Genomic DNA, 56592 nt, shown 5'->3' with positions numbered 1-56592 from the left:
GTGGAGATGATCAACAATCGGACGCCGTTCCGAGGCTAGGCCTGGTCCCGCCGGGCCAGGTTGAGGAGGCCGAACTCTCCGAATTGATCGGCTTGCCGAAGCTGCGGTGGCAGGAGGTGGACTGGAGGAAAGCACTCCCGGGCTGGCAAGTCCGGTCGATACGGTCAACTATTTCGTGCTCAGCGCGGCACGCGGCGCCGCGGCTTTGTCACCGACCCGGCGGCCCCGCGCCGGACGGATACGAGGACACGGCATTCTTGTGGACACCGGCCTACTTCCTGATGCTGGCGGCGAAAGTCGGCCCATACACGGTCGAGGCGCCGACCCGGCTGCTGGACCGGATGAAGATTGAGGCCCAGGGTACCGCTCGTGAATGAAATTCGGGAGTACACCTAGGCAAGGGCAACAACCGCAGCCTGTTGCAGCAAATCTGACACGCCGTCTGCACGCAGGACAAGCAGCGGCCGGTGAGCTATACGGCGATCAAACACCGCACTGCGCGCGGCCCGGTGCCGGGCGTCCTGCTGCCGACCGCGCCATGGGCTGGATCGAGGGCACCAGTCACCCGGACGCTAGGCAACCGCGATACCAGCCGCGCGCATCTGAGTTTATATCATATATGTGTGTCATGATACAACGATATGGCGGTCCGAGCCCAAGGAGGCATGGTGCAGACTTGCAGGGAGCGGCCGAGCCACTTGGCCGCGGAGCGTCCTTGCCCCATGGGCCAAGGCACCGCGTGCCGCAGCTTCACGTTGTCCTGCCAGAAGTAGTCAGAAAGCGAGGAAGGGTGGCTATGGGAGCGGAATCATCGGTGGGCGATGTCGCCGAGTTGAACCAGAATCAGCGCGTGATTGATGAGGCGCTCGGGTCGATCATTCGTTGGTCCCTTTATAAGTTCCACGCCCGATTGGTGGAGACCTCGGGTCTTTCGATAGATCGATCCACGATCTCGATACTCTCTCGCCTGTCGGCATCAGGAGCGCTCCGGATTTCCGATCTGGCCGACCTTCTCGGACTCGACAGATCCACCCTCAGCCGGCAGGTTGCGGCAGCGGTCGCAGCTGGCTACGTCAGCAGAGTATCCGATGAATCGGACTCGCGCGCATTTCTTGTGTCCATGACAGAGGAGGGAGAAGTAGTCCACCGCGCAGTGCATCAAGCCAGGACTCGCCTTATGGTGGACCTAACTGAGCAGATGACCGCGTCGCAAGTGGCTCGCGTCTCGGGCGCGCTCCCGATATTGGCGCGTGGACTCGATAATTTGGCGGCACCCGGGCAGTCCGGGGCCGTAGACAGAGAGACCTGATGACCTATAGGGCGTGAACGCCATCCACGGGATCGGGGTCTCGGCCGCCGCTAAGACCGGTACGACGGACGGTCCAAAGATACATGGTGTTCTGTCTGCACCTGGCGGAAATTGGGTGTTACTGCTAAGCGGCTTTAGATCTGCAGGCTATGAGAGGTCCATCGTCCTTAAGTATTCGATCGTGGGTATGAGGGCATCGGCAGTGCTCATACGAGATCAACGACTGCCGACAAGCCCAGTCGTCCGCAGCGTTCGGGTGACCCCTCCAGCCCTTTGCCGTCCTGCCACCTCCTGGAACGGGCCAACGCGTTCTTCGCCTCCTGCGGCATCACCGTCAAACGCGTGCTCACCGGCAACGGCGCCTGCTACCGTTCCCTGCCCTTCGCCGCAGCCCTGTGACCGGACATCAAGCAGCGCCGGACCCGACCCTACAGGCACCAGACCAACGGCAAGGTCGAACGCTTCAACGGCACCCTGCTCGAGGAATGGGCCTACGCCAAACCGTACCGGTCTCGAAGCTCGGTCTTCCTGAAATGGGGGACCCTCGATTGCAGGATCGGGCGTCCCCGGTCCCCCACTATCTAGAGGACCCCGGTTCCTAGGAGGTGACGGTACTGCCCCTTGAAAAAGAGCAACGGGTCGCGATCGTGCCACTCGGGGGTGCTCATCTCGTTGACTCTGCCTACCACGATGTAGTGATCGCCGGCCTCGTACTCCGCGTGCAGGTCACAGTCGAGCCACATCAACGTGTCTGCGATGATGGGATTGCGATTCCGGGTCGGACTCCAGGTTATGCCCGCCCATTTGTCCGTACCCTTGCGCGCGAACTGGTTTGAAATGTCCTGCTGCATGTGAGACAGGACATTCACCGAGAATTTACCGGTTTCGCGGATTCGTGGGTAGGTAGTCGAGTTCAACATGACGCTGAACGACACGAGCGGTGGTTCCATCGAGACGCTGTAGAAAGACTGGCAGGTGAAGCCTATTGGTTCCTGTCCGTCATGCCCCGCGATGATTGTAATGCCCGAGGCGTAGTGCCCCAGCGTGTTACGAAGGGCTCGCTGGTCGATGCTGTCGCCCACAACATATTCTTTGGTGTCTTGCGCAGATTTCATGGTGTTTTTCCTTTCGTGGTGGGTCTACACGTCGGTGAGTTGATGGGTGCCCTCCCGCATGGCCGAGGCAATTCTGGCGAGTCTTGAGAGATTCGCCGAGTACTCGTCTGCGGCAACTTGAACGACTTCTTCAAGGCGATCTATTTGGCCAGTGACGAAGTAGAAACCACGACCGGGAACCGCCGCCCCTAGCTCCACCAAAAGCGGCGCAAAATTGACCGTTGGGCCCAGGGAGTGCGACAGATCTGCTCCTGTTAGAACAGGAAGGGCTGTCACACCCGAGAGTCCGTTCGCTGGGTATCGGTCGAGAAAGGCCTTAAGGAGACCGGTGTAGGTGGCCTTGTAAGTGGGCGAGGCAAAGACGGCCACATCACTTGCTGCGACCTGCGCGTTCAGGACATTCATCCGCTCGCTCGGCCACTTGAATATCTCATGGGCGTGATCCGCGAGGTCGATTACGTTCACCTCGTGTGCGGCGGTTCCGAAAATCTTCTCAACTAGGGTCTCAGCAACCTTGAGAGTGCGTGATTTGGGTTTCGGATTTCCGACAACGATCGAAACCTTGAGCGTCATCATTTCTCACTATCTGTGTTGACAGGAAATGAGACTACGCGGTGGGTACAGCGAAGAAGCTAGGGAGTAAACCGGGAGCCAGACGCGTGTAAACACCGATGTGTCTCACACCACCGAGATTTTGTGGCCCGGTGTGTCCGCAACGGCTTACGTTGCGTCCTTCTTTGGATGTTTGCTGTGACCAGACCCCCCTGCTGTGCCGAGAGTCACAGTCACGAGAGCGAGAATAGCACAACGACAAGCAAAGTGAACAACCAATTTCTCCAGCGGTGGCAATGTTTTCGTCGAGCTTTGGCCGAGGCAAACCCTCCAAGAACAGGCATTGACTTGTGAAGCGCGTCACCACTAGGGTCAAATTGGACGCACACTATGAGAGTTCGCGACGAGGCGGGCTACCGGCAATATTAGCGAACGCTCGTTGAGCTGCGGGGCACCAGCGGCATCGAGGAAGACTTCTCGGGACATTGAGACGGTGCAGGAATTCGTCCGCTACCCGGAATGGGGCGTGCTTGCTAGAAAATCTGACAGTTGATGCCGGTGGATCTTCACCGTTCCGGCGCACTCTGGTTGCAAAGGGCAGCCGCAATAGAAAGGAAAGCTTGGACATGGAAAGCGCAATTTCCGCAAGCTCTACCGAGGGCGAGGACATGAACGAAACCGCACGGCACGTCGAGTCGGACAGACTGCAACTGCTTCTCGATGAGCATGAGATCCGGCAGTGCCTCCATCGCCTTGCACGTGCGATTGACCGGCACGACGTCGAGCTTGCTCGGGCCCAATTCCATCCCGGTGCTCGAGATGACCATGCATTCTACATTGGTGCGGCGGAGGACTTCATCACATGGTCCAACGCCTTCCACGGTCCCAGGTTTGCGTCGCACACCCATCACTTGACGACGATGAACATCGAGGTCGAGGGTAACGAGGCACATGTCGAGACGTACATCATCACAGTTTCGACTGCGAAAGAGACGTACGAGACCTCCTTAGGCGGAGGTCGTTACGTCGACCGTTTGGAGCGCCGGGACGGCCGGTGGGCGATTGTTGATCGAGTGCTAATCAACGAGTGGTGGGACCAGCCTGATGTCTTCCGACAAGTACTCTCGCTCGCCAATCCGTCCCGTACCGACCGCACAGATTTGTCGTACGTTCGGCCGCTACACGTCACGCGAGATGACCGCAACCTAAGCGTCTCGTCCTAGGAAGCTGCTGAACAAAGTGCTTCTGTAACTTGGGGAGTTTAAGGCGCGCCTGCTGGATTTGCGTGCCGGGTGGTTAAGACTGGTTTTATGCAGGGACGTGAGCAGGGGCAGCGGAAGCTGTTAAACGTGGAAGCGCTGGCCGGGGAACTGTTGGCCCCGGGCAGTGTTTTCGCTTTTCTGGCCGAACACCGGAACCGGTTGTTTCCGGATTCGATGATGGAGGATTTGTTCCCCTCGAAGCGGGGCCGGCCCTCGGTGCCGGCACCGGTGATCGGTTCGGTGCTGGTCCTGCAGGCACTTGAAGGGCTCTCGGACCGGGACACCGCCGAGGCATTGACGTATGACCTGCGGTGGAAAGCAGCCTGCGGGTATGCCCTGACGGACACGGCGTTCCATCCGACCACGCTCATGTACTGGCGTAAACGCCTGGCCGCCAGCAGCCGCCCGCACCGGATCATGGAGGCCATTGCTGAAGTTGTTGCCGAGACCGGGGTGCTGAAGGGCAAACGCCGCAGGGCACTGGATTCAACGGTGCTCGATGACGCGGTCGCCCGGCAGGACACGATCACCCAGCTCATTGCCGCGGTGCGCCGCTTCGGACGCGACGTCCCCCACGGATGGGACCTGATTCAGGCTCACGCGGGCGGGTATGACTACACGCGTGCCGGGAAACCGGACATCGTCTGGGACGACGCCGAGGCGAAGGAAACTCTGGTATCGGTACTGGTTAACGACGCGCTGGCGCTGCTGGCAGCCATCGCGCCCGAAGGCCTGGACGGTAAAGCCGCCGATGCGTATGCCTTGCTTGCGCTGGTTGCCGGGCAGGACGTGGAACCGGCCGAGGGCTCGGACGGCACGGACGGGCGGTGGCGGATCGCCCGGAACGTCGCCAAGGACCGGATGATTTCGACCGTGGACCCGCAGGCCAGGCACGCTCATAAGAGCCGGTCGGACCAGCGCGACGGTTACAAGGCCCATATCGTCGCCGAGCCTCAGGCAGGGATCGTGACGGCTGCCGCCGTGACGAAGGCTGCCGGGCCCGGTTCCTCCGATGCCGAAGCCGGAGCGCTTCTGCTGGCCGCGGACCCGTTCGTCGCGGCAGGACAGGCGGTGGAGGCCCTCGCCGACTCGGCCTACGGGACCGCGGAGATGCTCCGCGCCCTCGCCGCTGCAGGCCACCGTGCCCTGATCAAACCCAAGCCGCTGCCGGCCGCCGTGGACGGCGGCTACACGATCGATGACTTCGCTTTCGACCCGGACGCCGGAACCCTGACGTACCCGGCGGCGGCGAGCCTGTTGTTCTTCACCCGTCTGGCCAGGACCGTGCGGGACTTGCCGCTGGCACGGGACACCGGGGCTGCCCCGGCATAGGCCTTAAGCGAGCCCGCGGTAGCAAAGCGGGTGCGGTCATCACCGATCTCGGCCAGGATCGGTGCCCCGGCGATCGGTCTGAGGCCGGGGAAGCTGGTGACGATTCCTGCATCCGGGTGCGTGCCAAAGAGTTCTTCGACGGCCAGGGTCAGGGCGTCGAGACCGGCGCAGGCGGCGTCGAGCTGGCCAAGCAGTGCGGTGAGCCAATTCGGCCGGGGTGTCGTAGCGGTGGTATCCGACGGTCTGGCGGACGATGTGCCAGTTCTTCTGTTCCACGTGCGCCCCGTCGTTCTTGTTTCCGGAACGGAACCCGGTGAACGTCAGTTCCTACTGTTCGAACCAGCGGAAAAGCTCCCAGTTGATGAACTCGGTACCGTTGTCCGAGTCGATCCTCAGGATCGGGAACGGGAACTTCGCGGCGGTGGCCTTGAGCGCGGCGAAGACCCACTTCTGGGCCTTGTTCTTCACCGAAACGGTCTCGGTCCAGCCGGTCGCGATGTCAGTAATGTCCAAGGTGAAACAGAATTCGCCATGGGAGTTGCCGCCTTCGTGGCCCACCAGATCGATCTCCACGAAACCCGGCTTCGCATCGTTCCAGTCGGCCCAGGTCCGCATCGGGATCGAGTCCTTCAGCAGCGTCCCGGGCTTGGTATGGGAACGTCCCCGCGGCTGGAGTTTCGCCCGGTCCGCCTTCAGCCGGCGGTCGATCGTTGCGGGGGCGATCTTCAGTAACAGAGCCTCCGTCTCATCGTCGATCTGCAATTCCTCGAACCGGCGCAACCGCGGAACCAGATCCGGCAGTGCCGCCGCGAGCAGCCGTCCGCACGGCTTGCCCTGAACCGCCCAGCAAAACCGCAGCGCCTCGGTCACCGGCTCGCCGTAAAGCGGCGGCCGGGCTGGCCGGGACTTGACCGGTCTCAGGACCAGGGCCTGCCGTAAGGCCTTGCGCGCATGATCCCGGTGCCACCCGGTCAACGCGCACAACTCGTCAAGAATGGTCTGCTTTACCGCCCGGTCAGCCCGGGCATACCGAAGGGCAGTGGTTTTCGTGACGGCTCGGCGTTCGCTCATCGACAGCTCCATGACTCACCGTGCCGGGCCAGCGGATACCGACCCGGCTGACGCGCCGCGGGCATTCCCAAATGATTCTCCGATAGCAGCTACGCGGGCGTCTTTGATGAGTCAACGCGGGGACTATCTTTTTCGAGGGCTCCAGGCCATGGTAACGGGAAGTCCTCATCTGGCTCCCTCACATCCCATAGGTAACGGGGGGGGCGAGCGGCCTGTGTTGATGGCGGTGCCAGGTCAGCGGCGGATTACCCGTCCGGTGGCTCGGTCCAACCAGGCCAGCTCCGCCAGCCCGTAGCGGGAGAGCACCCGGTGCACGGTGGAGGGGTGGATGCCGAGCAGGTAGCCGATCCTGGCCGGGCCCCAGCGCCGGTTGACCCGCAGCGCGATGATCCGGCAACAAGACCGGCATCGCGGCAAACCAGTGTCTCGGCTACGCATACCTGCACAACGCGGTGGACGACCGTCCTCGGCTGGCCTGCACCGAAATCCTGGCCGACGAGAAGAAGGGCGCCGCCGCTGGCTTCTGGGAACGGGCCAACGCGTTCTTCGCTCCTGCGGCATCACCGTCAAACGCGTGCTCACCGACAACGGCGCCTGCTACCGTTCCCTGCCCTTCGCCGCAGCCCTGGGACCGCACATCAAGCAGCGCCGGACCCGACCCTACAGGCCCCAGACCAATGGCAAGGTCAGCTACAACCGCACCCTGCTCGAGGAATGTGCCTACGCAAACCGTACCGGTCAGAAGCTGAACGCCTCTCCGCCTTCCCAACCTGGCTGCACGACTACAATCATCACGGCGGACACACCTCGCTCAACGGTCAGCCACCGGAGCCGCGTACTTCTGAGGACAAGACACCTAGAACTGAACCGTGGCAGTCGGCCTGCTCATATGCTTCGATTCGAGGTGATGGCTCGCGCGTCAGAACCAGCGATGGCCGACTGTCTCCTTGCCCAATGCCTCCGCCATGGATTTGATCTGGCGAATCATCAAGCCAATGTCGGAACCGATCGAGACCATTCCGAATCCTTGGTCGCGGCGCGTTATGGCCTCTTCCGTGTGGCGAGCCACGATTCCGGAGGTTATGCCGCGACTCTTAGCACGCGCGAGGATATCGAGATTTATCTCGGCAACACCGGGTCCTTCCCATTCACCGACCGCACCTCGACTCGCCGACATGTCACCCGGCCCGAGGAAGATGGCTTCGATGCCTTCCACGTCGAGAATCGAATCGAGGTTGTCATAGGCGCGCTGAGTCTCAATCATTGGGACGAACATCAGGTCATCGTTCGCCGTACTTATGTACTCCGCGAGGCCGAGCCCCCATTTGCCGCTACGTTCGCCCCCAAGACCTCGGCGGCCGCGCGGCGGGTAGTAGAAGTGCTCGTATGCGTGGCGGACCTCAGCCTCCGTATCTACGAGCGGCAGGATGATCCCGTGTGCGCCGAGATCGAGCGCTCGCTTGATCGGCTCAAGATCCTGACTGGGCGGCCTGACAAACACGGACAGGTCTGTACCGCGCGCTGCTGCCAGGTGCCCGGCAATGTCACGGTAGTCGAGGTAGCCATGTTCCAGATCGATACAGACCCAGTCCAAGCCCAGCATTCCGACGACCTCAGTCACAGCGGGCGACTCAGAGGTCACCCAAAGACCATAGGCAGTCTCGTTGCTGCGAAATTTCTCACGCAACTTTGCATTCATTGACACTATTTTTGACCTTTCGGGGCTATCCAGTGTTGTTCAGCGAGGAGAGAAAGCCGTATGTTCCTCGGCCAACGTGATCGGCATCGAGTTGATGGGAGAGAACGACGTCGGGTACATGATCTTGTTTTCCCAACGAACTATCATGGGCCTCACAACTTCAATGCACGCTTGCCACTGCGAGTCCCTTGCCAACGCTGCTCGCAAGGCGCGTCTTTCCTCGAGGTCGTTGAAGGCCCAGAAGTGGTTTACCTGATTCTGCGTGCCGAACTCAGTAACGAAGTACCCGACGAATCCCTTGAGAATCCGTTTCTGCGCGGGCAACCCGAGCCGTTCGTAGTTGTCCAGAAATTCACTAATGGGAATCCCCGGAGAGATATCGTAAGTGCGTTGCTCCATCAACATGGACGGCGCCTCTCTTTCGTACTTGCCACATACTTGTACTATACAAGTACATACACTCCTTCGGTAGAAACCAACCGGCTGAGGTCTGAACTCCCAGTTCGTGTCAACCTCCAGCAGCATATTGACCACACGCTATGATTGCTGGCGTAACGTTAAGCGCCGCCGCGACTAAACCTAAGACTGTGCCTGACAAAGATGTCGTTTAACAGATATTCAGAGGATCTAAATGTCGAACATCAAACACATCACTGTGGAAGCAAACGGGGTCCGATTCCACGTTGCCACCGCGGGCGAAGGCCCCCCTCTGTACCTGGTGCATGGCTGGCCCCAGACATCCCATGCATGGCAGGGAGTTATCCCCGCACTCGCTCAGAACTACACCGTCGTAGCCCCTGACATTCGAGGCTTCGGTTACACGTCACGGCCAGACACGGGTTACGACTGCAACACGATCGCTGACGATCTAGCCGCCATTGCACAGCAGATGGGCCACACGGAAATTTCGCTAGTGGGTCACGACTGGGGCGCTGTCGGCTCCTACGCATGCGCCGCCCGTCACCGCGACTTGGTGCTCAATCTCACGATCCTCGACATGGTCATGCCAGGCATGGGATTAACGGACCCACTCATGGTCCCGCAACCCGAGGGCCGCTTCTTTTGGCACATGGGATTCAACTCATTGCCGCATATTCCCGAAATGCTGATCCGCGGACACGAGCGGGAGTTTCTATCGCTGTTCTTTACCAACTTCGCATACAACCCCACTGCCGTGACGGCGGAAGACATCGACTTCTATGTGGAAACGATCAAACTGCCAGGAGCGCTGCGTGCCGGCCTTGAGTACTACAAGGCCTTCTTCCAGAGCGGCGAGCAGGTCAGAGAACTCGCTGTGAACAAACTCAAAATTCCCGTCCTCGCCCTCGGCGGGGCGGCCTCGTGCGGCGAATTGACGCTGCAGAGCATGCAGCAGGTCGCGACTGACGTTCGAGGAGGGTTGGTGGATGAGTGCGGCCATTGGGTCGCAGAGGAACGGCCCGCCTACCTCATTGAACAACTTGAGGCCTTTCTCCCCTGCCGCAACCAGACTGCCGTGGCTTAACCCACTGCATGAGCCTTCTCGAACCTCTCAACCAGCTTTCTGACCTCCTGGCGGTCCTCCCGACGAGGGACGGCTTCGAGGCCGCAGCGATGCCGGCTCACGGAAATCGCATCTACGGGGGCCATACACTCGCGCATTCATTACTCGCAGCGGTGAAATCCGTCGACCCTGATCGGTTGCCGGATTCGCTCCACGCGATATTCGTACTCCCGGGAGATTCCCGTAAGAATGTGTCCTACACGCCGCGGATCCTTAAGCGCGGCCGCAACATCGACGTCGTCGCAGTAGAGGCAACACAGAGCGGCCGGGTAATCGCAACCTCGACTGTGACGTTCCAGAATTTCGAACCCAGTCCGACGTATCACGCTCTCAAGCCCGAAGTCCCTGCGCCTCACTTGCTCAGCCACGATCAGGCCGTCGCTTCCTCGCGCGGCCGAGCCGTTCGAGAACCATTCGAACTGAAAACGGTACCGGCGAGGGCTTCTGATCCTCACGTGGATACCTGGATCCGATGGCGAGGCTTACCCTCCTCTGTTTTATCCCGCGCGTCTAGGTCTGCCATTCTTGCCTTCGGCCTAGATTTCCTGATCACCCGCCCAGCGCGCGTCCCTCTTGGAGCAGCAGGAGCCACAACGACTGGAGCCTCTCTCGACCACGCAATGTGGTTCCACCGAGACATCCCGATCGACCAGTGGCTGCTCGTGAGTTCGCGATGCCTCTCCCTGACTAATTCTCGGGCGTTGTGCATCTCATCGGTCTTCACAGAAGACGGTGTCTTGGTCTCCAGCGCCACACAAGAGATTCTTCTCCGACCATCAGCCTAAGACCCCCAGACGACGAGCAGCCGCAACCCGCGATTGACCTCAGTCAGGCACGCCGAGGTATGCACGGATGACTCGTTCGTTTGATGACACCTCGTCGAATGAGCCATGTGCAATGATTTCTCCAGCGTCAAGAACATAGACCTCATCGCACACGCGATCGATCGTGCCCATGTCGTGCTCGACAAGGAGCGTGGCGCACCCCAGGTCGTCAAGGGCCTCAATCACGGTGCCTATAAAGGACTCAGCGTCGGCAAGACCGGCCACCGGTTCGTCAAGCAGCACGAGCTTCGGACCGCTTACAAAGGCTCGGCACAGTTCGGTTAGTTTTCGGAGCCCGTACGGCAGTTCGCTCACTACTGTGTCGGCATACGAAGAGATTCCGAATCGCTCGAGAACCTCGCTGGTGCGATGCCTGCGCGAACCGGCACTCGAATTCTTCAACTCAAGTCCGTCCAAGGTGACAAGCACGTTGTCGAAGACAGACATGGAGTCGAAGAGTTCCAGGTTTTGGAACGTCCGGGCCACTCCACTGTTGGCACGCGCCGCAGCAGATTGCTTTCCCAGCGGAGCTCCATTGAGGTAAACCTCGCCTCGACTCGGTGTGGTGTTGCCCGCAATGCACTTTATGAGAGTGGTCTTTCCCGCACCATTTGGTCCGATTAAACCCACCCGGGCGCCCGGTGCGACCTTAAGCGTGACGTTCTTAAGTGCGTCCACTCCGCCAAAGCTCACCGACACATGGTCCACACTCAAGACAGGCTCAGTCATTCTTACCAACTCCAAGGTAGAACTGCTCTAGCGCGCCGCTCTCCGCTATCTCCGCCGCCTTACCGTCAACAACGATGCGACCTCGACGAATCACGTACGCATAGCTAGCCAGCCGGAGCGCCGCGCGGGCGTTCTGCTCGACCAGAAGGATTGAAACGCCCGAGGCAGCGATATCATTCAGTGCTGCGAATACTTGTTGAGATAGCAGCGGAGAAAGTCCAAGAGACGGTTCATCCAGGATCAGTAGACGTGGTTCACTGATCAACGCGCGCCCAATGGCAAGCATTTGCTGCTCTCCCCCTGAAAGAGTTCCGGCGGCCTGCTTCAACCTGGGCTCCAGTACCGGGAACAGGGTGAATACTTCCTTGAGTTTGTTTTCACCCAAGCGCGATAAATCCACCCGTCCGAATGTTCCCATCTGCAAATTCTCGAGCACCGTCAGGTCTGGAAATATACCGCGACCTTCCGGCACGTGAGCGATTCCCAGTCGTGCGGTTACGGCGGGAGTTCGGGACGTAGCCAGCGACTCCCCTTGCCACTTGATGGTCCCACCCTGCGGAACAAGAGCCCCCGAGATTGCCCGAAGAAGAGTGGACTTACCGGCGCCATTGGCGCCCAGGAGTGCGACGATTTCCCCCGGTCGAACCTGCATGGAAACCTGGTGAATCACGGGAGCATCCCCATAGCCGGCAGAAAGGGACGTGGTCTGAAGGAGAGGGTCCGCTCCGGACTCCGTGCGGATTGGCGCGTCTGACTCGTGCAGCTCTGCGGAGACGAGATGAGATTCGGCGGCGTCATCCGCGCCTCGCTCATCGTTCGCTGGTCGCGTGAACCAGGAACTCGGAAGGAACGAAAGCATTCGCCTGCCAACCCCGACGACTCCAGCCGGAGCAACAACTAGAATAAAGATCAGTGCGCAACCTAGGACTAAGTCTTGAGGAACTCCCGCCTTGCCCGATAGGTCGGGGACGACCGTGATGAACAGGGCACCAACGAAGGCGCCCGCAATAGACACTGACCCGCCCAGAACAACGGCGAGCAACGCATACACGGCCACAAAGATGCCGAAGCTGTCGGGACCCACGTATCCCACGAGGAGGACGCTGAGAGCTCCGCTCAGGCCGGTCAGCGCGGAACCGCCGACAAAAGCCCCCAGTTTGATCCGAGCCGGACGGAGACCGATCGACTGCGCGCCATCTTCACTGTCTCGAACAGCATGCCATTTCCTTCCTGCCCGGCCGCGCGCAAGAAAGAAAACAATGGCACCCACCGCAACACTGATTGCGAGCACGAACCAGTACATCACCTCGTCAGCGAGAAGGACCTCGGGCGTCGCAATCAGAATGCCGTTGGGCCCCCCCGTAAACTCCAGCCGGAGTGCCAGTTCGGGAACTGCAAAGCCAAAGACGAGGGTGAGAACTGTGAGGTAGATGCCTGACAGCCGTGTCGTCGGTAAGCCCAGGAGGAGCCCGAAAACTCCTCCAGTGATCATTGCGAAGATTAAGCCCGCCGCTAGCGGCATCCCACCTTGAGTGCCGATCGCGAAGGCGTACGCACCAACCGCCAACATACCGCTGTGGCCCAGAGAAACCTGGCCCGTGTGGCCGACAAGCAGGCTAAGTCCAGCGATGCCGATGAATGCGACGAGCGTGCTTGAAAGAACGAACACCTGCTGCAGGTCGAGCACAAACGGCATCACCGCGAACGCGACGAGCGCACCGACCGCCCCGGTGACCATCACCCACGAGGGCAACTCACGCATCGAACGGGCACTGTTTTGGGCCTTGTGCGGAGCGAACGGACGCAGTTTTTGGCTTATTCGCTGCTGCACGAAGGAGGGCCGCTGAGGTAGCTCAGGTTCATCTACCTCCAACTCCCTCTTGCCGAAGAGCCCATGTGGTCGGAGAACGAGCACGACGGCCACGCCTATGAACGTGTAAGTAGCGATCAAACCCGGATCAACGTACGCAAGCGCCACGTTCGTCGCTAAACCGAACGCCATGGCGCCGACGATCACGCCGTACACATTGGTGAAGCCACCCAAGACCACTGCGGCGATCGCCGTCAGCAGGAAGGTGGTGTATCCGGTTGGGGACAGATACGTCAGCGGCGTGACTAGTACGGCAGAAAGGCCACCGTACAAACCGCCCAGGGCCCAGCCTGCCAGACGAACCCGCCACGCGGCCACCCCCAACAGTTCGGAGGTCTGCGGTCCCGAGCTGACGGCCCGCATGGCGAGTCCGAGCCGAGTCCGCCGGAGAAGCAGCAGTAGCGCCGCTGCGGCACACACGCCAACCACCAGGGTGAAAACTTGGTTGGCACTGATCTGCCAGGACCCTAGCGTCAACCCGCTACCGGTGAAGGCTTGTGGCAGGCTCCGCGCGCTGTACCCGTACCGAAGACCGATAATTCCTTCGATAATTAGGAGAGCACCGAGGGTAGCGAGAGCGACCGTCAGTGGTGGTCGCCCCTGTAGTGGGCGCGCGACCACGATCTCCAGCAAAGCCCCGCACGCTGCGCCGACCAGAACGGCGAATACAATGACGGCCCAGTATGGCAGGCCCCAGCCGAGCGTATCGCTCGCGGTGTATGCTGCAAGCGCGCCGATCCCTCCGACTCCGAAGTTGAGTACCTTCGTCGTGCTGTAGGTAACGACAAGTCCGAGACCAGCAACGGAGTAGAGCATTCCTGTGACTACGCCGCTGACTATCAGAGCTTCCATGCTGTCTCGTCCTAGGTACTCGTGGGGCGCTTTCGCTGACCACGTTTCGGCCAGACGGGGGACTGCCGTGCCAGTCGAAACCGGCGCTCAGCACACTCAGTCGATGGATGGCAAGGGAGAGAACGGGGCCGATTCAACGAGCTGCCCTCCGCTCAGCTGGTATGTGCCAGCTTTCGCCGCGCCAGAACGGTTCGACTCCGACCACGAAACTGTGCTCAGGTCGAGGTCGATCGCTTCCCCGGCAACGCCCGAGAGGAAGCCTTCGCGAGTCAGCTCTTTCCCACCTTCGGTTGCGTTTTCGATTCCTCGGGCGATCCCGGCGGCCGTCACCCAGCCCATCTTCGTCTGAGCCTGGTTGACGAGGTCAGGGCACAGCGCGTTGACAGCGTCTTCGTATGCCTGCACGCCGTCGCTGAGCTCTCCATCCTCTGTGAGGACGGTGGCAACCTGAGTGAAATAGGTTCCATTGGCGAGAGGGCCTGCCAGTGACATGTAGCTCGGTGTCTGTGCGATGGGCCAGCCCAACCATTCGGGTGAGTAGCCGATCGCATCCGCCGCCTTTTGAAGGCCCGAAAGCTGAGTGTCGAGGAGTCCCGCGTAGACGGCCTCGGCGCCAGACTCCTTTAGAGCCTGAGCGAACGGGGCATAATCCGTGGTGGAGGTAGCTATCGGAAGGTCGGCGACTACGGACCCTCCCCGTGCGCCCACATAGCCCGGCACCGTGTCGGCCACAGCTTTTCCGGCGTCAGTGTTTATGTACGCAATCGCGATTTTGTCGACACCCAGATCGGATAAAATGAACTCGGCTCCGTGCGCCGCGATCTGTCGGAAGTCGTAGAGTGTTCCGAATACCAGGTCTGACTGCGGCGGATTCATCGTGGCACCATCGGCGGAAGCGAACATGGGGATCCCTGCCGGCTCTAGCACCGGGACCGATGCCTGCGCCGGAAGGGTGCCCTCTACGACGGCAGCAAAGACATCTTGCCGTACGAATTCGCGCGCAATGCTAGCGGTTCTGACCGGGTCATACTTGGTGTCGCGCAGCACGATCTCTAGGTTGTAACCGTTGGCGCCGCCGTCTTCGTTGAACTTCTGTACATAGGCTTCCATCCCGCATTTGTCGGCTGTGCCAGCGGCTGCCGTGGGACCCGTCTGATCCGCGGCCAAACCAATCTTCACCGCGGTATTGGAACCGGTGGTGGCCGAAGGACTTGCGCATCCGGCTAAAGCGAGCACAGATACCGCCGCCACAGCGCCCAGAGTGTTCTTGCGAGAAAACATCATGAGGTCCTCTCCTTCGAGGTAGTTAACCGCAGGGGCTCCATAAGACTTCTAGTTGCATGGTACATGCAACTAGAAGAGTCCGCACCACTGAATCGAGCCTGTAACTATGAACTACGCGACTTCGAAAAGACCCGCCGCACCCATACCGCCGCCGACACACATGGTAACCACAACAAGCTTCGCGCCACGGCGTTTGCCTTCGATCAGCGCGTGGCCAACCATCCGTGCTCCCGACATTCCGTACGGGTGCCCGATCGAGATGGCGCCCCCGTTGACGTTGTACTTGTCTGGGTCTATGCCGAGGTAGTCACGGCAGTAAAGGGCTTGGCACGCGAATGCTTCGTTGAGCTCCCAGAGGTCGATATCATCGACCCCGAGTCCATGCTGCTTCAGCAGTTTCGGCACGGCAACGATGGGGCCGATACCCATTTCGTCGGGCTCCACACCCCCGACAGCGATTCCACGGTAGATACCGAGCGGCTGCAGGCTTCGACGCGATGCCTCGCTCGATTCCATGAGCACCGAAGCGGATGCGCCATCCGAGAGCTGTGACGCGTTTCCGGCGGTGATTGTGGCAGTCGCGGCTACCTCGCCATCCTTCTTCACGGTGCGCAATGAGTTCAGGCCTTCAAGAGTTGTCTCGGGTCGGTTGCCCTCGTCTTTGGACAGCGTCACGTCGCGGAAGCTGATTTCGCCGGTTTCCTTGTCTTGCACCCCCATGCGGGCAGTGAAAGGTACGATTTCGTCGTCGAACAGGCCAAGTTCCTGGGCGCGAGCAGTGCGCTGCTGTGAAATGAGAGCGTACTCGTCCTGCATTTCACGAGAAACTCCGTATCGTTCTGCGACTATTTCGGCCGTGTTGAGCATCGGCAAATAGATGCCCGGGTGGTTCTCTTCGAGCCACGGGTCCGTAGCCCGGTACGTGTTCATCTTCTCGTTCTGCACGAGCGAGATTGATTCGAGTCCCCCACCGACCGCAATCTGCTGGCCGTCGAGCACGATCTGCTTTGCCGCAATCGAAATCGCCATCAGTCCCGAAGCGCATTGCCGGTCAACAGTAATGCCGGAAACGCTCGGCGGAAGGCCAGCTCGCAAAGCGGCTTGACGCGCCACGTTCGTGCCGGTGTTGCCCTGCTGCAGCGAGGCTCCCATCACAACATCCTCGACTTCGCCGAGTTCCACTCCGGCGCGCTGCACTGCGTGTGAGATCGCATGGCCACCTAGGGCTTGGGCCTCGGTGTTGTTAAACGCACCCCGGTAAGCTCGACCGATGCCGGTACGGGCTGTCGAGACGATAACTGCTTCTCTCATGGACTGACTCCGATGGGTTAAGTCGTGCTTTAAAAGGAAAGAACATCTGGGGGGGGGCAAGCGGGCATTGTGTTAGCGAACAGAACCGTCAAGCACGTGGAGAGTGATCACCTCTGCGACCGCCGCGGGCTTCTCGATACCGTCAATCTCGATGACAACGCTCGACGTCACACGCGCTCCCTGCGAGACTTGCTCCACGGATGCGATGGTTGAGCGGACGCGGACTCGAGAACCCACCGAGACTGGCGTGATGAAACGCACCTTATTGAGACCGTAGTTGATCGCCATGGCTGTTCCTTCGATCTGCACCGCGCCCTCGGTGAGATATGTCAGCAGCGACAGGGTGAGGAAGCCGTGCGCAATTGGGACTCCGAACGGTCCCGCCTTCGCGCGCTCGGGATCAACGTGGATCCACTGATGATCCTGCGTAGCATCCGCGAACGTTGACACCCGTTCCTGCGTAATTTGGAACCAATCACTTACAGCCTCAGCGGCACCCGCGGACTCAACGGCCGCGATATCTGGATAAGTGGGCATAGTTAGTCCTTCGGCCCCCCCGCGACATACAGCACCTGACCTGAAACGTACGAGGCTTCATCACTGGTGAAGAACGATGCGACGACGGCAATATCGTTAGGTGTGCCCGTCCTTCCGGCCGGGATGCCCTCACCGACTTCGGCTATAAACTCCTCGTACGACATGCCGACGCGCTGCGCAGTTTGGCGCACCATGTCGGTCTCGATGAAGCCGGGTGCGATCGCGTTAGCGGTTATGCCGAACTTGCCGAGTTCCACGGCGAGGGTCTTGGTGAAGCCTTGCAGCCCCGCCTTGGCTGCCGAGTAGTTGACCTGCCCTCGGTTACCCAGTGCGGCCGTGCTCGACAGGCTAACGATCCTGCCCCATCCAGCTTCCACCTGGTGGGCCTGCACAGCTCGAGTCATGAGAAAGGCACCCCTCAGGTGCACGCTCATCACCGAGTCCCAGTCTGCCTCGCTCATCTTGAAGAGCAAGTTGTCACGCAAGATGCCGGCGTTATTGACCAGGATGGTAGGCTTCCCCAGCTCCGTTGAGATCCGATCGACAGCTCCGGCTACGGCGCCCGAATCGGAGACGTCAGCACCGACACCTATCGCCTCGCCACCCGCTGCTTCGATAGCCTGGACGACCTCAACGGTGTCTTCCTCTCGCAGGTCGACGACTGCAACACGGCGACCGTCTTCTGCTAGGCGTTGCGCGACAGCGGCGCCAATCCCGCGCGCACCCCCCGTTACGATTGCGGTTCTTTTTTCTGCCATTTCTTTAGCTCCCTCTGAATGCTTAAGTGTCTTTGTTAACATGAAAGGCCGCCGTCAACGGGAAGCACGACTCCTGTGATGTAGCCGGCTTCCTCGGAGGCAAGGAAGCTAACTGCGGCGGCCATCTCGCTGGGTCCGGCGAAGCGTCCCATCGGAATGCCCGCCGTCAGTTCTGCTAGTTTTTCGTCGGGGATTCCTGCGACCATGCGAGTTGCGGCGTTGGGGGAAATCGCGTTCACTGTCACGCCGAACATGGCGAGTTCCTTCGCAGCGGTTTTTGTGAACCCGATAATTCCGGCTTTCGCGGCAGCGTAGTTCGCCTGACCAACATTCCCGTGTAGCCCGCTGTACGACGTAACGTTGATGACTCGGCCGAACTGTTGCTCGCGGAAAATTGACGTTGCTGCACGCGTCACACGGAATGTCCCGCCGAGATGCACGGCCTGCACGGCATCCCAATCCTCATCCGTTAGTTTCCAAAGCCGTCGGTCGCGAAGTATGCCGGCATTGTTCACGACGATGTCCAACCGGCCCGTCTGCTCTACGGCCTTCGCAACCAGTGCGTCGACGTCCTCGGTACTCGAAACGTCGCAGGCGACGCCAATCACGCCGACTTCGTGTGCAGCACTCACCACTGCATCCGAGTCGAAGTCAGCGATCAGCACATCAGCGCCCGCAGCGCGCAGGCTGCGAGCGACCTCGAGCCCGATGCCGCGTGCACCGCCCGTGACAATTGCTGTGCGTCCGGTGAAATCGAAAGTCAGGTTTGGCAACAGGATCCTTTCAGGCGCCCACGGGGCGATATAGGTGAATTACTTCAGCCGCGATGGCCGGACGTGCGCTTCCTTCAACCTCGACGGATGTCTGGAGCGTTATCAGCGTGTCGTCGCCTCGGCGCGAGACATCGGATACCTTCCCGCGCACGCGAACCCGAGCCCCCACCGGGGCGGACGACGGCAAGCGAACCTTGTTACTGCCGTAGATCATGCCGATGAATTCGCCTTCGAGTCGGTAGAGGCCGAGCAGAGCACGAGGGATCATCGACAGCAGCAGATCGCCCTGAGCGATGGCTTGCCCAAATGGGCCGGATGCTGCACGCATTGGGTCGGTGTGGATCCAGTCATCGCTTCCCGTGACCTCGCCAAACCGGTCGACCATCCCTTGAGTTACTTGAACCCACTCACTTGGGCCCAGCTCGCCGCCGATGAAATCCTCGACCGCTGCGATGCTAGTGAATACTCTCACCCGCCGGGACCTCCTCCCGCACCCCAGGAGTCAAAATAAGATCCTCGTCCATCTTCTCGGCTCGCCAAGTCTTGACTTCCTCGATGAAAGCAGCTGTGCCTCCGCCATAACCGGCCGCAATGACAGGGACCTCACCGCTGAGGTCACCCTCATTGTTGTAGTACCCGGGCGTGCATTCGCGCATTCGAGTCTCAATGTCGCCGCGGCTGTGCACCGTGGCGATCACCTCTCCCCAGTTCTTCTCTGCTTCCGGGGTGACCTCCATCGTGGAGATCCCCGCTGTCAACAGCCTGTCAACCACAGCGACGGCGTGCTGCGCCTGGCGAAGGATGCGATGAGGAATGTTAAAGGACGTTGTTGACTGCCGGCTGCTGCCGAGAACGAACATGTTTGGGAAGCCCGCCGTCGCCATGCCGTGCAGCGAACGGAACCCTGATCCCCATTTCTCGTCAAGGGTCATGCCGTCCTTACCGACGATGGTGTACCGGCCGGATTCGGACGGTGTCTTAGCGAATGATTCAAACCCTGTCGCGAAAATGATGCAGTCCACTTCGTACTCGACTCCATCTACCACCAACGAAGTTTCGGTCGCACTTTCGACTCCGAGCCCCTGCGTGTCGACGAGAGTGACGTTCGGCTGGTTGAACACTTGCAGGTACTCATCGCTGAAGCAGGGGCGCTTGCAGAATCTGCTGTAGTAGGGCTTGAGCGACTCCGCGACGTCAGGGTCGCTGACGATTTCATCGACACGAGATCGAATTCGCTCCATCTGGAGGAAGTCGAATTCGTCGGCCGCGGCGGCTCGCTGCTCCTCGGGCAGGTGCAGGAACGCGGGGCGTGCCCAGATTTGGCTCCACTGATCGTCGACGAGGTTCTTCTCAGGTAGGCGCCCTTCGATCATCTGGTCGAAGTTGAGCATCCGCTCTTCATGCCAGCCTGGCTTGAGCGAGGAGGCCCATTCCATGTCGGTCGGGCGGTTTCCACGGTAGTCGACAATCGACGGAGTGCGCTGGAAGACGTTGAGGTGCTTGGCATACTCGGCAACCGCGGGGACAACCTGAATCGCTGTCGCGCCGGTGCCGATAACGGCCACACGCTTGTCCTTGAGCCCTTCGAGACCGCCTGTGGTGTCACCACCCGTGTAGTCATAGTCCCAGCGACTGGTGTGGAACATGTGTCCCTTAAAGTTCTCCAGCCCGGGAATTCCTGGGAGCTTGGGTCGGCTGAGCAGCAGGCCCGACCCCAGGAGAATGAACTTCGCGAGGATGCGGTCATCCCGGTCCGTTTGCACGACCCAGCGGGAGAGCTGGTCGCTCCAGGTGGCTTCGGTGATGCGCGTCTGGAAAAGGGCATCTTTGTAAAGATCGAAATGCCGTCCAAGATTCTTGGCGTGCTCGAAGATCTCAGTGGATCTTATATACCGCTCGGTCGGAATGGTACCAACCTCTTCGAGCAGGGGAAGGTAGATGTACGACTCAATGTCACACCGTGCGCCGGGATAGCGATTCCAGTACCACGTGCCGCCGAAGTCACCACCGTCTTCGATGATGACAAGTTCGGAGTCTCCCGCCTTGCGCAGCAATGCCGCCGCCGTAATTCCTGAGAACCCTCCGCCAACGATCGCAACGTCGACCTCTCGGGTTAGGGGTTCGCGCACGATCGGCTCCGAGTACGGGTCTTCCGTGTACTCAGAGTCGGTGTCAAGACGCTTATATTGTGCGACGCCGTCAGGGCGAATCCGCTTGTCGCGTTCGACTAAATAGCGGCGATGCAGCGCTTCGAAGTCGATGTCTTTGCGGGTACCGACCTCGGTTTCCTCGACCCGTAACTTCACTTGGTGCTCCCTACGCTCTGTTCTGAGGCTGTGTACTTGAGGTGTTACTGACGCAAATCGCGCGGAGTGCCACGGGACGCCTGTTTCTCATCATCGGAATGGCGATCGCGATTTACATGCCATCACGCGACATAGTGATGTATCATACACGTAAGTTACAGTGCTGTACCGACGTGGTCAAACCTTAAATAGCGAACCACGTAACAGATCTCGCCGAGGAGTAAGCCGTGCACCGTACTGAGCAATTGGAAAAAGTTCGCGAACTCTACAGCGAAGCGCTGCCGACGGGAGGCTCCGGAACGCTCGAAGAACGCCGAGCCGGATACGAATCCCTCCTGAGAACGCTTCCCATCGACGATAGAGCGGTCATTACAGCCCATGCCACAGACGGCGCAGTGGCCGGGTACTGGGTCGACGGTTCAGGCGGGACCGAACCGAAACGCAGCGTACTTATGCTCCACGGGGGCGGCTACATGATCGGGTCAGCGGAGGGCTACCTCTCCCTTGCGAGCCGGCTTGCTGTCGCAACCAAAAGCATCGTGTACGTCGCCGACTACCCCCTCGCTCCCGATCACCCGTACCCCGCGGCGATCGATTTTGCTCGCGAAGCGTGGGCACTCGTCACCGCACGCGCAGAACACTCGTTTCTTGTTGGAGATTCCGCTGGCGGCGGCCTGGCCCTCGCACTCGCATGTAGCCTTCGTGACCGCGGAGACACCCTGCCTGACGCGATCTCCCTCGTTTCTCCCCTCACCGACTTGCGTGCAACATCTGACACCTACGATCTCAACGCCGGAATCGACCCCGTCTGTTCACGCCGTGGCATCCAGAGGGCAGCAGAGTTGTACCTCGAAGGAGCCGACGCCAAAGACGTCCCCTTGGGCTCTCCCCTACTAGCGGACCTAGCGAACCTGCCTCCGATGCATGTGCACGTCGGCACGCACGAGGTTCTCCTCGGCGACTCGACAGCCCTCGCTGCCGCAGTCGCGCGCGCCCGCGGCGCAGTAACACTGAAGGTCCGACCGGAGATGGTTCACGTGTGGCCGCTGTTCTGGTCGATCCTGGACGAGGGTGTTACCGCGATTGACGAGATCGCGCAGTTCTTGGACGAAGTGACCGAACGGGCGGCGAAGCAGCGTGACTGAGGGGTCGGATGGTCTTGTTGTTGTCACGCGAACAGGTCCCCTCACCCGCCTGACGCTCAATCGTCCAGAGCGGGGGAACGCTCTGGACGGCGAGCTGTCCGCAGCGTTTGTTCGGGCGGTCAAAGATGCTGTCGCAGACGACAGCCGTGTCCTCGTCATTGATGCCAACGGTGAGCGGTTCTGCGTCGGCGGGGACCTGAAGTTTTTCCTTCAGAGTGAGGACCCGGCCGAATACCTTCGCCGCGGCGTTACCGCCCTCGAGAACGCTCTGGAGCAACTCAGGCTCTCTGCTAAGCCCGTCGTGTTTGCCGTACATGGCGCGGTCGCCGGCGCCGGCCTCGGAATGATGCTCTCGGGTGACCTCATCATCGCGGCAGAATCGACAGTGTTTACTACGGGGTACACCCGGGTTGGCCTGACGCCCGACTGTGGTTTGTCCTGGCTACTTCCTCGCAGCATTGGTCACTACCGAGCGATGGACCTCACCCTCACCGCGCGAACAATAGACGCGGTCACCGCCGAGAGTTGGGGACTCGTCACGCGGACCGCGCCCGATGGCACCGTGATAGATGAGGCGCTTTCGGCCGCGTCACGGTTGGCGAAGCATCCGAAGTTTGCGCTGGGCGAATCCAAGCGGCTCCTGACCGAGGCTTGGGAGCAGACCCGGCCCCAATCTGGTGCTGACGAAGTCCGCACCATCGCCGCCGCAATCAGCGACGAGGCGGCCTTAGAGGCGCTCGACCGTTTCCTTGCCCGCTAACGACACGGGTTCACACCTCCGTGTGGATTTCACCCACAACATCAGCGGTCGCAGACCCAATAACGCCGTCTAGATCTCCCGTACGTGCCGGCGTACGAGATAAGCGGGGAGCTGGAGCGGGAATCACCGAATCCCCGAACTTCATGAAGGCGTTTCGTGCCACGTTCTGCGGATGCGACGCCGCCTCAGGCATTGAGAGCACCGGGGTCACGCAGGCGTCAGTTCCGCTGAGCAGCTCGGCCCAGTGGTCACGGGTCGCCGAGGCGAACCTTTCGGCGAAGATCTCTGTCAGCGCCGGCCAATTCGATCGATCAGAGCGGTCGGGCAGGTTACTGACGTCAAGCCCAAGGCCCTCCACCAGGAGGTGGTAGAACTGCGGCTCGATCGCCCCCACTGCAACGTACTGACCATCCGAGCACGCGTAGGTCCGATAATACGGAGCGCCCCCGTCGAGTACGTTCGACTGCCGCTCGTCAATCCAGTCATTGCCGTCGCGCATCCCGTGAATAAACGACATGAGAAGAGATGCCCCGTCCAGCATCGCTGTGTCAACGACCTGGCCAAGGCCCGTCTGGCTGGCGCTACGAATTGCAGCCAGAATCCCGAATGCGAGCAGAAGCCCACCTCCGCCATAGTCGCCCACCAGGTTAAGTGGTGGAGACGGCGGACTATTGCGCTCGCCCGTATGAAAGAGCGCACCGGTGAGCGCAAGATAGTTAATGTCGTGACCCGCAGTGTGGGCAATCGGGCCGGATTGCCCCCACCCGGTCACGCGGCCATACACAAGACGCGGGTTTCTCTGGCTGCATTCGTCGGGCCCGATGCCCAACCTTTCCACGACACCAGGCCGCATACCTTCGATAACCGCGTCGCTCGTCTCGACCAGCCTAAGAAAGGCCACTCGGCCCTCCTCCGATTTCAGATCGAGTGTTATCGAACGACGCCCGCGCCCGGTGACTCGCGCACCTCCCTGACGGCGTGTGCCCGCAGCGCCTGGCCTATCGACTCGGATGACCTCAGCGCCGAAATCCGCGAGCACCATTGCGCAGAATGGCGCAGGCCCCATGCCGGAAATTTCCAGCACCCGGATGCCATCCAGGGCTCCTTTTACGACGGCCTCAGTCTGGTCAGTCATCAGGAGTGCCCCGGGGTCTCGATGACTCCCGCATCTCTAAGCCGCGCGATTTCTTCTTCGGTTTGACCGAGCATGTCGCGGAGGACACTTACCGTGTCACCACCGAGGAGAGGCGCACCAGTCCTGTTTCCCACTCTCGAGCCATCGATCTTGTACGGGAACCCGGGGTAAAGATGCGTCCCCGCTGAGGCGTGCTGGGTCTCGCGGAAATAGCCGGTCGCCTTAAGCTGGGGGTCCAGGGAGACCGACTCTCCGTTCTGCATGGTGCTGGCGGGTACGCCTCGGTTCTGAAGCCGCGAGACAAGCTCACCGGCATTATCAACGGCTGCAGCCGCAGTGGTGATGGTCTGATCGATCCTGGCAGCGCACGCTTGACGCTTCTCGAGAGAAGAGGTTCTTTCGCGCAGATCTGCGGGCAGGCCGAGCTCATCCGCCAAAGCCTCCCACTGCGCATCCGTGTGCGCCGCAAGCGCGAGCCAGTCGTTTTTCGCGCGGTACAGGCCGTGCGGTGTCGCGAAAGCGTCGCCGTTGCGTCCGTACGGAATGTCGACACCGACTGTGCGCGCGAGGACGTTCTCTCCCAAGAGGGGCAACATCGCGTCTCGCGAGGCGAGTTCAACCTGTGAACCGCGGCCTGTTTTCTTCCGCTGGAACAGGGCGGACATCACTGCGCCAGAGGCAAACACACCGGAGGTGGAGTCGGCGATCGCGAAGCCGGTCATGAGCGGTTCTCCCGAACCGCCCACCGCCCACGCCGACCCGCTGGCCGCGTCAAACTGCGCCCCATAGGCGGGCATCTTCGCGAGCGGACCGGTGTTGCCGTAGCCGGGCATTTCTACGTAGATAATCTGCGGGTTCCACTCTGAGAGAGTTTCGTAACCATACCCGAGTCGCTGCAGTACACCGGGACGATAGTTCGCAAGGAACACGTCGGCAGATTCCACAAGACGTCGCACCAATGCTCGGCCGTCTTCGTGTTTTACGTCAACAACGATGCTGAGCTTGTCAACGTTCTGCGTGTTGAAGAACGCGTTCCTATTGACGGGGTCTGCGCCGGGATCCTGGTCGGGGTATCGATTGAGCACGTCGGTGTCGTTGGGAAACCGCATTGGGTCGGGACGGCCGGGTGACTCCACTTTGATTACGGTGGCGCCCAAGCCTGCGAGGATGCGAGTGGCCATAGGACCAGCCCACCAGTGGCTGAAATCCACCACCGTTAGCCCGGCGAGCGGTAGTCCCTGATTCTTGGTGTCGTTCATCGACTTCCCCTTCCGACTCGCTGGCCGTCAAGAATGTACGGTGCTCGCGGCGCTTTGCCAGTCCCGAGTCCCGGGATATCGACTTCTTCCCAGGCGTTTCTCTCGATCAGGTGCTCATCGGCCATCAGGGTTTCCCCAGTCGCCAGAGCCACGAGAGGTACAGACAGTGCCTCCGCCTGCTGCACTACCTCGTCGATGGTGTGTTTCGATGCCCACTCCTCGACCATTGTTCCGAGGATGTCGGCGTGAGCATATCGGGGCCCCTGTGTGAGGAAACGGGGGTCGTTAACGAGATCGGGTCGCCCGACTATTTTTGCGATCGGGGGCCAGTCACCGTTCGCGCCGAGCACGATGAACCCGTCGCGGCACCGCAGCGTATACCTGGGTCCGGCCTGCCCGGTGACGCCGCTGGTGCCGTTGTACGAGTACTGCGTCGTGGAGTACCCAAGCATGGACACGACGGTCTCGAGAGCAGAGATCTCGATGCGTGGATGCACAACCGCCGACGGGCGGGACTCACCGTAGATGAGTGCCAGCGCCGCGGTGAAGCCGTAGCTCCCCGCGAGATACTGGTACCGACGGCCGTGGCCGTAAACCGGGGTTCCCTTTTCGTCGAACGTGAACTCGGTCGCTCCACCCCGCGAGGCCAGCACTAGTTCGGTTCCGACCCAGTGGTCGTGCGGACCACCGTGGCCGAATGGCGTGATCTCTATCGATACGGGAGGATTCCCTGACTGGGCGGTAAGTTTGGCCCAGGGAAAGTTTGCTCCCCCGATGACGACGTCGCTGTCTCTCACCAACGAGAGGACCTCATGGGTGTCATCTTGGTCGAGCACAACCTCCTCTTTGCCCGCGTTGAGGTAGGCGGAGCGCACGGACAACCAGTCCGAACTAGCAGATACTGCTTTCTCGTCGTGCGTGATCATCCGGGTCACCCGTGCGCCGCCCTGCGCGAACAACATCCCGCAGAACGCTACTGCTTCGTAGTCTCCGACCTGTACTACGCGTAGTCCTTCTAAAGGGGTGAGTTGCAGGTCAGGCGAGTTCATTTCGAACCCTTTCGATAATCGGAATCAGGTCCTCGTCCCAACGGCCGTCCGGACCCGTGAGCAGGAGTGTGTCGATACCGAGTCCGCGGTACTTGCCGAGGGATGCGACGAGTTCGTCGGGGGTACCGACTAGAGCGGACGTGTTTCCCATTCCGCCGGTGGCCAGCATGATGCCTGTCCAGAAGTTTGTGTCGTGCCGTGCATTTTCCTGCGCGATCTCCAGTTGCCGCTGGCGGCCCACATCGTTCGCGTGACGCGAGGTGCGCGGTCCTCCCAGCTGCTTGGCGATCGCGTCTGCTTTGCTCCATGCCTCCTCAGAGGTTGCTCCCTGAATCAGTCGGAGACTCGTCGAGATTCGGGGTCGCGGGCGACCCTTCGCCTCCGCCGCGGCCTCAATCGCCGCGACCCGCTCCGCCGTCTCTGCCAATGGCTCTCCCCACAACATGTACGTATCAGCGTGGGTCGCGCCAAACTCCAATGCGGCCTCGCTCGCGCCGCCCATGAAGATCGGGATGGGCGATTGCGGGCGCTGCATGAGGAATGCCCGCGTGAGCTTGTAATAGCTCCCGGTGAAGTCAACGGGCGATTCAGCGGCCCATACCAATTTCATGATGTCCAAGTATTCGATCGCGCGCGTGTAGCGCTCCTCTTTCGGCAGGTCATCACCTTCGCGAAGCTGGTCTCCCGGGGAACCCCCCGACACCACATTGAAGGCAACTCGCCCGCCCGAGAGGTAGTGCTGCGTGGCTGATAGTCGAGCGGCGGTCACCGGATGCATCACGCCGGGTCGGTGCGCAACCAGAACCTGCAGTTTCGTGGTTGCGGCAAGCGCAGCGCCGGCAATCGGCCAGCCGTCGGGCGACGCGCTTCCGTACCCGATGAGAACACGATCGATCCCCGCGCTCTCAGCGGATCGTGCGATGCTCGCTACCGTCGCCGGGTCAGCGGCAGGATCCATGAAGGGCTCGAGCACACTCAGAATTTGAAGGGGTAACGCCATTTCGTTCTCCTTGAATTGCATTGCCAGTGAGCAATGCGGTTCGTCGTCTATTGACCTGTGAATTCCGCTGTCGACTTCGATAGGAAGGCATTCCGGGCGGCCTTGTGATCATCGGTTTGCGAGGCGATTGCCTGATATCCCGCCTCGAGTGCCAGGAACTCGGTCAGAGTCATATCGAGACCTGTCTGCATGAGCTGCTTGCCCAGACCCAGACTTACGGTCGGACCGCCGGCGAGTTTGCGCGCGAGGACCATGGCCTCTTCGAGAACCTGGTCTTGGGCGACGACGGCAGTTGCGAGGCCGAGCGTATCGAATTCTTTCGCGCTGAGCTCGCGACGCAGTAGCATGATTTCTTTGGCCTTCGCGAGTCCTACTAGGCGTGGCAGAAGGTAGGCCGCTGCGAAGTCTGGAACAAGTCCGAGCGCACTGAAGGCCAGCACAAATCGGGCGTTGTCACTGATCACCCGAAGATCTGAGGCTAGCGCCATGGCCACGCCTGCTCCGGCAGCCACTCCGTTGACCGCTGCGATGACGGGTTTGTCCATCTCGATGAGCGGCTTCGTGAGCCGCCCGTGGTTTCCGCTCAGGCGGGCGTAGGTCGAGTGCGCCGAGCGCAGACCATCGGCCTGAGCCTTGACGTCTCCGCCTGCGGAGAACGCGCGGCCTGACCCTGTGATGATGACGGCTCGAACGTCGGGTTGTTTCGCACGAGCGAATGCGGCTTGGAGTTCATCCATCATCTCGGCGGACATGGCATTCAGGTTCGCTTCGCTCTGCATCCGAATGAGGAAGATGCCGTGCGAGTCAACCTCGGCGCTTACCGGGTTCGTCATGCGCCAGCCTCCTCCGTCTTCGAACGTGCCGGCGCGCCCGTGTAGGTCACCTGGTGGCCCGGCACGTGGCGCCACACATTCCCTTGGTCGACCTCTTCAATGAAGTGCGTTGCCAGCCCAATGACGCGTGGGGCCATCAAGATGGGGCGTGCAGTGCGCGGGTCGAGGCCGAGATCCAGGAGGAGCGCCGCCGAGATTCCGTCGATGTTGGCGTGGATGCGGCGGCCCACCGCCTCGGCAAGTGCGTCTTCGATCGAGTCGAGAGCGAGACAGTATTTTCCGGCGACCCCGTGCTCGCGGGCCACGGTTCGGAGCACAGCAACGCGTGGATCTTCGCCGTGCTGGGGGTGACCGAAGCCGTGGACCGGCTGTTTGGCGCTTCGTGCTTCCTGCACGAGCGTTGTCGCCTTCGCGCGCAGCACGTCTTCGAAGGGCGTTTGATCGCCGCAGGCGGCAACGAGGTCTCTGAGTACGTAGGCGAATTGCTCACCCGCGCCACCGTGATGATCTCCGACAGTGAGTTGTCCGCCAGCAATGCCGACCTGGATGGGCACACCGTAGGAGGCGAGCTCGCGAGTGACGGTGCTCGAAGGTGAGATGCCGTGGTCGATGCACGAAACGAAAAGGGCATCTAGGACGCGCGCTTGGCCTGGGGTGGCCCTCTTACCCGACATCACAAGATAGGCGACATCGGAGAAGCTCGCGTTTGCGATGAGGTCAGTGACCCATTCCCCCCGGAGGTTGACGTCGTCGGAGTGGACTTCCGCGATAGCGGTCTCCCACTTGTCAGTCGTTGCTCTCTGCATTCCCGTCGCCCCTCATTCGCGATCAACACCCAGAGAATTGGCTGCATTGCCGCCATCCGAGGCACCAGATCTGTATTGACTTCAGGTGAACATCGCCCAACCCAGGGGGTTGCGTTCACACCAAACAACGTATTGAGTGTATTATGCATTCAACGCGGACTCGCGTCAAACTTCGCCGCCGCCGCGGGGCCGACGCAAACCCGGCCTAAAGCACGCAACTGAGGAAGGCTCGACCATGATTGAACGCACTCTGTACGATAACGACCATGCGGCCTTCCGAAGCTCAGTCGCGGAATTCGTACGACGTTCGGTTAGCCCGCACGCGGACGAGCATGCAGCCAACAAGAGGATCCCGCGCGAACTTTGGCGGCAGGCAGGCGAACAGGGGTACCTCAGCCTCGACGTTCCGGAAGAATACGGCGGAAGCGAAGCTGGGGACTACCGCTTCAACGCGGTACTCCTCGAAGAATTGGCGAAAGTCAACCTAGCCCTTGCATCGTCGCTGAGCATCCACTTCGATGTGGTCGCCCCCTACCTCGTCAAACTAACCACTGCAGAACAGCGTGAGCGCTGGCTCCCGGGATTCTGTGACGGATCCATCGTCACGGCGATCGGGATGACTGAGCCCTCAGCAGGCTCCGACCTCGCTTCGCTCCGCACGTCGGCGGCGAAGAACCCAGACGGCGGCTGGACCCTCAACGGGTCGAAGATTTTCATCACCAATGGCGGCTCGGCAGACCTCATAATCGTCGCTGCGCGTACTACGCCGAACACCCGCGGTAAGGGGATTTCGTTGTTCGCTGTGGAAGCGACAATGCCAGGATTCAGCCGTGGAACCCCACTCGACAAGGTGGGGCAGCCTGAGGCCGACACAGCAGAACTTTACTTCGACAACGTTCACATCCCCGAAAGCCACCTGATCGGCGAACTCGACAAGGGCTTTGGCCACATGATGGAGTTCTTGCCCCAGGAACGTATTGGGGGCGCGGTGACCAACCTCGCACACGCCAAGCAAATCCTCGAAGAAACGATGGAGTACGCCCGCACCCGCGAGGCGTTCGGCAAAGCCATCGGGTCGTTTCAGCACAACTCATTCCTCATTGCAGAGCTCGTAACCAAGGTGGATGTGACGCAGGCCTACATAGACCAGTGCGTTCTCGCCCACACCCGCGGCGAGCTCTCCGCCGTCGACGCCGCTAAGGCGAAGTGGTGGGCCGCAGAGGTGCAGAACGATGTGCTCGACAACTGCGTACAGCTGTACGGAGGCTACGGTTTCATGAACGAGTACCGTATAGCCCGAGCGTGGAAAGACGCCCGCGTAACCAAGATTTGGGCGGGCTCTAACGAAATCATGAAGATGATCATCGGCCGCGATCTCGGTTTCTAGACCGAGCGTCCTTTCTTGCGCGGCCGAGCAAGACCGAAATTACTCACCACAGATTGAGGTACTCAATCATGATCGACATTTCCGCAGTAGGACATTCGCCGCTGGTTGAAGACGGATCACGAGAAAGTCTGCAACGGCTCCTCGACATTAACGCGATCAAAGATCTCGTGGGGCTCTACCCGGTTCTCTCGGACACCCACGACATTGATGCGCTGGTCTCCACCTTCGCAGAGGACGGGGAGTTTCACCGTGCAGGCGTGGTCTACAAAGGCCACGAGGAACTTCGGGTCTTCTACACCGGCATCATGAAGCTCTACTCAATGATGATTCACACCGCCCACCAGCACATCGTGCAGGTGGCCCCCGATGGGCTCACGGCGACAGGCCTCACGATGGGACACTCCGAAACGGTGGCCGATGGGGTCCAAATTAACGGAGCCTTCCGTTACGACGACCGCTACGTCAAGGTCGGAGACCACTGGAAATTCGCCCAGCGACTACTTCGCTTCCAATACATGTCGACCCAAGAAGACATGGCGGCCCGCCTTAATGGACATGAGCGAATTCGCCTACCCGGCCTAGCCGCTCGCCCGGCAGAGATCCCGGAAGACATCGAAGCGTGGCAGGCCTTTGCGGAGGCGCAGGCGCGCTGAAGACGCCGAGTGTCAGGTACAAGAGTTCAATCCTTGAAAATGATCTTGAGACGCTGGGGCACCGATACGTAAGCCAGGATCTCACTCGATCTGCCCCACCCTCAGCCTTCATGGCGGCAACGATGTTCGGGCCGGGGTACTCCACCAGAGTTATCAGAACGCCGTATAGACCATCCCCGTCGAACACAGCCTCTCGTATACCACCTATGACGAACTGTCGGACGAGCCGCACACCTTTGCTCGTGAAGTGCTCGATGGCTTTGGTAAGGTCATCGACCCGGAAGTGGATGCTGCGGAACCCTTCCTCGATACCCGGCATTTCGATCAGGTCGAAGAAACCGCGCGAGTCGAACGCCATACGAAACTTAACCGTTGGCGCGCGTGAACCAGTCTCTTCGCCGACTGTGCTTATATCGAACTCCCCGGGAAACTCGGCGATCGTGAACGTCGAGCCGAACATATCGGAGAAGCGTCGAATGCCCTCCTCAAGATTGTCGACGTGAATGCCTAAGTACTCCATCCGATTGACAACCGCACGATCCCCCTTACCTCGAAAATTCGGTTGACTGACCCGCTGACCGTGGTGCGGTGATGTGCGAAAGGTTGGATAATGCCTTCGCTATAAGCGGCATCGAGCTATCGCCGGGCTGGAACCGGTCCGTGACGAGGTCCAGCCCGGCAACTGCGCGCAGGGGCTAAGAGAGGCGTATCTCGCCGACCAGCCGCTCAGGCGCCCGGTCGAAGATCATGCCTTCAATGTGGTTCTCGAGGCGGTTGATGCCTGTGAATTTGAAGCCGAAAAGCGTCTCCTTAAAGTCTCCGAATTCCTCAAGGACCTCGGGCCTCACAGATAGCGGGCTTTGCGCTGACGCCCGCACCGAGGAGCGCTTGAACCCGGTTATGATTGCACGGTCGTTGGTAATCCGTGCGATTCGCCTCGGCGCCGTGCCAGATGCGGCTAGCCTTCGATTTCGAATCGCTTATACATCTGTGCGAAGCGAGGATCCATCTCCCCGCGCAGTAACTACGCGAAGGTCTCATGGGAAGCAGTTACCGTCGCATCCTCCGGCTCACTCGGAGAATCATCCGAGATCGATCCTGCTGCGAAGTCGACGATGTACGCTGGCCCTTCTTAGATCTTGAGGCGAACGCGGCGGCAGCGATGCGCCGAATCCCGTCACGTCAGACCTGAACGTGACTGAGCCAGCCTATATGTGCGAGAACAACAGTGAGGTCCGGGAACCCTACGAGTTCGGCGGCAGCGTCGGCCATGCCGTCGGGCCTGACCATCAAAATCAAAGACCAGGTCGCGCTCCTGGAGAGAGGCCAGAGTGGACTTCCCTACCGACGTAACATGTGGAAACTTCATGGACCGAATCCCGCGGAACGCCGATACCGCATCTGGCGGTCAATCTGCCCGACATCGGGATCTCGCTGGAGGACCAGGACGCAAAACTGATGAAACTATGTCCTCCAAGGTCCCTCTTAGCGTTCCCCAACCAAAACATATATGCCCAATAGACCAGGCAAGGTCATCGAAATGCCGACTGGCACGTTGAGCAGCATCAAGCAGGCCATCAGGACGATCGAAAGCAATCCCCCCGCGAGCCTGTCGATCTCGACGATAAAGGGCGCTATGACGAGCACAGCAGAATGGCCGGCTACGACCGGCCGTTTCCCGTGGGAGTCGACGCCCGCAAGGTCCGCGTAGGGATGATAGCGGCGCCCAGCAGAGCATCGTCTCTCGGAAGTCCGAGAGCGTGCAGCACGTCGGCCATGAACTGAACAAGCTCGCTACTTCGATACCGCTTCACGCCACGTTTTTCAATAACCCGTCCAAGCGAGTGCGCTCCGGTAGGATTCAGGTGCATCGTTCATAGCCAGGGAGTGCGTGTACTGGATCGCGCCTACCCCTGCAACAGAATCGCCACGGCCCGTCGCTCACATTGCGTATGCACCTACCTGAGTCGGGACGCAGATCGAAGCGGGGTGTCGGCTGCGATCTCGCGGTCGCTGATGCGGACCGTGAACCTCAGCCGATGTAGTGCGCCAGTTCTTGCTCCAGGGCCTGCTTCGGCTTGGCGCCGATGATCGTCGCCTCGACTTCTCCCTTGTTGAAGACCTTCATCGCTGGGATGGAGGTAATCTGGTATTTGGCCGCGAGGTCTGGGCTCTCGTCGACGTTAAGCTTCAGAATGGTGATCTTGCCGCGGTTCTCAGCCTGGATCTCGTCCAGCACCGGCCCGAGCGCGCGGCACGGTCCGCACCACGTAGCCCAGAAGTCGACGAGCACGGGTCCGTCAGCTTCCAGTACGTCTTGATTCCAGGTCGCCGAAGTAGTTGCCGTGGCGGTCATATTTTTGTCTCCTTTTGAAGCTGTGCTCAGTTAAACCGAAATTGAAACGCGGTGACTGCGGGGTTGGCGGTCAAGCACCGTCAACGCTTACGAGGCCCGCCAACTGTGCAGGCTCCGACCGCTGGGCACCCGCCTGGTGGTGTAGCGCTGCGAGGTAGTTCTCCGCGTCGAGCGAGGCGACAGTCCCGCTAGCGGCGGCCGTGATAGCTTGCCGGTACGTCGGATCGATGACGTCGCCGGCTGCAAACACTCCAGGCAGCGACGTGCGCGACGATCGGCCGTCGACCCAGATCGTGCCGTCATCGGTGAGTTCAAGCGTGCCGTGGACGAGGTGTGTGCGCGGATCGTTGCCGATCGCGACAAAGACGCCGTCAACTGCGATCTCCTGAAGCGATCCGTCAACGGTCGACTTCAGCAGTACACCAGCGACGGCTTCCTCACCTAGGACATCGACGACCTCGCGGTTCCAGAGGAACTCAATTTTCTCGTTGGCGAACGCGCGCTCCTGCATGATCTTCGAGGCGCGCAGTTCGTCACGGCGGTGAACGACGTAGACTCTCGAGGCAAACTTGGTCAGGAATGTCGCCTCTTCCATCGCCGAGTCGCCCCCGCCAATGACGGCTATCGTGCGTTCACGGAAGAAGAACCCGTCGCAAGTCGCGCAGTACGACACACCGCGGCCCGACAGGCGCTCCTCGCTAGCGAGGTTGAGCTTACGGTAAGCGGATCCGGTGGCGTAGATAACAACGGATGCCTCGTGTACAGCGCCAGACCCGAGCGTAACCTTTTTATTCGGGCCGTCGATGTCGAGCGAAACCACGTCGTCATAAACGATTTCGGCGCCGAAACGTTCCGCCTGCTGCTGCATCTTCGCCATCAGGTCAGGACCCTGGATCCCCTCTGGGAATCCGGGAAAGTTCTCTACATCGGTCGTGTTCATCAACTCGCCGCCGGCTTCGACCGAGCTGGCGACGACGAGCGGCTCAAGGTTGGCACGCGCGGCGTAAATCGCCGCTGTGTACCCGGCCGGACCCGATCCAATAATGATGATCTGACGCACAGAGACTCCTTATTTCTATTCGTTCTACTTGGCTCGGACGGATGCGGCGAATGTGCAACGACGATTCGTCGAGGGCGCCTTTTCGCAGGAACAGTCAGACCGACTGCCCAGCGCGCCCAGCACCCGGCGATCGCGTGGGTGCTGGGACGCTGCCAGAATCTGACACCTAACCGACCGAGAATTTAGGAGCGCTGCAGCCCGGGCGTATGCACCATCTTTCCCAACATGTCCGGGCTGTTTACGAGGACGTCACCGTCTCCCCAGGGGGTGAGTGACTTACTCCCACGGTCCTGCTGGAAACGCTCGGGCAGGCCCTCGACGATGTCAAAAAGAGCAGTCATCCTGCCCATGCCAAGAGTGCCACCGATCAGGACCATGAGGTCTATAATTTGCTCGTTCGTGAAGTGCTCGTGCAACCGCTCGAAGTGCTCGTCAGTAACCGAGTGGTGGTTAATTGCATAGAGGTCGGCGAAGAGAAGTGCTTCGCGCTCCGCCTCCGTAAGGTCTGGCGCTTCCTCCGGCCTCTCAAGCGAACACACCACGTCCTCGGTGAGGCCTACGTCTTGGTTGCGCGACGCCATGCAAGTACGGCATTGATTGTGGAATGCGATGCGGAGACGGATGAGTTCCACAAGACGGGGGTCAAGGTTCCCCCCAGTGTAAATCGCACCCATGAAGGCCGATATCGCCTTGCTGGCATTCGCGGACCACGCGATGACCTGCTGCTGGAGCGGTGGCTCGGGCCCGAAAAGTGGTTCGTATAGATCCCGCGGCGCAGGTTTAATACGGCGTGTGGTGAGGTCGTTTGTGCTCATTGTTCATACTCCTTCGGACGAACGTTGTGAGGTCCTTGCTAATTAACGCACAACGTTGTTAATTGATCGTTCAATTGCCGGACTGAGTAAATGGTTGCAGTGGCCATGGATGTTGTCAAGACCTTGAGTCTCAGAGGATGCAGCGACACGTTCTCGGGGCCTCCTTTCGGAAATAGGAAGTGGTTTTTATGCAGGGCCGAGCAAAGTTCCTAGTGAATAGGCTTCCGAGCGCATAGTTGTGTGCCTCGATGCGACCGCGCTCGCAATTAGTTGGTGCGGGGTACCAGTGGTGGTCCAACGACTGGAAAGTGTCACGCCGTGATGTCTTGCGCCTCCACGAGCCCTCCCCCGTCGAAGAATGCGCCGTTCGTATAAACGAGGGGGGCGACTTCGTTCGAGGTGACACGACGGACACGTCCGATGAAGATCGTGTGCGTGAGGGCATGCAGCGTGTCTTGAAGTTCCACCTCCATGGCAGCGGCTGCGCCGTCGATGAGGGGCACTCCGTGTTCTCCGGGGCGCCATGAAACTTGGTCAAACTTTCGGTCTTGCTTTGTGGCGAAGACGCGCGCGACACTGAGCTGGTCGGCGGCCAGAACATTGACGGAGAAGTGGCGTGCTGCCATGAGGTGTGAGTAGGTCGAGCTGGCCTTCTGTACGCAGACCAGGATCAGAGGCGGTTCGAGGGAGACGCTTGAGAACGCGTTAACGGCGAGCCCTCGCGGTTCTCCATTAGAGTTGATAGCAACCACGGTGACTCCCGTAACCATCTTGCGGTGCATGGATCGCAGCACGTCAGCGCCGACCGCTGTCTTAACGTCCTCGTCAACCTGCTGTACCCCGCTCAACCGGACGCCGACCGTTGAATAGCCACCGCGCCGGTCGTAAGTCACGTCTTCCTCAACGACGAGCTCGCCCTCGAAACGGGCAAAGCTAGCCCCCGATACCGAGTATTCACGGCCCGTAGGGGGCAGCCCAAGGAACTGGTCCTGCAGCGTGCCGGTGCTAGTCCAGTAGAGCGCCACGTCGGATTCGCCTTCAACAATCCGCGTGATGTGCATGTCCAGGTCGGGAAAACTTTTTCACATTTCCACGATGGATGTTGCGAGTTCGTCGCCAGAGAAACGCGACTTTCGTCCGCGTCGAATGTACGACTCAGCGAATACCTCATCGAGCGCGTCCACGTCTCCCTTGCCCCAGGCGCTCTCTACGGCGCTCAGAAACGCTGCCGGACGAGGTTTGAGGTCGGACCGGATTGTTCAGACATACGAACTCCTTTGTTTCTTCTGTGGCATCTTGCAGTGCAGGAGATGCATCCCCATTTCCTTCATGTCGTGGGCATGGCTGCATGGTACACACAATTGTCCCTCGGCTCGTGTGTCGCCCCCTTGACAAGGTCGATCGCAACTGTGACTATTTCCGTAGTCCGGCAATTGAGCGTTCGATTAACACGGTTCACGTCAATTAGCAAGGACATGTAACACCGAGCCGTTCGTCCGGAGTCTGAACAACGAGCACCAACGACCTCGCGAGGCGCCGAATCAAGCCTGCCCGCCAACTACTGATCGACCACTCCTGCGAGTCGATCCGATGCGGTCTACTCGCGGACCGGGGTCATCGTGCTGATCCGCGTGCGCCCCACTCACCCAGCACTCACCGAACAACAGCAAGGAGAATCCCGCCATCATGACGTTCCCCGTCCTGCAGGACAAAGTCATCATCGTCACCGGCTCGGCTCGAGGCATCGGTGAAGCAACAGCACGTCTGGCAGCCGAAGCCGGAGCGAAAGTCGTCGTCGCCGACGTCAACGAGGAGGGCGGCAACGCCGTCGTCGACTCCATCGCCGCGAACGGAGGTACAGCAGCCTTCGTGCGAGCAGACGTGTCGAGGGGCGAGTCGGTCGAGGCCATGGTCGCGGCAACGGTCGACCTCTACGGGCGGTTGGACGGAGCCGTCAACAACGCTGCCATCCAAGCGGACTCAGCGCTGCTGTCAGAGTTCGACGAAGACTACTTCGACAAGCTCATCGGCGTGGAGCTCAAGGGAGTCGCCTTGTGCCTGAAGTACGAGCTGAGGCAACTGATTAAGCAGGGTGAGGGCGGTTCGATCGTCAACATCTCCTCAGCCAACGGCTTCCGGCCGCAGTTCAACCAGGCCATCTACACGGCGACCAAGCACGGCGTCGTGGGACTGGGCAAGACAGCGTCGATCGAGAATGGCGCATATGGCATCCGAGTCAACACCTTGGCTCCAGGCTCGGTCGAGACGCCGATGCTGATGGAGGCGCTCGAGATGAACAAGCTCGACCCGCAGGAGGTCGCCAAGGTGATGTCGGTGTTCGACCGTTTCGGTCAGCCTCGCGAAATCGCCGAGGGCGCCGTCTGGTTGTTGTCCGACAACGCCAGCTATGTGACCGGTACCACGCTCCACGTCGATGGCGGCTACACAGGTCGTTGAGTGTGAGCTCGAGTCGGGATGACGAGGTCCGCTCGCGACCCCCCAACGAGAGCATTCTACGGACGAACGAGACACCGCTTCGATCATCCCCACGCCGTTTCTCCAGCATGCACTCACTCATCGCGCGTCCAGCGCATCTGAAAGGACGTCCACCAGGACACTCACCACCGACCTCGACGGAATCCGCGACCTAGCCGATCCTGAGACATACAAGTTCGATGTTCCCCTGGAGTCCTACGCCAGGCTTCGCGAGCTGCCGGGGCTTCCTTCGCAGCCGGCTGATGCAGGCACACTGACGGGTGGCTTCTGGCTGGCTACTCGCTACGCCGCTTCGGCCTCGTCTTGAAAGGTCCGAACGGCCCGAACCTTCGCTTGCGAAGCGAGATCGCCAAGGGTAGCGCTCCCGATGCGCTGGGCGAGCGCGAATGCCACTCTCGCGGACGCGACCGCATCGTCCAAAGAATCATGGTGACTGAACAAACACCAAGATTCTGTATCACCGGGAAAAGATTCCTGATCGCAAGGGGGGACCCGCGGAATCGGTTACGTCCTCGCTCGCACACTCCTGATTGCTGGTGCAAGTGTGATTGTTTCGTCCAGAAAGCAAAAATCGTGCGAGAAGGCCGAGCAACAGCTCGCGGAATTCGGCGAGGTGACGGCTATCGCCGCTGACCTCGGTTCTGAGGACGAATGTCGTCGCCTCGTGACGGAAATAGAAACGAAATCCGCCCGGCTCCGCGTTGTCGTGAATAATGCGAGGCCATGGGGAGCCGCGCTGGAGGACCATCCAGACTCGGGTTGGGATCGGGTCAGGAATCTCAACGTGGGCATCAATCAGCGCATCCGACAGCCTATCGTTCGCCGGCAAGGTCAGTGAGGAATCCGAGTATCGTGCTACACGATCGTGTAGCCGCCGTCTACGATGATGTTTTGTCCAGTGATGAATGATGCTTGGTCGGAGGCGAGGAAGAGGGCAGCAGCGACGACGTCCTCTTCCCGCCCTGTGCGCTTGATAATTTGATGGTCAAGGTGCCCCTCGATCCCTCCTGGGACATCTTTTAGAAACTCCGTGGCACCGGTCAGGATGAAGCCCGGGCTGATGCAATTCACGCGAATTCCATACGGACCACCATCATTCGCTAATTCACGCGACATTCCTATGATTGCATGCTTAGTGGCGGCATGTGCGAACCCCCCCGGCGAAGTACGGAGCCCATTAATTCCGTGAATGGAAGCAATATTCACTATTGCAGAGCTGCCGGCCGCTGCGAGGTAAGGCCATGCGGCGCGGCAGGCAAAGAAAACTAGATCCAGCTCGTTGCGAACATTCGAACGCCACTGATCATCAGTCATTTCAGTGATCGCTCCGAACTGAGGCGCGGAGGCATTGTTGTATAGAACGTCAATTCTACCGAACGCTGCCGCGGCATGTTCGATCCAGCTTTTCACAGCGTCCGGATCACCTAGGTCAACCGGCTGGGTAGACGTCATCGTGCCGCCAGCCTCACGGACCATGGCTACCGTTTCTTCTGCCCCCTCAATCTTGAGGTCGCAACCAACCACAGTCGCGCCCTCTGCAGCAAATCTGAGGGCGGCAGCGCGCCCCTGGCCGCCACCCGTGCCCGTGATCACTACGACCTTCTCATCAAGAATGCCAACCATATTCGCAGACCTTTCGCTTCATAGAAAACGTAAACTTTGGAGACTGCGGACTCCAACCGATGTATGTTGCGAGTTCTTGCTTCAGCGCGACCTTCTGCTTTGAGCCGATGATCGTCGCCCCCGACACTTCTTTCTTGAATGTATGCCCGCATCAGTTCTTTGCGAGAATTACATCGCATCTGGCCTCTGTCAACAGTTCGATCTAACAAGGCAAGCACTTTGTCCGGCAGAACTCACCGCGGATCATGCCGCAAAAGGATCTGTTGGTTGGCTGTCGCGAAGTGAATTCCGGATTCCGGCTTCCGGATTCCGTGAAAACCGTCGCCGTGCACAGCCCGCGAGAGTGGTGAACGAGGACCACGACACACGCACCAGTAGCCATTCTTCGCTGTCGAACTCCCGGTGGAACCACATCGAATGGTCAAGAGATGCCGACACAGCGGTGCTGCTAACCCCCTCTGGTCCACGCGCCATTGATGGCCCCTGATCCACCTCCAGAATGGCCAGGCGCCCACGCAGAATAACTGTCAGCGGTGTTGATGTTACCGCCAGCGCCTACAAACCCGTCGAGGAGCGCGTGGGAAGTACCTCGTCGGCGGTCCAGCCGAACACGGTGCCGCCGAAAGCGACAGGGTAGGTGTCACTGAACGGATAAACGATTCTCCTAGAACGCGTAGCGTTGGGCGAGCTCTCCCCAGTGCGGGTATTGGATGATCTCCTGCACCGTTTTGAGTGTCGCGGAGAAGTCCTCGTCAACACCCCCTGTGTCGCGCAGTTCTACCAGCGCAGCTAGAACGGCACGATAGGCCGAGTAAGCGACCGGAGTGGACTCCAGGAGAATCCGCATCCCGCCTTCGCTGGCCTGGTCCCGCTCGTCCTTCGTTGAACTGCCCACGCGGATTGGGCAGTTCATCACGGGAATACCTACCGCCTTAACCGCATCCTGCGTTTCTGGGAACGGGAAGTGGGTCGGGAAGACCGCGTCAGCGCCAGCCTCCTCATACAACCGCATCCGGATGAGCGACTCTTCCTTCGAGATCAACGCTCCGTCGGTACGCGCGATGATGATGAGGTCGGGGTCACGGCGCGCCTCGACGGCAGCACGAACTCGCTGCACCCCAGCCTCTCGAGAGAGTATGTGGTTTCCATCGAAGCTCATCACGTTGCCGAGCTTCGAGGGCGGCAAGTGCTTCGGGTACGTGAAGTCTGTGTCCTCAATCTGCAACCCAGAAATTCCGGCGGCTTCAGCAAGCTGCACGTTGCGCCGCACCTGCAGCGGGTTGCCCCCACCGTCATCAAAATCGACGATCAACGGAATATCAATCGCCTCGACGATCGGCCGCGCCGCCTCGACAATGTCTGCACTAGTGACCATCGTCATGTCCGGCATAGCATGAAGGCCTATCCCCACTGTGACGCCGCCGCCTAGATACACGGCCTCAAAGCCCAACTCCTGAGCAGCCCGCGCACCAAAGGCATCCTGGACCCCCGGCAACGACAACATCTGCTGCCGGTTGAGCAACTCACGCAAACGGCGCCGTGGCGACACTCCATCAGTCACCGACGACCGAACTTCACTGTTCAACATACACGCTCCCTCTTCTCTTTCACGATCGACAGAATCAATGCTGAAAGGACGGCGCGGCTCGCCCAGTGGACACCCGGGAAACCATCACCATCCGGCTACTGTCTCGGTGCCAAAAACACCATGGGAATCCATCTCGCGGATCTCCTCCTCAGAGAACCCCGCATCCACCAGTACTTCGCGCGTGTGCTCCCCCAGCGCGGGAGGTTGCCCGGGCGACTTCGCGGTCCAAGCCGAAACCGCATAAGGAAGTTCCGGAACCCAGAACGGTTTCAAATCGTCGCCTTGGATGGACCTGAAGCGCCCAAGGCTGCGCAGTTCCGGGTCACTAACAATCTCGAGCTGGCTGAGAACCGGAGCTGAGATGACTCCCGCCTCCGCCAATCGCGACGACCAGTCGTCACGCGTGCGGCTAGCAAAGATGGGCGCCAGGTCCGCGCTCAGCTGCTCTTTGTTCTTGATCCGATCCGCGTTGGTCGCATACCGGGGATCCTCAATGAGATGTGGAGCGCCGACGGTCGTGCAGAACTTAATCCACTGGTCAGGGAAGTAAGCGGCCACCATCACGTGGCCGTCCGACGCCGCGAACATATCAGTAGGGGCACCAAGCGTTCCCGCCGTGTTACCTGGTCGGTCAAGCTGTACGCCGCGGTACGACGCTGTCGCGAACGCTGAGGTCTGAATATACGCCGCGACCTCGAACAGCGAAAGGTCGACGTTGCTCCCCTCGCCCGTTCGCTCGCGATGAAATAGCGCGGCGAGAGTGGCCTGGCCGATGGCAAGACTGGCCGCCCCATCTATCACCTGGAAGCCAGCTTTCATCGGTTCACCATTAGGATGTCCCGTTACTGCCATGACCCCTGTTGCCGCCTGAAGCACTGCATCCACACCTGGGCGCTGGCCGCCGCTTCCGCCGGTGTTATAGGCCGAGAGTGAAACATAGATAAGTCTTGGGTTGACCTGCGACAGGGTCTCGTAGTCGAGCCCCAACCGGTCCATCACTCTGGGACGAAACGCCTGCACGAGGATGTCGGCCTCGCCGATCACTCGCCGAATTGCCGAGCGACCGCTCTCCGAGGACAGATCTATGGCGATCGACTTCTTACCGCCGTTGAGTGCCGTGAAGGTTGGCGGAGTCCCTTCCTCGCCTCCGATGGAACGTGCGAGGTCCCCACTCGGCCGCTCGACCTTAATTACGTCTGCGCCAAGCTGCGCCAATGCCAACGTCGCTGTCGGCCCAGCGATCAGCTGTGTGAAATCAACGACCTTGACCCCATCGAGGGGAAGCGTGGCGCTAGTCATCAACAATTCCTCAATCATGTTTTAGAAGCAGTTCGGCCGATGGGCGGCCTCGGAGGATCACTCAGGGACGCACAGGAGACACCCTCCCGGACGTCCCCGTTAGCAGATCCTCACGGGGGGAACCTTGCGCTACCTTGCGCTAAAGCCGAGTCAGCAACGCGGGGGAAGGAACCAGCATATGGATGTACCTTACACACAAGTTACATCGAGATTGTGTCCTCGTCAACCCTCGTCGGATGCGGCGCCGCCAGCGCGCAGCTCTGTCGCCGTTCGGGGACTCTCCGCGAATCTTTCGAGCGCTCGCGCCAGGGCAGGGAGGCCCTCCTCGACCTTGCGCAGTTCATCCTCAGTCATTAGGGCGGCCAGGTCCGCAATCAGTCGATCCCTGGCCCGGCTAACCTCAAGTATCGCCTCACGGCCCGCATTGGTCATGACCAACTGATAGGCCCGGGAATCGATTGGGTCCCGCACCCTGCTGATATACCCCGCGTTAGTGGCAGCAGAAACCTGCCTGCTCAGTGTCGACCTGTCGAGGTTGAGATAATCCGCAAGCTCAGAGATCCGCAAAGGACCCACGGCGTGAAGACGCGTGAGTATGGAGACAGTCGACCGATCGACGGCGACGTTGGAAGTTTCGGCAAGTCTCGCATGGAAGCGATAGAGAGCGAACCGCACCACTGTCCCGAACGCGTCTGCGATAACGTGCTGCCTCTCGTCGAGTTCAACTTTCTCACGTTGCAAAACCACAGTCCCCTAACCGGTGCCCTTTCAGTCGCTCCGAGACGAGCAACCAAATGCTTCATCGCGCGGCGCGGTCGCTGCTACTCCCCGACTCCATGATAGTTGCCGCAGCGAAACCACATGTCAAATCCCGCGGATACGCTAGCGAAGGCGCGTATCCGTAAGGATGTCCAGTTGGTCACTTCCATGGTGGGATATATCGTACGGCCGACTCGCCGCGGACGAAGGCCTGACCCGCGCCATAACGCCGCAGTCCCACGGAGGGGCAGAGATGGGCGTGATGGGTGGGGTGCTCGTCATTGAGGAACTTTTCAGAGAGTCCCCGGCAGTCGCCATCGGACAATGGTAGAGATGCTCCTCGGGTCAAATCGGATGCCTGATCGCCGAGGGCACAACCGACATGCATTACTCCACTATAGCCACCCTCATGGACTTGCCTGGCGCTGAGCCTGGAATTTTTTAGTCATCACCGCGTCGGTGAAGAATGGGTTTGAGCCGGCTCGCGGAGCACAATGAGCCGGCTTAGCCCGAGTGGATTGCCAGGCCAGGCGCAAGAAATATCACGCGTCCGGCTGGCGCACTGCGCTAGGACATGTATCCCGCTTGAAAACCGCCATCGACACGAACGGACGATCCCGCCATATAACTGGCCTCGTCAGACAGCATGAACAACACCACACGAGCCTGCTCCTCGGGTGTCGCCCAACGCTGCAGAGGAACGGTCTTTGTGAGTTCCGCCTTCTTAGCGGCCAAGAGCTCGGGATCGTTCATGATGTCCTTGCCCACCCAGTCCTGTATAGGCGTCCAGGTCCATCCCGGAAGGATCGCGTTGACGCGCACGCCGTAGAACCCCGCCTCGACGGCAGCTGAGTCGCTCAGTCCGAGCGCGGCGTGTTTCGACGTCGAGTAAGGCGCGGAATTGCCGATACCACCTTCGCCGGCAACAGACGCAGTGTTGACGATCGATCCGAAACGCTGCTCGCGCATTACACCGAGAGTGTGCTTCAGGACATTGAACATCCCGTACACGTTGATTCGCATCGTACGGTCGAACACTTCGGACGGCGTATCAGGCAGAGGATAAGTCTCGGCTGCTATTCCAGCATTGTTGAAACACCCATCAATGCGGCCAAAGGTGTCGCGAGTAGCCTCAATTGCAGATTTCACCGACGCTTCGTCAGTCACATCCACCACATGGGTCTTTAGCCGGTCACCGACATTCGCCAAGGACTCGGCAAGTCCATCAAGCTTGACCTCGTCGATGTCGGTCGCACTTACGGATGCGCCGGCTTCCAGCGCCATCCGAACCACCGACTCCCCGATTCCGCTCGCTGCACCGGTTACGAACACGACTTTGTCAATGAGCTGTACAGGCATGAAAAACTCCTCATTCAAAATTGACTTCATATACATCTGGGTTGCGTCGAGCACTGGCTCATGCCCGAACGGAACTCGCTTGTGCCGATTCTTCGGAAGGACTGGTTCCGGATGTCTCGGCCGCCTTGACCTTGACCTCACGGCGGCCGCGCCGACGCTGCATGAACACCGTGATCGAGACGGCAATCAGAAGTGCGAGACCGTTGAACACGTCCGTGACCCAAAGGTCTGCGCCTGCGAGTTGGAGCCCCTGCACGCCGGTTCCGAGAAGGTAGATTGCCAGCACAGTACCCCAGACGTTGAAGCGTCCTGGTTTGAGTTGCGTCATACCCAAGAACGCCGCGGCGAACGCCGGTAGCAGATACTGGGGGCCGAGGGTCTGGTTGACTGTGTTGAGGTTCGAGGCCAAGAGCACGCCTGCAAGGCTCGCGCCGGTTCCGCTAATAACGAAGCTCCAGAAAATGAAGCGAGTGGTGCGGATGCCAGCCAATCGAGCGGCATCTGGGTTGGCGCCCGTGGCGTACACGCGGCGTCCCCACGGAGTGTGCTCGAGCACGTACCAGAAGGCAAACGCGATGATTACGAGATAGACCGCAAGCACTGGAACCCCGAAGAATGACCCGGCCGTTATCGACCTGAGCGAGTCAGGGAAAGGTCCGAGGTACTCACCATCGCCGACGACCGCCCCGGCGCCCACCAACAACGATGTCGTACCCAGGGTTGCGATAAAGCTGCCAAGCTTGACGACCCCGACCAAGAAACCGTTGAATGCACCGATGCACGCGCCGACCAGCAGCGTAATCATGATCGTCGGTACGACGCCCAGGTTAGGTTCGCGAACCGTCAGAGCTCCGCAAACGAGGGCGCTGAAACCCATGATCTGGGCCGCCGACAGATCGAATCCGCCCGTGGCAAGCGGAAAAAGAAGCGAGATCGCCAGGATCGCTGTGATCGCCTGACCCTGGGCGATGGTTTTCCACGTTGTCTCCGCCAAGAACGAATCAGGAAGCCACAGGGCAAAGAGCACAAAGATCCCAATGAAGATAAACACGCCGGAGTAACGACCAAGCTGCCACTGCGCCAGGGTTGTACGAATACCGTCCGGCTTGGACTCCGCGCTTGCGTCCTTTGACGGTTGAATTGTGTCAGGCATGAATCACTATCTCCTGTGATGGGGTTTCCGGCCGAAGCATTTCCTCCAGCAGATTGTCAACGGTGAGGCGGCCGCCTCTGAGCTCGGCGGCGATTCTGCCCTCATGCACCACGTACACCCGGTCGCACACCGCGACGGCTTCCTCGAGATCCGAAGTCGTCATGAGAACTGCAGCGCCTTCCGACGCAACATTTCGCAAGGCGTTATAGATCGCAGTCTTTGCGCCCACGTCTACTCCCGCAGTCGGTTCATCCAGGAGATATGCGCGCGCTCCGCACCGCAGCCATCGTCCGATCATTATCTTCTGCTGATTGCCTCCACTCAGGGAGGAGAACGTGGCCTCCGGATCGTTTGGCTTCACCTCCAAGTCACGCAGAAACGGAGCAACGTCCCGGGCTTCACGGGCAGGGGCCAACCATCGAAGCGGTCCGGCCCCGAGAATTTTCGGAAGAGTGAGATTCTCCCTCAACGTCCATTCAGCTACACCTCCGAGACGCTTGCGGTCGCCCGGAACGAATGCAAAGCCAGCTCGAATTGCATCCCACGGAGATTGTGAGTCGCAAGAAACGCCGTCAAGTTTGAGCTCGCCTGCATCCCGTTTGTATGCCCCGAAGATGAGTCGTGGGATATCTTCGGCCCCGGAACCGTCCAAGCCTACGACCCCAACAATCTCTTTTGCCATCACGGTGCACGAGAAGTCGTGAATTCCACCACCGCGCAGCCCTGACACTTCTAAGACTGCGTCTTCGCCCGGGGCAGGCGTCTCCGGATAAAAAGCATCAACAGGTCGGCCGAGAATGAGCTCAACGAGACTGTCGTGGTTGAGGTCCTTTACATCGCGAGTCGCGACACTCCGCCCGTCGCGCAGTACCGTGACGCGATCAGCGAGTTCAAACACTTCGTGCAGGCGGTGAGTCACGTATAGCATGGTGCCGCCCTGCGCCTTCACGTCACGCAGCATCGCGAAGAGATGGTCCTTTTCGACTTCAGACAGAGACGCAGTCGGCTCGTCTAATACCAGGATGCCGTTCGCGGCATCACCGTGATGCAATGCCCTAACGATTGCCGTCATAGTGCGGCTGGCTGCGCCGAGCTCGCCGAGCGGCGCGCCAGCATCGATGTCAACGCCGTACTTGGTGAAAATCTTTCGCGCGTGGCGGCGCTCGCGTTTTTCCGAAAGCCAGAAGCGACCGGTGTATTCGTTGCCGAGGGCCAGGTTGTCGTAAACGGAGATGGTGTCGATCAGGGCCAAGTCCTGGTGAATGAACCGCAGCCCCTTGTCATGGGCAGCCGTCGGGGACCCCAGATCGAGCGGTTCGCCGTCGACGAAAGCAGTGGCGCCGGTGTCGGGCGAGTGATAGCCGGCAAGAGTCTTAATGAGGGTTGACTTGCCCGAACCGTTCTGCCCAAGCAAGCAGTGAATCTCGCCAGAGCGAAGTTCGAGCCCGACACCGTCAAGTGCGCGCTGGCCTTGGAAAGTCTTAGTCAACCCGTCTAGAACGAGCTTTGGGGCAGAGGGCTTACTGCCAGACGGGTAATTGCCCAGAGTTTGATCCATACTCATCTCCTTCGATGACCATCCGCGTTCTTCACCAGATGGTGACGGGGCCGACGCGACGCTTCGCGCCGACCCCCATACCACGTAATGGTGGGTTAGTTCTTCTTGCCGCCGGGCGGGATCGGGTGATCCGCGAGCAAACCGCCATCGACGACGAACTCGGCGCCCGTGCAGTAGGAGCTATCGTCACTTGCCAGGAACAGCGCCATCTTGGCGATTTCCTCGGCCTGACCCATGCGTCGCAGCGGCAACTGCCATGCGTTGTCACCGGCTGACATTGCAGATGGCGCGTCAAGGTCCAGGCCATACCAAGCCTTCGCTTGCGATCGCGACAGCTCGGTGTCGATGCCGCCTGGGCATAGCGCGTTGACGCGCACGCCGAACTCGCCGACCTCGGCAGCCACACACTTTGTCATGCCGATGACGGCAAACTTCGACGCGTTGTATGCCGTTCCGCCGACCCCACCTCGAAGCCCGTGGGTCGAGGCGACGTTGATGATTGAACCGGAACCTCTGCGCTTCATCGGCTCAAGCACCGCTTTCATTCCAAGGAACGTGCCAGTTTGGTTGATAGCGATATGCGCGTTGTATTCCTCAAGTGTGGTGTCGCCAATGAGCGCGTTTCGTGTAATGCCGCTCGTGTTGGAGAGAATGTCCACTTCACCAAATGCGTCGGCAGCAGCACAGATGGCCTGGTTCCAACTCTCGGGGTCTGTAACGTCAAGGTGAGTGTAGAGTGCGCTATCGCCAAGGCTACGGGCGAACTCCTGTCCTTTTTCGTCTCGAATGTCGCCGATTACGACGCGTGCTCCTTCCTCCGCGAAGAGTTGCGCCTGAGCGGAGCCAAGGCCTCCCGCGCCACCGGTTATGAAAGCGACTTTGCCGTCCAACTTACCCATGTGATCCTCCTATATCTTTTTCTGGGCTATCTCGCGTGAACGAACAGTGGCGCCGGCCTGGCGTGGCCGGCACCACTGTCCTTGTTCGATCGGCCGCGCGAGCGCGGTGTACGACTACTTGTTGATACCCCACGCGGTCTTGTAGATGTTCTTGAAGTCCGTTGGCCATGCCAGCTCGGGGTCAATGTTCGCCTGCGTGATGAGGCGCATTGCCGGGAGCGGCGCGAACGGCTCAATCGGTGCATCCTGAAGTGAACGTGCTGCCGCATCGAAGGCACGCCACACGTGGGCATTGCCACCACCCTCTGCCGCAACCCACGTGTAGACGTCGCCGGACTCGAGCAGGTTGACCTCGCTGGCACCAGACGGCGTGACACCGATAGCCTTGACTCGATCGCTCAACCCCGCCGCATCCAGTGCGCCGGCGGCGCCGAGCATGAGGCCTGGCGTCGTGTACAGCAGGTACTCCACATCCGGGTTACGCTGCAGGAAGCTCACCGTTCGTGCCGCGTTTGCTGCCGGGTTGTCAGCGACGTTGAGTTCAAGAACATGCGCCGGAGTGCCTTCGCCGTTCGCTTCAATTGCTTCCTGAGCTCCCTTTGTGTGCGAGACCTGAGTCGCAAGCGTCTTGTCCATGAGAATACCGACCGAGGTCTTCTTGCCTGCATCTGCAAGAGCAACATTCCCGAGCGCGACTCCGATTGCATGAGTGGCTGGCTCGCACTGGATACAGGCAACGTAACCGGGCGATTCAAAACCGCCGATGTCCACAATTTTGACGCCGGCTTCGGCTGCCGCATCGATCTGATCCTGAATCAGAGTCTCGGGGTAGACAGCGGTGATCAGCAAGACGTCGGGGTCCGTTGCGAGGGCTCGTTCAACTGCGGCGACGTAGTCTGCCGGTCCCTTGCCGAGGTCGAAGTCGAAGTCTTCGACTTCCCATCCGAGTGCGGCAGCTGGCTCAGCGCCTCCACCGGGCAGGCAGGCTGGGATCGTGCAGTTGACGAACGCGACAGACGCACCCTGTCGAACCTCTTCCGGCAGCGGATCAATGTCCAGCGGGGGGTTGCTCATCAGCTTGTCCCACTCCTCCTGCGCCGCGGCAATGCCACCGGAGGTTGAACTTTCGGAGCCGGTCGATCCAGCCGACGGCTCATCGGCCCCGCAGCCAGCGAGCACCAATACCGCGAGCGCCGCTGATGCAGTTGCGCCCAGAACGCGCTGACGGGTTAGATTCCTATCCATTTCCACTCCTCCATTGGAGAGATAACACGCGAGCACGCCCTAGCGCCGCCGTCTACGTTACGAGAGACACTCAACAATATGTGTACTTTACACTTGTATTAGTTTGGGGCATGACCTTGATCACGTCAAGCCCGAATTTGCCGGGCCCTCTACTCACCTCGCGGGTACCGCCTAGCTGTACTTCCCTCGACGCGTTGTGAACGGTCCGTGAGTTGGGAGGAGACCTCGATATCGATAGGTGTACACGAGTGACAACCACTTCTCGGGAGGTCTTCCATGACTCGCCGAAATGCACCTTTGACCCCTGAGGGCAGAGCCCGGATGCCCAATTCGCATCGAGCACGGCTCCCCAGCGACGGGTCTCCGAACGGTTCCAGGATTCGCCGGCGACGGTGTCCCGTTGGGTCCGCCGGCACCGGGCACGGCTGCCGCTGACCGGCCACAGCAGTCGGCCGCGTCACAGCCCCGGTCGCCCGCCGGCTGCTCGGGAGCGGCGGATCATCGCGCTGCGATATTAGCAAGCGATGGGGCCGCACCGGATCGGCTACCATCTGGGGATTTCGCGTTCGACAGTCGGCCGCGTGTTGGAACGCTACCGGATGCCCCGCTCGACATGCATCGGTCAGGCCACCGGCCTGCGCAGACCCACGTCGCACCGGGAACAAAGTTGAGTTCCGAGCTAGTCGGTGCACGTAGATGCTTCAAAGCGCGGCCCCATCCTGCGCGACGTGTTCGAGGTCCTCAGGCCCGTAGAAGGACAGGTCGGTGTTTGGGGAAGCGTGTAGCAGCCCGTTGGTGTCCTCGTTGAGCCGCGTTGCCTGGGCCGGCGGAATCCCAGAGATAGACGGTGCGTATGTTCGCGCCGTCTCTCTTGGCTGCTTCCGGCCGAGAGCTTCCGGCCTTGCGCAGCCGGCAGATTCCTCACTGACCGGACGAGGCGCCCTGCCCGGCTTCCCCGCGATCCCGGCCTCCACGCCAACTGCATACACGTATTCCGGTTCAGGGCCATCTCGGCCGCTGCCTTGGTGACGCTCCCCATCCGGTTTAATACAACGAAGAACTCATCCTTCTGCTGCTGCGTGTATTTCCTGCTGGATCGTAGTTTTCCAGTTAAAGGCGACACGGTCGTTGCAACTCCCAAAAATTTTTGGGGGTTGCAACGACCGCTAGAACCCGCCCCGCAACTTGCGGGTTCGATTTTGTGGGGCCCCTCAAAACGGAATGACCCGGAAACTCCGCTAGGACACTAAAGCAGCAGCAGGAACGTCGACTTCGATCACGCGAATTTGGCCATTTCCCTTTTGCTTGTTTCCTTCGTTCGCCCAATCGGTCGAGAGCGACTCAAGCAGGAAAAGAGTGTTGCCTGTTGGCCCTCCGAGCGCCACGGCAGCAGCGCCAGCACTCGCGGGCACGTCGATGTGATCGAGTATCTCGCCGCCCTCCGCCACGCGGAGGAAACCTGTCACGCCACTCGAGATTAGAAGCGCCACCCATACACAACCCTCCGCATCTAGGCAGATGCCGTCGAGCACCAACCCCTGCTCGAGTTGGGCGAAGACTTTGCGGTTCGATAACGAGCCATCGGGCTCGATGGTGAAAGAAAGCAGGCGACTCGCGAAACTTTCGGCCACGATTAGCGTGGACCCATCCGGAGTCACAACAGCACCGTTCGGCATGCGGATGTCGCTAGCTGCGACGCGAGCGCCCCCATTCGGAGCCCCACCATCAACATCAACCAACACCAGGTTCACCGGTTGGCCCATCGCAGAAGGATTCTCAGCATCCATCGGTGGCATGGCGCCGATGTAGGCGCGACCCTTACCGTCGACAACCATGTCATTGCCCGAATGCGCGAGGTGCGAGTAGTCCGCCACCTCTTCCGTCGTCGTGCCGTTGAATCGCAGGAGCTTTGACTCCATCATCGACACCACAAGGAGGTCCCCGTTCGGCGCCCAACCGAGCCCCCCAGGCATCCCCGGAACCTTGAGGATCGTCTCTCGATTGCCCTCCATGTCGACTGCGACAACCTCGTAAGCGTAGAAATCGACGAAGTAAAGTCGGCCGTCCCGCCAGCGCGGGGACTCGGGAAAGTGGAGGTTTTCCAGAAGAACTCGTGGCTCAGTAGCGTGCATCATTGCTCCTATATAGCTGGGCCTCGGCCTAGACCGAGGTGGTAACCGGCGACTCGACTCGTCAACTAGAATCGCCTGCGCTTTTGCTATGAAACGTCGCGCATAGTAAACGCCTAATATGGCCGAAGTTACAGGATCGCTTAAGATTGGTCAATGGCCCCAAATGCGCTTCCGCGAGAGGACGTGGCTCGCCCCCAGACAGTCAAAGCGCCACCGGAGTACCGCGCGCAGACCCGCCAGCGGCAGAATCTTCCTAAGGCAGGTCAGGACCCCATCTGTGAGGATGAAGTCAGTGCTGCCTACGTTCTCCGCTGGTTCGCACATCGATCAGGCGGGGCCACGTTTCGGACCCCGCCTAATGAGCACTTCACGCCTGGACTAGTCGCTGACGCCCCACGCCTTCTTGTATACGTCCTTGAAGTCCGTCGGTGCCGCCAGATCAGGATCGGCGTTATCCTTCGTGATGAGACGCATGGACGGGATGGGCTCGACTGGGTCGATCGGCGCATCTTGGACAGCTCGTGCAGCAGCATCAAACGCGCGCCATACAAACGCCTTTTCGCCGCTTTCGACGCCCAGCCATGCGTAGACGTCGCCGCTTTCGAGCAGGTTAACCTCGCTCGGACCCGAGGGGTCGGGGCCGATGATCTTCACGCGATCGCTGAGTCCAGCAGCATCAAACGCACTGCTGGCCCCGAGCACGAGGCTCGGTGTTGTGTACAGCAGGTACTCCACATCTGGGTTGCGCTGCAGAAAGCTCACCGTTCGAGCGGCGTTTGCGGCTGGGTTGTCGGCGACATTCAGCTCCACCATCTGCGCAGTGCTGCCCTGACCGTTGGCCTCGATCTCGCGTTGGGCGCCCTCTCCCATATGGACTTGTGGGGCGAGAGTCTTGTCCACGAGGACGCCCACAGAAGTCTTCTTGCCTGCGTCAGCCAGGGCAATCTTCGCGAGCGCGGCGCCAACCGCAGCCGTCGCTGGCTTGCACTGGATGCAGGCTGAATAGCCGGGCGGCGCCGCTTCGGTGCCCATGCCAATTACCGTCATGCCTGCCGCCACCGCAACATCGATTTGGTCCTGGATCAGTGTCGCCGGGTACACCAGTTGGAGCAAAAGAACGTCGGGGTTGGTAGCGATCGCCCGTGTCGTCGCCGCAACATAGTCGGCCGGGCCCTTCGCCAAATCGAAATCGAAATCCTGCACTGTCCATCCGAGCGCAGCACCTGGTTCGGCCCCACCCCCTGGCAGGCAGGACGGGATCGTGCAGTTGACGAACGCGACGGTCACTCCTTCCGGCACCGCCTGCGGCAAAGGGTCAATCTCCAGCGCAGGGTTGCTGAGGAGACGATCCCACTCCTCCTGCGCCGCACTAAAGCCACCCGAAGACTCATCTACCGAGTCCGACGGCGCAGCCGTGGATCCTTCTGCTGTCGAACAGCCAGTGAGCACCAGCGCCGCAAAAGCGGTGGCTGCGGTCGCCTCCCGCAGTCGCTGACGAAAAAGCTTTTTACGATTCATTTCTCCTCCATTGGAGAGATCACGCAGGAGTAACCTCCGGCGACGCTGCCATTTGTCCACTCAAGTTGCACAGGTCCAGCCACCGTATAGAAAGACGTCGCCCGTGTGGTCGTGGTAGAGGCGTGTGCCGCTCGCCGAGCGAGCTGCCTACTGCCTGATACAGGAAACTGGTTGTAAAGTACAACTTCCCAAGTGTGCGGCGTGCGTGCGCTGATGTCAAGGCCCATTTAATGCACCTAGTGAGCGCCGAATATACGGGTTAGGATCAGTGCGGTTATTGTTACTCCCCCATATCCCTCGAAGGCCTCTCGAGGGGCTGCCATGAATATTGTGAACTCAATATAAAACTTGACAGGGTGCATTCAGCGCACTACCGTCCCTGAAACGCGAGCCAGCGTTCCTGGACGCCTACCCGCACTCGCGTTCTCTCTCGCGGCGTGCCGGGGCAACCAATATGAGAGACAAAGGGAACTTCAATGAAGAAGATATGCAGGCCTCAACTCCAAGAGAAGGTGTCGACGCGATGACTAACCCAATGCGCAAAGAAAACCATTTCAAGCTCGGAATCTTCTCGAGCAATAACAGGGGCGGGAACGCCGCACACACCCTGCCGGAGATCTGGGACCCGACGTGGGAAAACTGCCTCGCCCTTGCGAAGATGGCAGACGATGCAGGGCTCGATATGCTTCTCCCCGCTACCCGGTGGATCGGATGGGGTGGCGCCGGTTTCCAAGAAGAGGGCGTCGAGTCCATCGTCTGGGCAACCGCGCTCGGCCAGGCGACAAAGCGGATCGCCCTATTCTCCACGATTCACGTGCAGATGTACCCTCCGATTTTGGCAGCCAAGCAGATGGCCGCCGCCGACCGTCTGCTTAGGGGCCGCTTCGGACTCAACATCGTTGTCGGGTGGAACCGCCAGGAAGCCGAGCTATTTGGTCGGGAGGTGACTGACAAGCAGTATGAAATTGCGCAGGAGTGGCTCGACATCATTCGTGGCTACTGGCGTGAAAACGCCGAGGGCGACTTCAACGGCGAGTACTACCAACTGAAGCATCTTGACCGCGCACAGCGCACCCCTGGCTCTTACGAGCGCGACCCGGTAATTCTTAACGCCGCTTTCTCCCCCAAGGGGCGCGCATTCGCCGCGCGTAACAGCGACTTCCTCTTCTCCTCGCCCACCTCGCTGGAGACAGCAGCGAGAGAAGTTGCGGAGATCAAGGAGACCGCTCGCAAGCAGGGTCACGAGACCGGCATCATCGGCACAACCCACATCATTTGTCGGCCGACGCGGGCGGAAGCGCTCGAATACCGCCGCCATGTGATCGAGAACGCCGATGAAGAGGCTGTGGACAACATTCTCCGCTTGTTCAGCATCTACCAGCCGCTCGCCAACGCTGCGGCCGGTGGCGCTTCACAAGACGGTGCGATGACGCCTGAACAGTACACGGCAGCCCGAGAAGCGATGATCACGGGGCACGGCAGCTTCGGACTGTTCGGCTCCCCCGACGACATCGCCGACGGGTACGTGAAGATGGCAGAGGCCGGGTACGCCGGTAGCGTGTTCACCCTCACCAACTACCTCGACGAGTTGCCGCTGATTCGTGACGAGGTCCTGCCTCGCCTTGAGGCCCGTGGAATCCGACAGCCGGCAAAAACTCTTGCGCTAGCAGAATGAATGCCGCAATGCCTAAGTCGCCCCGCGTGCTCGCGATTGACTGCTCGCCGCGCGGCGGCGGCAACACTGAGCGCGCTCTGAGAGTTGTGGTCGACGCCGCCGAGTCGCGCGGGGCGATCTGTTCCATCATTGGGGTTGCGGAAGCCGGTGTCGACGCAACTGCAGCGGCCATTCTCGAAGCAGATGCTTTCGTCTTCGGGTCTCCCATGTGGAGAGCAACATACGCCGCCCCGTTCAAGGCAGTGCTCGACGTAGTACCTCGCGGGATGTGGGGCGAGGAAGATGCCCCTCTCACGGGAAAGGCGGTGGGGCTGGTGGCTACGGGCGCCTCGTTCCACCACTTCCTAGGCCTATCGGCGATGCGTAACGTGTTGGTCGACTTCTTTGCCGCACACACGCTGTCGCCCGGGCTTTACATTCCCGCCTCCGGCTGGAATGGCGACGGAATGCTGAGCGAGGAACTAGCGAGTCGGGCAGTCGCTCAAGGTGAGGGCCTTGTGGGCCTCGCCGCGGCGCTCGCAGCGACACCGGAGCTGGCAAATGTGACGCCGCAGGCCTGAGTTTTACCGCAGTGAGGGGCTCTGACGGAAGATCGTCAGAGCCCCTCAACTCTCAGAGGGTTCGCGCATCGATCAGCCGCTCAAGACCTAGGCGTGCCGGCTCCGCCGCTCCCGTGCCGTGCCGCACTGTCAACCACGCCGCTCCCACGGTGATCACGTTGAGCAACACAGCTAACGGGTCGCGATCCGGCTCGTCCTCCTCACGAAGGGGAGGTGCCGAGCTTCCCCGAGCGACGGCTCGATAATGCTGCTCGAGAGTTCGCGCCCAGTCATCTCTGCTCTCAGCCAGCTCAGGGTAACGTTCGGCGTCAACATGTACGCTGACGCCGATCCGATGGTTTTCGATGAAGTCCTCGGTGTGGGCACAGACTTCACGAAGGTACGTTCTCACGCGTTGGCGTTGGTTGCGCTCGACGCGGTCACCGGCGGCAGAGACTGCCTGCGCAAAACTGCGCATCATACGTCGTGTGCCAAAATCACCGGCCGCGCGGTAAAGATCGGCCTTCGAGTCGAAGTAGTGGTAGACGGCGCCGGTCGTCACGCCCGCAAAGGTCGCGATCTGCTTGAGGGACGTGCTCCCGTATCCACCCTCCGCGAACCGTTCGAGGGCGATCAGTGCAATGCGGTCCCTGAGCTCCAGGTCGTCGAGCGCCGTCGGGACCGCCGTTGCGGCAGGTTCGAGCTTTTCGGAGCTTTCCGTACCCTCGTCATCCGTCTCCAGGAGTGTTCCTTCGACAAGGGCCACGAAAGCTTGAACCACGACCTGGAGCCGCTCGACGCCATGTCGGCGAATCCCGAACAACCAAATCCCGAGCACGAGCAATTCGATTGCCGAGACGAGCTGATGCTCCTCTTCGTTCTGTGGCCCCTGTTCCCCCAACCCGGCGACCGCATAGTAAAGACGACGGAGGTCTGCGTCCGTACGCTCCCGAAAATCCTGCTGATCCGGAAGGTCCGGTTCGACATCTCCGACGAGAATGAGCCGATGAATCCACGCGTCCTCCTGACCTCGATGTGCGAGGACTGTCACGAGTGTCACTAGGCGCGTTCGCAGCGATGGCTGCTCGGCGACCACTGCAAGGATCGGCGCGATAACTTGTTCTGCGAGCTGTTCTCGCGCGGTTTCCATAACCGCGGTGAACAGTCCATCTTTGGAGCCGTAGTAGTAGTAGAGCATCCCTGACGTTACGCTGGCGTCCTCCGCAACAGCGCTAACCGGCGTAGCTCCGAAACCACCCGAGGAAAAACTCTCTATAGCCGCATCCAGGATGCGGACTCGAGTGTCGGATGCATTTGCGCTCGTCGGGCGCCCTGGCCCCCTCTTCCGCGTCGCGAAACCTCGA

General features: G+C 60.3%; 52 protein-coding genes and 5 pseudogenes (2 of these 57 running past the window's edge). 18 read left to right on the top strand and 39 right to left on the bottom strand.

The window, feature by feature from the left end; genetic code table 11:
• From AC5RW2_RS19660 to AC5RW2_RS19650, 3 genes and pseudogenes are all read left to right on the top strand, one after another.
• On the top strand, positions 1–39 hold the final stretch of the coding sequence (locus AC5RW2_RS19660) for a hypothetical protein (protein WP_493963698.1). 111 nt of this gene lie to the left of the window's left edge; 39 of the gene's 150 nt are visible here — the last part of the coding sequence; the start codon falls outside the window, past its left edge; the stop codon is at positions 37–39.
• Between the two features lie 334 nt (positions 40–373).
• Positions 374–1309 carry a MarR family winged helix-turn-helix transcriptional regulator gene (locus AC5RW2_RS19655; protein WP_493963697.1) on the top strand — a complete coding sequence of 312 codons (936 nt, stop codon included), beginning with the start codon at positions 374–376 and terminating at the stop codon, positions 1307–1309.
• Between the two features lie 297 nt (positions 1310–1606).
• Positions 1607–1846: pseudogene (locus AC5RW2_RS19650) on the top strand (integrase core domain-containing protein); the annotation flags it as partial.
• A 44-nt stretch (positions 1847–1890) separates the two neighbouring features.
• On the opposite strand, the gene AC5RW2_RS19645 reads toward AC5RW2_RS19650, so the two are convergent.
• Both AC5RW2_RS19645 and AC5RW2_RS19640 read right to left on the bottom strand, forming a co-directional pair.
• On the bottom strand, positions 1891–2424 hold the full coding sequence (locus AC5RW2_RS19645) for a flavin reductase family protein (RefSeq protein ID WP_493963696.1): 534 nt from the start codon (positions 2422–2424) through the stop codon (positions 1891–1893).
• A 24-nt stretch (positions 2425–2448) separates the two neighbouring features.
• Complete coding sequence (locus tag AC5RW2_RS19640) at positions 2449–3000, bottom strand: NADPH-dependent FMN reductase (RefSeq protein ID WP_493963695.1); 552 nt, start codon at positions 2998–3000, stop codon at positions 2449–2451.
• A gap of 602 nt (positions 3001–3602) precedes the next feature.
• Here AC5RW2_RS19640 and AC5RW2_RS19635 point away from each other — a divergent pair.
• On the top strand, positions 3603–4199 hold the full coding sequence (locus tag AC5RW2_RS19635) for a nuclear transport factor 2 family protein (protein WP_493963694.1): 597 nt from the start codon (positions 3603–3605) through the stop codon (positions 4197–4199).
• An 87-nt stretch (positions 4200–4286) separates the two neighbouring features.
• Positions 4287–5480: pseudogene (locus AC5RW2_RS19630) on the top strand (transposase); the annotation flags it as partial.
• Here the strand turns inward: AC5RW2_RS19630 and AC5RW2_RS19625 are convergent.
• The 3 genes and pseudogenes from AC5RW2_RS19625 to AC5RW2_RS19615 form a co-directional block, all read right to left on the bottom strand.
• Complete coding sequence (locus tag AC5RW2_RS19625) at positions 5426–5617, bottom strand: transposase (protein WP_493963811.1); 192 nt, start codon at positions 5615–5617, stop codon at positions 5426–5428. The pseudogene AC5RW2_RS19630 and the gene AC5RW2_RS19625 overlap by 55 nt on opposite strands.
• Positions 5618–5897: 280 nt before the next feature.
• The gene (locus AC5RW2_RS19620; RefSeq protein ID WP_493963693.1) at positions 5898–6641 is read right to left on the bottom strand and encodes an integrase catalytic domain-containing protein; all 744 of its coding nucleotides are present in this window, start codon (positions 6639–6641) and stop codon (positions 5898–5900) included.
• A gap of 237 nt (positions 6642–6878) precedes the next feature.
• Positions 6879–7034, bottom strand: a pseudogene (locus tag AC5RW2_RS19615) (IS481 family transposase); the annotation flags it as partial.
• A gap of 35 nt (positions 7035–7069) precedes the next feature.
• On the opposite strand from AC5RW2_RS19615, the pseudogene AC5RW2_RS19610 reads away from it, so the two are divergent.
• Positions 7070–7478: pseudogene (locus AC5RW2_RS19610) on the top strand (integrase core domain-containing protein); the annotation flags it as partial.
• A gap of 82 nt (positions 7479–7560) precedes the next feature.
• Here AC5RW2_RS19610 and AC5RW2_RS19605 read toward each other — a convergent pair.
• Complete coding sequence (locus AC5RW2_RS19605) at positions 7561–8340, bottom strand: HpcH/HpaI aldolase family protein (RefSeq protein ID WP_493963692.1); 780 nt, start codon at positions 8338–8340, stop codon at positions 7561–7563.
• A 39-nt stretch (positions 8341–8379) separates the two neighbouring features.
• Complete coding sequence (locus AC5RW2_RS19600; protein WP_493963691.1) at positions 8380–8745, bottom strand: NIPSNAP family protein; 366 nt, start codon at positions 8743–8745, stop codon at positions 8380–8382.
• 226 nt (positions 8746–8971) lie between these two features.
• On the opposite strand from AC5RW2_RS19600, the gene AC5RW2_RS19595 reads away from it, so the two are divergent.
• The gene (locus AC5RW2_RS19595) at positions 8972–9844 is read left to right on the top strand and encodes an alpha/beta fold hydrolase (protein ID WP_493963690.1); all 873 of its coding nucleotides are present in this window, start codon (positions 8972–8974) and stop codon (positions 9842–9844) included.
• 8 nt (positions 9845–9852) lie between these two features.
• Positions 9853–10668, top strand: a complete 816-nt coding sequence (locus AC5RW2_RS19590; protein ID WP_493963689.1) for an acyl-CoA thioesterase — start codon at positions 9853–9855, stop codon at positions 10666–10668.
• A 39-nt stretch (positions 10669–10707) separates the two neighbouring features.
• Here the strand turns inward: AC5RW2_RS19590 and AC5RW2_RS19585 are convergent, their stop codons facing one another.
• From AC5RW2_RS19585 to AC5RW2_RS19545, 9 genes are all read right to left on the bottom strand, one after another.
• Positions 10708–11436, bottom strand: coding sequence for an ABC transporter ATP-binding protein (locus tag AC5RW2_RS19585; protein ID WP_493963688.1), 729 nt, complete (start codon positions 11434–11436; stop codon positions 10708–10710).
• Positions 11429–14158 carry an ABC transporter permease subunit gene (locus tag AC5RW2_RS19580; RefSeq protein WP_493963687.1) on the bottom strand — a complete coding sequence of 910 codons (2730 nt, stop codon included), beginning with the start codon at positions 14156–14158 and terminating at the stop codon, positions 11429–11431. The genes AC5RW2_RS19585 and AC5RW2_RS19580 overlap by 8 nt, the downstream gene beginning before the upstream one ends.
• Before the next feature lie 96 nt (positions 14159–14254).
• Positions 14255–15442, bottom strand: a complete 1188-nt coding sequence (locus AC5RW2_RS19575) for an ABC transporter substrate-binding protein (protein WP_493963686.1) — start codon at positions 15440–15442, stop codon at positions 14255–14257.
• 111 nt (positions 15443–15553) lie between these two features.
• Positions 15554–16753 (bottom strand): acetyl-CoA C-acyltransferase, encoded by a 1200-nt coding sequence (locus tag AC5RW2_RS19570; protein ID WP_493963685.1) that lies wholly within the window; start codon positions 16751–16753, stop codon positions 15554–15556.
• Positions 16754–16825: 72 nt separating this feature from the next.
• The gene (locus AC5RW2_RS19565) at positions 16826–17290 is read right to left on the bottom strand and encodes a MaoC family dehydratase (protein ID WP_493963684.1); all 465 of its coding nucleotides are present in this window, start codon (positions 17288–17290) and stop codon (positions 16826–16828) included.
• A gap of 2 nt (positions 17291–17292) precedes the next feature.
• Positions 17293–18048, bottom strand: coding sequence for a 3-oxoacyl-ACP reductase FabG (gene fabG / locus AC5RW2_RS19560; RefSeq protein ID WP_493963683.1), 756 nt, complete (start codon positions 18046–18048; stop codon positions 17293–17295).
• A 35-nt stretch (positions 18049–18083) separates the two neighbouring features.
• Positions 18084–18821 (bottom strand): SDR family oxidoreductase, encoded by a 738-nt coding sequence (locus AC5RW2_RS19555; protein WP_493963682.1) that lies wholly within the window; start codon positions 18819–18821, stop codon positions 18084–18086.
• Positions 18822–18831: 10 nt separating this feature from the next.
• Complete coding sequence (locus tag AC5RW2_RS19550; RefSeq protein ID WP_493963681.1) at positions 18832–19293, bottom strand: MaoC family dehydratase; 462 nt, start codon at positions 19291–19293, stop codon at positions 18832–18834.
• The gene (locus AC5RW2_RS19545) at positions 19277–21127 is read right to left on the bottom strand and encodes a flavin-containing monooxygenase (RefSeq protein WP_493963680.1); all 1851 of its coding nucleotides are present in this window, start codon (positions 21125–21127) and stop codon (positions 19277–19279) included. The genes AC5RW2_RS19550 and AC5RW2_RS19545 overlap by 17 nt, the downstream gene beginning before the upstream one ends.
• A gap of 227 nt (positions 21128–21354) precedes the next feature.
• Between AC5RW2_RS19545 and AC5RW2_RS19540 the strand changes: the two genes are divergently transcribed.
• Both AC5RW2_RS19540 and AC5RW2_RS19535 read left to right on the top strand, forming a co-directional pair.
• Complete coding sequence (locus tag AC5RW2_RS19540; protein WP_493963679.1) at positions 21355–22272, top strand: alpha/beta hydrolase fold domain-containing protein; 918 nt, start codon at positions 21355–21357, stop codon at positions 22270–22272.
• Positions 22265–23032 (top strand): enoyl-CoA hydratase/isomerase family protein, encoded by a 768-nt coding sequence (locus tag AC5RW2_RS19535; protein ID WP_493963678.1) that lies wholly within the window; start codon positions 22265–22267, stop codon positions 23030–23032. The genes AC5RW2_RS19540 and AC5RW2_RS19535 overlap by 8 nt, the downstream gene beginning before the upstream one ends.
• Before the next feature lie 10 nt (positions 23033–23042).
• Here AC5RW2_RS19535 and AC5RW2_RS19530 read toward each other — a convergent pair whose 3' ends face one another.
• The 6 genes from AC5RW2_RS19530 to AC5RW2_RS19505 are packed head-to-tail and all read right to left on the bottom strand — an operon-like array spanning position 23043 to position 29114.
• Positions 23043–24167 carry a CaiB/BaiF CoA transferase family protein gene (locus AC5RW2_RS19530; protein ID WP_493963677.1) on the bottom strand — a complete coding sequence of 375 codons (1125 nt, stop codon included), beginning with the start codon at positions 24165–24167 and terminating at the stop codon, positions 23043–23045.
• Positions 24167–25426, bottom strand: a complete 1260-nt coding sequence (locus AC5RW2_RS19525) for a CaiB/BaiF CoA transferase family protein (RefSeq protein ID WP_493963676.1) — start codon at positions 25424–25426, stop codon at positions 24167–24169. The genes AC5RW2_RS19530 and AC5RW2_RS19525 overlap by 1 nt, the downstream gene beginning before the upstream one ends.
• Complete coding sequence (locus tag AC5RW2_RS19520) at positions 25423–26475, bottom strand: CoA transferase (protein ID WP_493963675.1); 1053 nt, start codon at positions 26473–26475, stop codon at positions 25423–25425. Before AC5RW2_RS19520 ends, AC5RW2_RS19525 begins: the two co-directional genes overlap by 4 nt.
• Positions 26462–27475: an LLM class flavin-dependent oxidoreductase gene (locus tag AC5RW2_RS19515; RefSeq protein WP_493963674.1), complete on the bottom strand. Its 1014-nt coding sequence runs from the start codon at positions 27473–27475 to the stop codon at positions 26462–26464. Before AC5RW2_RS19515 ends, AC5RW2_RS19520 begins: the two co-directional genes overlap by 14 nt.
• A 47-nt stretch (positions 27476–27522) precedes the next feature.
• Positions 27523–28308: an enoyl-CoA hydratase/isomerase family protein gene (locus tag AC5RW2_RS19510; protein WP_493963673.1), complete on the bottom strand. Its 786-nt coding sequence runs from the start codon at positions 28306–28308 to the stop codon at positions 27523–27525.
• A complete protein-coding gene (locus AC5RW2_RS19505) occupies positions 28305–29114 on the bottom strand; it encodes a citrate/2-methylcitrate synthase (RefSeq protein WP_493963672.1) in 810 nt (269 codons plus the stop codon). The genes AC5RW2_RS19510 and AC5RW2_RS19505 overlap by 4 nt, the downstream gene beginning before the upstream one ends.
• Before the next feature lie 235 nt (positions 29115–29349).
• On the opposite strand from AC5RW2_RS19505, the gene AC5RW2_RS19500 reads away from it, so the two are divergent.
• The 3 genes from AC5RW2_RS19500 to AC5RW2_RS19490 all read left to right on the top strand — a co-directional run bounded on the left by AC5RW2_RS19500 (position 29350) and on the right by AC5RW2_RS19490 (position 31539).
• Entirely contained in the window at positions 29350–30501 is a 1152-nt protein-coding gene (locus AC5RW2_RS19500; protein ID WP_493963671.1) for an acyl-CoA dehydrogenase family protein, read from the top strand.
• Positions 30502–30569: 68 nt separating this feature from the next.
• Positions 30570–31154, top strand: coding sequence for a nuclear transport factor 2 family protein (locus tag AC5RW2_RS19495; RefSeq protein ID WP_493963670.1), 585 nt, complete (start codon positions 30570–30572; stop codon positions 31152–31154).
• A gap of 247 nt (positions 31155–31401) precedes the next feature.
• The gene (locus AC5RW2_RS19490) at positions 31402–31539 is read left to right on the top strand and encodes a hypothetical protein (protein WP_493963669.1); all 138 of its coding nucleotides are present in this window, start codon (positions 31402–31404) and stop codon (positions 31537–31539) included.
• Positions 31540–33186: 1647 nt separating this feature from the next.
• Here AC5RW2_RS19490 and trxA read toward each other — a convergent pair.
• The 4 genes from trxA to AC5RW2_RS19470 form a co-directional block, all read right to left on the bottom strand.
• Positions 33187–33510 carry a thioredoxin gene (gene trxA / locus AC5RW2_RS19485; protein ID WP_493963668.1) on the bottom strand — a complete coding sequence of 108 codons (324 nt, stop codon included), beginning with the start codon at positions 33508–33510 and terminating at the stop codon, positions 33187–33189.
• A 70-nt stretch (positions 33511–33580) separates the two neighbouring features.
• Positions 33581–34570: a thioredoxin-disulfide reductase gene (gene trxB, locus AC5RW2_RS19480; RefSeq protein WP_493963667.1), complete on the bottom strand. Its 990-nt coding sequence runs from the start codon at positions 34568–34570 to the stop codon at positions 33581–33583.
• A gap of 182 nt (positions 34571–34752) precedes the next feature.
• On the bottom strand, positions 34753–35385 hold the full coding sequence (locus AC5RW2_RS19475) for a carboxymuconolactone decarboxylase family protein (protein WP_493963666.1): 633 nt from the start codon (positions 35383–35385) through the stop codon (positions 34753–34755).
• 311 nt (positions 35386–35696) lie between these two features.
• Positions 35697–36452, bottom strand: a complete 756-nt coding sequence (locus tag AC5RW2_RS19470; protein WP_493963810.1) for a flavin reductase — start codon at positions 36450–36452, stop codon at positions 35697–35699.
• 619 nt (positions 36453–37071) lie between these two features.
• Here AC5RW2_RS19470 and AC5RW2_RS19465 point away from each other — a divergent pair.
• Together AC5RW2_RS19465 and AC5RW2_RS19460 are read left to right on the top strand one after the other, a co-directional pair.
• The gene (locus tag AC5RW2_RS19465) at positions 37072–37842 is read left to right on the top strand and encodes an SDR family NAD(P)-dependent oxidoreductase (protein WP_493963665.1); all 771 of its coding nucleotides are present in this window, start codon (positions 37072–37074) and stop codon (positions 37840–37842) included.
• Positions 37843–38377: 535 nt separating this feature from the next.
• Positions 38378–38719 (top strand): annotated as a pseudogene (locus AC5RW2_RS19460) (SDR family NAD(P)-dependent oxidoreductase); the annotation flags it as partial.
• Positions 38720–38736: 17 nt separating this feature from the next.
• On the opposite strand, the gene AC5RW2_RS19455 reads toward AC5RW2_RS19460, so the two are convergent.
• The 5 genes from AC5RW2_RS19455 to AC5RW2_RS19435 all read right to left on the bottom strand — a co-directional run bounded on the left by AC5RW2_RS19455 (position 38737) and on the right by AC5RW2_RS19435 (position 43138).
• Complete coding sequence (locus tag AC5RW2_RS19455; protein ID WP_493963664.1) at positions 38737–39504, bottom strand: SDR family NAD(P)-dependent oxidoreductase; 768 nt, start codon at positions 39502–39504, stop codon at positions 38737–38739.
• A 243-nt stretch (positions 39505–39747) separates the two neighbouring features.
• Positions 39748–39978: a hypothetical protein gene (locus AC5RW2_RS19450; protein WP_493963663.1), complete on the bottom strand. Its 231-nt coding sequence runs from the start codon at positions 39976–39978 to the stop codon at positions 39748–39750.
• Positions 39979–40168: 190 nt separating this feature from the next.
• Entirely contained in the window at positions 40169–41092 is a 924-nt protein-coding gene (locus AC5RW2_RS19445) for an isocitrate lyase/PEP mutase family protein (protein WP_493963662.1), read from the bottom strand.
• A gap of 84 nt (positions 41093–41176) precedes the next feature.
• On the bottom strand, positions 41177–42391 hold the full coding sequence (locus AC5RW2_RS19440; protein ID WP_493963661.1) for a CaiB/BaiF CoA transferase family protein: 1215 nt from the start codon (positions 42389–42391) through the stop codon (positions 41177–41179).
• A gap of 222 nt (positions 42392–42613) precedes the next feature.
• Complete coding sequence (locus AC5RW2_RS19435) at positions 42614–43138, bottom strand: MarR family winged helix-turn-helix transcriptional regulator (RefSeq protein WP_494074339.1); 525 nt, start codon at positions 43136–43138, stop codon at positions 42614–42616.
• Between the two features lie 160 nt (positions 43139–43298).
• Between AC5RW2_RS19435 and AC5RW2_RS19430 the strand changes: the two genes are divergently transcribed.
• Complete coding sequence (locus tag AC5RW2_RS19430) at positions 43299–43481, top strand: acyl-CoA dehydrogenase family protein (protein ID WP_493963659.1); 183 nt, start codon at positions 43299–43301, stop codon at positions 43479–43481.
• A gap of 236 nt (positions 43482–43717) precedes the next feature.
• Here AC5RW2_RS19430 and AC5RW2_RS19425 read toward each other — a convergent pair whose 3' ends face one another.
• The 7 genes from AC5RW2_RS19425 to AC5RW2_RS19395 form a co-directional block, all read right to left on the bottom strand.
• The gene (locus AC5RW2_RS19425; protein ID WP_493963658.1) at positions 43718–44563 is read right to left on the bottom strand and encodes an SDR family NAD(P)-dependent oxidoreductase; all 846 of its coding nucleotides are present in this window, start codon (positions 44561–44563) and stop codon (positions 43718–43720) included.
• A gap of 4 nt (positions 44564–44567) precedes the next feature.
• Positions 44568–45662: an ABC transporter permease gene (locus AC5RW2_RS19420; RefSeq protein ID WP_493963657.1), complete on the bottom strand. Its 1095-nt coding sequence runs from the start codon at positions 45660–45662 to the stop codon at positions 44568–44570.
• On the bottom strand, positions 45655–47220 hold the full coding sequence (locus AC5RW2_RS19415) for a sugar ABC transporter ATP-binding protein (RefSeq protein WP_493963656.1): 1566 nt from the start codon (positions 47218–47220) through the stop codon (positions 45655–45657). The genes AC5RW2_RS19420 and AC5RW2_RS19415 overlap by 8 nt, the downstream gene beginning before the upstream one ends.
• 95 nt (positions 47221–47315) lie before the next feature.
• Positions 47316–48119 (bottom strand): SDR family NAD(P)-dependent oxidoreductase, encoded by an 804-nt coding sequence (locus tag AC5RW2_RS19410; protein WP_493963655.1) that lies wholly within the window; start codon positions 48117–48119, stop codon positions 47316–47318.
• Between the two features lie 114 nt (positions 48120–48233).
• The gene (locus AC5RW2_RS19405; protein WP_493963654.1) at positions 48234–49364 is read right to left on the bottom strand and encodes a sugar ABC transporter substrate-binding protein; all 1131 of its coding nucleotides are present in this window, start codon (positions 49362–49364) and stop codon (positions 48234–48236) included.
• 1238 nt (positions 49365–50602) lie between these two features.
• Positions 50603–51499, bottom strand: coding sequence for an SMP-30/gluconolactonase/LRE family protein (locus AC5RW2_RS19400; RefSeq protein WP_493963653.1), 897 nt, complete (start codon positions 51497–51499; stop codon positions 50603–50605).
• Between the two features lie 375 nt (positions 51500–51874).
• Positions 51875–53014: a sugar ABC transporter substrate-binding protein gene (locus tag AC5RW2_RS19395; protein ID WP_493963652.1), complete on the bottom strand. Its 1140-nt coding sequence runs from the start codon at positions 53012–53014 to the stop codon at positions 51875–51877.
• A gap of 523 nt (positions 53015–53537) precedes the next feature.
• On the opposite strand from AC5RW2_RS19395, the gene AC5RW2_RS19390 reads away from it, so the two are divergent.
• Together AC5RW2_RS19390 and AC5RW2_RS19385 are read left to right on the top strand one after the other, a co-directional pair.
• Positions 53538–54689 (top strand): LLM class flavin-dependent oxidoreductase, encoded by a 1152-nt coding sequence (locus tag AC5RW2_RS19390; protein WP_493963651.1) that lies wholly within the window; start codon positions 53538–53540, stop codon positions 54687–54689.
• Positions 54690–54697: 8 nt separating this feature from the next.
• Positions 54698–55249, top strand: a complete 552-nt coding sequence (locus AC5RW2_RS19385) for an NADPH-dependent FMN reductase (RefSeq protein ID WP_493963650.1) — start codon at positions 54698–54700, stop codon at positions 55247–55249.
• 52 nt (positions 55250–55301) lie between these two features.
• On the opposite strand, the gene AC5RW2_RS19380 is transcribed toward AC5RW2_RS19385, so the two are convergent.
• Positions 55302–56592: the 3' portion of a TetR/AcrR family transcriptional regulator gene (locus AC5RW2_RS19380; RefSeq protein WP_493963649.1), read on the bottom strand. It continues 11 nt past the right edge of the window; the window shows 1291 of its 1302 coding nt (coding positions 12–1302); its start codon lies beyond the right edge, outside the window; it ends in the stop codon at positions 55302–55304.

This window comes from Arthrobacter sp. B0316-1-20 (genome assembly GCF_059091865.1).
The sequence above is the reverse complement of the archived record's forward strand: the minus strand, read 5'-3'. Positions and strand labels throughout refer to the sequence as shown.

Excerpts from the sequence above, each read along its gene's own strand:
- AC5RW2_RS19655 (WP_493963697.1), top strand. The coding sequence starts at position 374 with ATGAAATTCGGGAGTACACCTAGGCAAGGGCAACAACCGCAGCCTGTT.
- AC5RW2_RS19645 (WP_493963696.1), bottom strand. The coding sequence starts at position 2,424 with ATGAAATCTGCGCAAGACACCAAAGAATATGTTGTGGGCGACAGCATC.
- AC5RW2_RS19640 (WP_493963695.1), bottom strand. The coding sequence starts at position 3,000 with ATGATGACGCTCAAGGTTTCGATCGTTGTCGGAAATCCGAAACCCAAA.
- AC5RW2_RS19635 (WP_493963694.1), top strand. The coding sequence starts at position 3,603 with ATGGAAAGCGCAATTTCCGCAAGCTCTACCGAGGGCGAGGACATGAAC.
- AC5RW2_RS19620 (WP_493963693.1), bottom strand. The coding sequence starts at position 6,641 with ATGAGCGAACGCCGAGCCGTCACGAAAACCACTGCCCTTCGGTATGCC.
- AC5RW2_RS19605 (WP_493963692.1), bottom strand. The coding sequence starts at position 8,340 with ATGAATGCAAAGTTGCGTGAGAAATTTCGCAGCAACGAGACTGCCTAT.
- AC5RW2_RS19600 (WP_493963691.1), bottom strand. The coding sequence starts at position 8,745 with ATGTTGATGGAGCAACGCACTTACGATATCTCTCCGGGGATTCCCATT.
- AC5RW2_RS19595 (WP_493963690.1), top strand. The coding sequence starts at position 8,972 with ATGTCGAACATCAAACACATCACTGTGGAAGCAAACGGGGTCCGATTC.
- AC5RW2_RS19590 (WP_493963689.1), top strand. The coding sequence starts at position 9,853 with ATGAGCCTTCTCGAACCTCTCAACCAGCTTTCTGACCTCCTGGCGGTC.
- AC5RW2_RS19585 (WP_493963688.1), bottom strand. The coding sequence starts at position 11,436 with ATGACTGAGCCTGTCTTGAGTGTGGACCATGTGTCGGTGAGCTTTGGC.
- AC5RW2_RS19580 (WP_493963687.1), bottom strand. The coding sequence starts at position 14,158 with ATGGAAGCTCTGATAGTCAGCGGCGTAGTCACAGGAATGCTCTACTCC.
- AC5RW2_RS19575 (WP_493963686.1), bottom strand. The coding sequence starts at position 15,442 with ATGATGTTTTCTCGCAAGAACACTCTGGGCGCTGTGGCGGCGGTATCT.
- AC5RW2_RS19570 (WP_493963685.1), bottom strand. The coding sequence starts at position 16,753 with ATGAGAGAAGCAGTTATCGTCTCGACAGCCCGTACCGGCATCGGTCGA.
- AC5RW2_RS19565 (WP_493963684.1), bottom strand. The coding sequence starts at position 17,290 with ATGCCCACTTATCCAGATATCGCGGCCGTTGAGTCCGCGGGTGCCGCT.
- fabG (WP_493963683.1), bottom strand. The coding sequence starts at position 18,048 with ATGGCAGAAAAAAGAACCGCAATCGTAACGGGGGGTGCGCGCGGGATT.
- AC5RW2_RS19530 (WP_493963677.1), bottom strand. The coding sequence starts at position 24,167 with ATGACTGACCAGACTGAGGCCGTCGTAAAAGGAGCCCTGGATGGCATC.
- AC5RW2_RS19525 (WP_493963676.1), bottom strand. The coding sequence starts at position 25,426 with ATGAACGACACCAAGAATCAGGGACTACCGCTCGCCGGGCTAACGGTG.
- AC5RW2_RS19520 (WP_493963675.1), bottom strand. The coding sequence starts at position 26,475 with ATGAACTCGCCTGACCTGCAACTCACCCCTTTAGAAGGACTACGCGTA.
- AC5RW2_RS19515 (WP_493963674.1), bottom strand. The coding sequence starts at position 27,475 with ATGGCGTTACCCCTTCAAATTCTGAGTGTGCTCGAGCCCTTCATGGAT.
- AC5RW2_RS19510 (WP_493963673.1), bottom strand. The coding sequence starts at position 28,308 with ATGACGAACCCGGTAAGCGCCGAGGTTGACTCGCACGGCATCTTCCTC.
- AC5RW2_RS19505 (WP_493963672.1), bottom strand. The coding sequence starts at position 29,114 with ATGCAGAGAGCAACGACTGACAAGTGGGAGACCGCTATCGCGGAAGTC.
- AC5RW2_RS19500 (WP_493963671.1), top strand. The coding sequence starts at position 29,350 with ATGATTGAACGCACTCTGTACGATAACGACCATGCGGCCTTCCGAAGC.
- AC5RW2_RS19495 (WP_493963670.1), top strand. The coding sequence starts at position 30,570 with ATGATCGACATTTCCGCAGTAGGACATTCGCCGCTGGTTGAAGACGGA.
- trxA (WP_493963668.1), bottom strand. The coding sequence starts at position 33,510 with ATGACCGCCACGGCAACTACTTCGGCGACCTGGAATCAAGACGTACTG.
- AC5RW2_RS19475 (WP_493963666.1), bottom strand. The coding sequence starts at position 35,385 with ATGAGCACAAACGACCTCACCACACGCCGTATTAAACCTGCGCCGCGG.
- AC5RW2_RS19465 (WP_493963665.1), top strand. The coding sequence starts at position 37,072 with ATGACGTTCCCCGTCCTGCAGGACAAAGTCATCATCGTCACCGGCTCG.
- AC5RW2_RS19455 (WP_493963664.1), bottom strand. The coding sequence starts at position 39,504 with ATGGTTGGCATTCTTGATGAGAAGGTCGTAGTGATCACGGGCACGGGT.
- AC5RW2_RS19450 (WP_493963663.1), bottom strand. The coding sequence starts at position 39,978 with ATGGCGCGTGGACCAGAGGGGGTTAGCAGCACCGCTGTGTCGGCATCT.
- AC5RW2_RS19445 (WP_493963662.1), bottom strand. The coding sequence starts at position 41,092 with ATGTTGAACAGTGAAGTTCGGTCGTCGGTGACTGATGGAGTGTCGCCA.
- AC5RW2_RS19440 (WP_493963661.1), bottom strand. The coding sequence starts at position 42,391 with ATGACTAGCGCCACGCTTCCCCTCGATGGGGTCAAGGTCGTTGATTTC.
- AC5RW2_RS19430 (WP_493963659.1), top strand. The coding sequence starts at position 43,299 with ATGTCCAGTTGGTCACTTCCATGGTGGGATATATCGTACGGCCGACTC.
- AC5RW2_RS19420 (WP_493963657.1), bottom strand. The coding sequence starts at position 45,662 with ATGCCTGACACAATTCAACCGTCAAAGGACGCAAGCGCGGAGTCCAAG.
- AC5RW2_RS19415 (WP_493963656.1), bottom strand. The coding sequence starts at position 47,220 with ATGGATCAAACTCTGGGCAATTACCCGTCTGGCAGTAAGCCCTCTGCC.
- AC5RW2_RS19410 (WP_493963655.1), bottom strand. The coding sequence starts at position 48,119 with ATGGGTAAGTTGGACGGCAAAGTCGCTTTCATAACCGGTGGCGCGGGA.
- AC5RW2_RS19405 (WP_493963654.1), bottom strand. The coding sequence starts at position 49,364 with ATGGATAGGAATCTAACCCGTCAGCGCGTTCTGGGCGCAACTGCATCA.
- AC5RW2_RS19400 (WP_493963653.1), bottom strand. The coding sequence starts at position 51,499 with ATGATGCACGCTACTGAGCCACGAGTTCTTCTGGAAAACCTCCACTTT.
- AC5RW2_RS19395 (WP_493963652.1), bottom strand. The coding sequence starts at position 53,014 with ATGAATCGTAAAAAGCTTTTTCGTCAGCGACTGCGGGAGGCGACCGCA.
- AC5RW2_RS19390 (WP_493963651.1), top strand. The coding sequence starts at position 53,538 with ATGACTAACCCAATGCGCAAAGAAAACCATTTCAAGCTCGGAATCTTC.
- AC5RW2_RS19385 (WP_493963650.1), top strand. The coding sequence starts at position 54,698 with ATGCCTAAGTCGCCCCGCGTGCTCGCGATTGACTGCTCGCCGCGCGGC.